Below are 43,634 nucleotides of genomic sequence, written 5' to 3' on the forward strand. Positions count from 1 at the left end.
CGTCTCAACCGTCTCTCCGGCCAGTCTCCGCCGTCGCCAGCGTCCCAACAACAACCTCAGCGCCGCCGGTGAAGGGGTATTTACGGATTAGGTCTGACACCTGCAACCCCCATTTTGAAAAAACTTCACATTTCTCGGCGAAAACTTACTAATGACAATAATAACAATAGGTTAGATACATGAACCATACCGAATTCCTGCCGATCCTGTGCTGTAGTTACGGCAAAAGCCAACCATCTGGTGGAATCGTACCCAATGCTTGGTATGCGCCCGAGAGTCGGACCAACAAAAAACGCCGCCCGAGTCTCCTCGGGCGGCGATATTCCTGCAATCAAAGCGGGATTACTTCAGATCGAAGCGGTCCGCATTCATCACCTTGTTCCAGGCCGAGACAAAGTCACATACGAATTTACCCTCGGCACCGGCCTGACCGTAGACCTCGGCCAGCGCTCGCAATTGCGAGTTCGAGCCAAAAACCAGATCGACGCGGGTACCGGTCCACTTGACCTCGCCACTTGTGCGGTCGCGGCCTTCATATACGCCTTTGCCAGACGGCTTCCATTCTGTGCTCATGTCCAGAATGTTGGTGAAGAAATCCGTGCTGAGCGTTCCGACGCGATCTGTGAACACGCCATGTTTGCTGTCACCAAAGTTGGCGCCAAGAACACGCAGACCGCCCACAAGCACGGTCATTTCGGGTGCTGACAGGGTCAGCAGCTGTGCACGGTCTACCAGCAGTTCTTCAGGTGAAACGGTATAGTCAGCCTTCTGATAGTTCCGGAATCCGTCAGCGGCGGGCTCCATCACTGCGAAACTGTCCACATCCGTCTGCTCTTGCGTCGCATCAGTGCGGCCCGGCGTGAACGGAACCTCGACATCCTGACCACCCGCTTTCGCTGCCTGTTCGACACCTACAGCACCGGCCAGAACGATCACATCGGCCAGCGACACTTTCTTGCCCCCGGACTGCGCATCGTTGAACGCAGCCTGAACACCTTCCAACGCGCCCAGCGCCTTGGACAGCTTCATCGGCTCGTTCACATCCCAGTCTTTCTGCGGCGCAAGACGGATGCGGGCTCCATTAGCCCCCCCACGCTTGTCCGACCCACGGAAGGTCGATGCCGAAGCCCAGGCGGTCGAGACCATCTCGGAAACCGACAAGCCGGTTGCGGCGATCTTGGCTTTGAGATCAGCCACATCCGCATCATCGACCAGATCGTGATCCACGGCTGGAACATTGTCCTGCCAAAGCAGCTCCTCGGTCGGGGCCTCCGGACCGATATAGGCCGCGCGTGGGCCCATGTCGCGGTGGGTCAGCTTGAACCATGCGCGTGCGAAGGCATCGGCAAACTCGTCCGGGTTCTCATGGAAGCGTTTCGAGATCGGGCCATAGATCGGATCCATGCGCATCGCCATGTCGGCGGTGGTCATCATGGTTTTGACCTTTTTCGACGGATCATGCGCCGCTGGGGCCATGTCTTCTTCTTTGACGCCGACCGGCTCCCATATATATGCGCCCGAGGGGCTTTTGGTCAGGTTCCAGTCATATCCGAACAGCAGATCGAAAAAGCCGTTATCCCATTTGATCGGGTTGGCGGTCCATGCACCTTCGATACCGCTGGTGGTGGTGTCGTCGCCCTTGCCGGACCCGAACTTGTTGATCCAGCCAAAGCCCATGTCCTCAATCGGGGCGGATTCAGGATCCGGACCAACCAGGTCGGGGTCACCTGCGCCATGCGCTTTACCAAAGGTGTGGCCACCTGCGACCAGAGCGACGGTTTCCTCGTCATTCATCGCCATCCGTCCAAAGGTGTCACGGATATCGCGACCCGAGGCCAGAATGTTCGGTTCACCATCCGGACCTTCGGGGTTCACATAGATCAGACCCATCTGCACCGCGGCCAGTGGGTTTTCCAAATCCCGCTCACCTGAATAACGACTATTGGGATTGTCGGTCGGCGCAAGCCACTCGGTCTCGGACCCCCAATAGATGTCTTCCTCGGGCGCCCAGATATCCACGCGACCACCGGCAAAGCCAAAGGTCTTGCCGCCCATCGACTCGATGGCGCAGTTACCAGCCAGGATCATCAAGTCAGCCCAGGAAATCTGGTTACCGTATTTCTGCTTTATCGGCCACAGCAGGCGGCGCGCCTTGTCCAGGTTGCCATTGTCCGGCCAACTGTTGATCGGCGCAAACCGCTGGTTGCCGGTCGAAGCCCCGCCGCGGCCATCCGCCGTCCGATAGGTTCCCGCGCTATGCCAGGCCATCCGGATGAAGAAACCACCATAGTGCCCGTAATCTGCGGGCCACCAGTCCTGTGAATCCGTCATTAGCGCATAAAGGTCGTCTTTCAGCGCCTTCATATCCAGTTTCTGGAATTCTTCGGCATAGTCGAAGTCAGCATCCATCGGGTTCGAAGCTGGCGAATGCTGATGCAAGATCGACAGGTTCAGCTGATTGGGCCACCAGTCACGATTTGATCGTGTCCCGGCACCATGCATCACAGGGCATCCGCCCGTTTTGGGGTTATCACTTCCATCCATATCGATCTCCAATGCTGGCTAAGGACTTGCGGCTTTGCGCAGTAAAACTTGCAATCAACAAGATCACAGAAAGATGTCACCGATATCGTTTTCAAGCCTAAGCCCAGAACGCTGGTGCGGTTTCTTCGCCGATCTCTTGCGTCGCGCCTCGTATATCAAAGCAAAACCATGAGAATAAGTTTTCTTTTTAGATTGTTTTGATAGTTTTTTGTTATTGATCATAGGGTGATTCCGGCCACCCTGACGATACCGACACAATGACCCTGAGTCCTGACTGAAATTGGCGATTGTATTTTCACATCCCGCTCGGGCACAGTCGGCGCTATTACCACGCGCCGTTCCCCTGACCCCTACATCACGCGGCGCCCCCAAAATGTTAAAGGCACTTGTATGGAATTTGACTATGTCATTGTCGGTGGCGGATCGGCGGGATCTGTCCTTGCCAACCGCCTGAGCGAAGATCCGCAAAAAACGGTTTGCTTGCTCGAAGCCGGGGGGCCGGGCGATCACCTCATCATAAGAATGCCCGCCGCCATCGTCGCCGCGTTACCGGGGCGCCCAAAGATCAGCAACTGGGCGTTCGAGACAGTTCCTCAACCCGGTTTGAACGGGCGCAAAGGCTATCAGCCGCGTGGCAAAGCACTAGGCGGATCAAGCGCCATCAACGCGATGCTCTATGTACGTGGGCAGCGACAGGACTATGATGGCTGGGCCGATCAAGGGTGCATCGGTTGGGATTGGGACAGCGTCTTGCCCTATTTCACGAAATCCGAAAACAACGAACAGGGCGGCGATGATTTGCATGGCGACAAAGGCCCCCTGCAGGTGTCACATCAAAAAGAACCGCGCCCAGTGACCCATGCCTTTGTAGAGGCGGCAGAACAACTGCAACATAGACGCACCGAAGATTTCAATCGCGGCAATAATGAGGGCGTGGGCCTGTATCAAGTCACCCAGTTTCATGATCCGGACAGAAATGGCGAACGCTGTTCGACCGCAGCCGCCTATGTCCACCCGGTGATGGATCGCCCCAATCTGACGGTTATCACCTATGCTCATGCAAAGGAACTGACCATTGAAGGCAAACGCGCCACCGGAGTGGTCTACAAACGAAAGGCAAAAGGCCCCGACCTCAGTGTATCTGCCAGACTAGAAGTGCTGATCTGCGCCGGGGCGCTTCAATCGCCGCAACTGCTGCAGCTGTCTGGGATCGGCGCAGCGGATGAGTTGCAGCGGCACGGAATACCCGTCCGGCACGCGTTGCCCGGTGTAGGCAAGAACCTGCAGGACCATCTGGATTTCATTCTGGCTTACAAAAGCAAGGACACGGATAATTTCGGCCTAGGTCTCATCGGTGCGGCGCGCCTGTTGGGCCACCTCTGGCGTTGGCGCAAAACCGGCACGTCGATGGCGGCAACACCCTTTGCCGAAGGGGGCGCATTTCTAAAGACCTCTCCGGGACTCGACCGCCCCGATATCCAGCTGCATTTCGCCATCGCGCTGGTCGATGATCACGCCAGAAAACTGCACTATGGCTACGGCTACAGCTGCCATGTCTGCAAGCTGCGCCCGCACAGCCGTGGCTCGGTGGGGCTGCACAGCGCCGACCCGTTTGCCGCCCCCGCCATTGATCCCGGATTCCTGTCCGATGACCGCGATCTTGAGACCATGATCAAAGGCGCCCGCATGATGCGCGAGATCATGCAAGCCCCCGCTTTGGCCCCGTTCCGGCAATCCGAAATGTTCGGAACCGACACCGCAACCACGGATGCGGATTGGGAACAGCATATTCGCGCCCGCGCCGATACGATCTATCACCCCGTCGGGACGTGCAAAATGGGCCAGGATGATATGGCCGTGGTCGACCCCGAACTCAAAGTACGCGGGATCGACGGGCTAAGGGTTGTCGATGCCTCGATCATGCCGACACTGGTATCAGGCAACACCAACGCACCGACCATCATGATTGCCGAAAAAGCGGCAGACATGATCAAGGCGGCAGCGCGATGAACCGGGCTATTGCCCTTTCAGCAACGCCTCAAGGCCAACACGATAGTTGGGGTACAGCAACTGTACCCCAAGCTCATCCTTGATCCGATCATTCCGAACGCGTTTGTTCTCATCGTAAAAACTGCGTGCCATGGGGGTCAGATCAGCTTCGTCATAGGGCACGGCTGGCGGTAGGGGCAGTCTCTGTAGCTCGGCTGCATAGCCGATCACATCCTGCGGCGGCACCGGTTCGTCATCGCACACATTGTATACTGCCCCCGGATTGGGCGCCATCATAGAGGCCGCCAGAACCTGCGCGATATCGTCGACATGGATGCGTGAAAACACCTGCCCCGGCTTGATGATCCGCCGCAACCCACCGCGTTTGAGCTTGGAAAACGGCCCCCGCCCCGGCCCATAGATTCCCGCCAGACGGAAGATATGGACAGGCAGCCCTGGAATGGCAGCCCATTGCTCCTCGGCAATCAAGCGCCAGCGTCCCCGCTTCGCCGTTGGCGCAGGCGGGGTCGCCTCATCCACCCAATCGCCTTGATGATCGCCATAGATCGCCGTGGTCGACAAATACCCCACCCAAGTGAACTGAGCAGCCCGCGCTGCGATCTCATCCCTCAGCGCGGCCAGAACAGGATCACCCTCTTCGGTCGGCGCAGTGGAAATCAAAACATGTGTTACACCGTTCAGATCCGGTATCTCACCAGGCCAGACCAAGGGCACGGCACCAGACGCTCGGATCGCAGCCATGCCATCGGCGCTGCGGGTGGTTCCGATGATGTGCCACCCATCCGGAGCCAACCGGCGTGACAAAGCCTGCGCCGAATAGCCATGGCCAAAAGAGAAAAGCGTTCGTGTCATCCCCCCTAGATGATCTGGACGGAACCGGGATGCAAGCACCTCATGGACGACTTGATTCGAATCCCCTCCTGCGCCTTTCATAAAAGCATGGCCCAGAAAACACCCGACCTGCACGCCGCCTATGCGCTGACCTCGCCCGAGGATAACAAACGTCTCTATGCCGAATGGGCAGGCGACTATGATGACGGTTTTGCCGCGCGCGAGGATTATCAGCTGCATATCCACACCGCGCGCGCCTTTGTAAGCGCCTTTGGGCAGGGCCCAGTATTGGACGTGGGCGCAGGCACCGGCCTTTGCGGAGCAGTTCTGACCCGCTTAGGCGTAGGCCCGATAGACGCCACCGATATAAGCGCGGAAATGCTGGGACAGGCCATGCGCAAGGATATCTACCGTGATGCGATCGAAGCCGACCTCAACACCGGTATCCCTGTGCCGCGCCACAGCTATTCCGGCATCGTATCCTCAGGCACTTTCACCCACGGGCACCTCGGTCCCGAGGTACTGCCCAGCTTGCTGCGCGTCGCACGTCCCGGCGCTCAATTCGCGCTGTCGATCAACACGAAGCATTTCGAAAAACTGGGCTTTGCCGATGCGTTCCGCCAGTTGGAACAGGGTCGGATTCGAAACCTCTCCCTGCCCAAAGTCAAAATCTACGGCGATCTCGCCGCCGGCCCCAACAAAGACGACACTGCATTGATCGCACTGTTCGAGCGCAGCTGATCCGAACTTCATCTGGCCAAAAACACCTTGGGGGAGGTGCGGCTTGCCGCGCCGGAGGCGGAGCCCCCTACCGCCCTTTCCAAACAGGATCGCGCTTTTCAGCAAAGGCGCGCGCGCCCTCCAGATTGTCCTCGGACCCATAGAGAACATCCACGCTGGGCAGCTGTCGCTTCGTGATCCGATTCATTGCATCCTGAAACTTCGCATCCTCGGCATCGCGCACGATCTCCTTGATCGCGGCATAGACCAGAGGTGGGCCGCTGGCCAACAACCGCGCAAGTTCCCAGGTGCGATCCATCAGTTGATCGCCGGGCACGATTTCGTTGACCAGCCCCCAACGATGCGCCTCATCCGCGTCGAACCAGCGTCCGGTCAGCAACAGCTCCATCGCAATGTGATACGGGATGCGTTTGGGCAACTTGACGCTGGCCGCGTCTGCAACCGTCCCTGACCGTATCTCGGGCAGGGCAAAACTGGCGTGATCTGCTGCGATGATCATGTCAGCGCTCAGCGCCAGTTCCAGCCCGCCACCGCAGGCGATACCATTCACTGCCGCGATCACAGGCTTGTTCAGGCCGCGCAGCTCCTGCAACCCTCCAAACCCACCGACGCCATAGTCACCGTCCACCGCATCCCCATCAGCGGCTGCTTTCAAATCCCAGCCGGGGCAAAAGAACTTCTCTCCTCCACCCGTCAGAATCGCCACGCGCAGCTCGGGATCGTCCCGAAATTCCTGAAACGCTTCGCCCATGATCCGGCTCGTGGCCAGATCAATCGCATTGGCTTTGGGACGGTCCAAAGTAACTTCGAGGATGGCGCCATCACGGCGGGTTTTGATCGGACTCATTGGCGTGCCTTTCGGATTAGCGCATCCACTGCAACCGCGCCATCGGCGGTGCAGATCAGCGGGTTAATCTCAACTTCTTCGACTGTTGCCGCATTGGCAATGACATAGTTCTGAACAGCCTCGACTGCTTCCAGAATCGCGGCCATATCGGCGGCAGCTTTGCCACGATACCCCGTCAAGAGGGGTGCACAGGCCAGCTTGTCCAGCGCCGCCCGAACTACGGCCCGAGAGGACGGGATCAGTACCGAAACCGTGTCATGCAGGATTTCCGTCAGCACCCCTCCGGCCCCGAGGGTCAGAACATAGCCATGCGCCGGATCGCGGGTCACACCGATCAACAACTCGGCGACTGATCCGGTTGCCATTTCTTCGATCAACACCGTATCGGTGCCAATCGATCTGGCGGTTTCGACCAGATCAGATCGCATAACACCCAGCCGAACCGCGCCATGATCGGTCTTATGCGCCAGTCCGACGCCTTTCACGGCAAACGGCTCTTGCAGGTCGTCTGGAATCTGCGTTGCGCCTTGCGCTGCAATCTCACAACTGCGCGGGATGCGTAGACCAAACCCCGCGAGGGCCGATTTCGCCTCTGCCTCGCTCAGAACCTGATCTGCAGGTGTATCCGAGGGCAGCAACACCGGATCAGAGGCGGGCGGCAAAGGTCGCGCCGCGGCCTCAACGGCAGACAATGCCTCATGCAGCCCGGCAAAGGGCACGACCCGACCATCTGATAACTGCTGCGCTACGTGTTCAGGCATCAGCTCCGGCAAGGTTGCTGTCACCGCGAATGGTCGACCTGTTTGTACAACGCAGTTCAACGCGGCCTGCGTGGCACACACCCAATCTGTCGCGTCCGTATGTGGGTAATCAACGATGGCCATGGTCATGGCTTTGTCCGGCCCAGTCATCCCCGACCAGGCGCGGGTCATCGCCTCGGTATCCCGCCAAATATAGGTGTGATAATCCAGCGGATTTGCCAACGCCACCATCGGACCCAGAGCGGCGCGTAGGTCCGTTCGTTGTTGAGCTGTCAGGGGTGGAAAATGCAGGTCTCGCCCTTCGGCCATGTCAGCGGCCAAGCTGGCCTCGCCCCCCGAACAGCTGATCATGCCCAAACCGTTTCCGTCCAACCGTCCCGCAACATGCAACAGCTTGAGGCATTCCAGAAAACTGGGGATATCATCCAGCCGCGCAATGCCCAGACGATCCAGAAACGCCTGCGCCCCAGCATCGCCGCCCGCCAAAGAGGCCGTGTGCGAGATCGTCGCCGCCTGCGCGTGCTGCGACCGGCCCATCTTCAACGCAATGATGGGCACGCCCCGTTCTTGCGCTATTGCGGCCAAAGCCTCCCATTTCCGCAGATCACCGAACCCTTCGATATGGACACCAATCGCGGTGATCCGGTCATCATCCAAAAGGGCCGAGGCGATATCGGCTTGATGTGTCTGCGCTTGGTTCCCGCAGGTCAGCATGAAGGCCAGCGGCAGCGCGCGTTGCTGCATCGTCATGTTGATGGCGATGTTCGAGCTTTGCGTCAGGATCGCCACACCCCGATCAACCGGGCGCATTCCGTGTTGATCCGGCCAGATTGCGGCACGTTCCAACCCGTTGACGAAGCCATAGCAGTTCGGCCCAAGGATCGGCATGTCCGCTGCCGCAGCAACCAAATGGGCCTGAAGATCAGCACCCTGATCATCTTCGGCCTTGGCTTCGGTAAACCCGGAGGCAAAGCAAACCGCACCGCCCGCACCCGCAGCCGAAAGTTCTGAAACCACAGGGATCGTGGCATGGCGATTGATGCCAATAAAGGCCACATCTGGCGGGCGCGGCAAATCCGCAATCGAGGGCACTGCGCACTCACCCGAGACCTGATCCGCCTTGGGATGAACAGGCCAGATGTCGCCGGTGAACCCGAACTTCCGGGCCTGAGTGATGACGTCTGCACACCAGGCGCCGCCTCCGATCACGGCCATCGATGACGGGTTCAAAACACGCCCCAGGGGCCTCATGCGCCCAACGCCCTCAGCAAGTCCCGGCTGATGATATGGCGCTGAATTTCGCTGGTGCCGTCCCAGATACGCTCAACCCGTGCATCCCGCCAGAACCGTTCCAGCGGATAGTCATCCATCAATCCCATCCCACCATGCACCTGGATCGCCACATCCGTCACCCGTGCCAGCATTTCAGAGGCGTAGAGCTTGGCCGAGGCAATCTCGCGGTTCGCGGGCAGGCCTTTGTCCAACCGATCCGCCGCCGCCAGGGTCAACAAGTCCGCCGCGTCGATTTCGGTGATCATGTCGGCAATCTGGAAGGATACGCCCTGAAACTTGCCGATCTTCTGACCGAACTGCTCGCGCGTGGCGGCATAATCCAGAGCATAGTCAAAGGCTCGGCGCGCGCGCCCGACCGACATGGCGGCCACGGTGATCCGGGTGGCGTAAAGCCAGGTGTTCATCACCTCGAACCCACCATCGACCTCGCCCAGAACCTGGCTGTCCGGCAAGCGGCAATCGTCAAAATCCAGAACCATGTTCTTGTATCCACGATGGCTGACCGACTTATACCCGTCCCGGATCGTGAAACCGGGCGTGCCACGATCCACCAGAAAGGCGGTGATCCGCTTCTTAGGTCCCTTGGGTGTCTGATCCTCACCCGTGGCGATGAAGACGATAATGAAATCCGCATGCTCAGCGCCCGAGATGAAATGCTTGGTCCCGTTGACCACCCAATCGCCGCCATCGCGCACGGCAGCGCATTTCATGCCGCGCACGTCCGAACCTGCGCCGGGTTCCGTCATGGCCAGCGCATCCATCCGCTCACCCCGCACGGCAGGCATCAGGTAACGCTCGACCTGTTCGCCTTCACAAGCCATCAGGATGTTCTGCGGACGTCCGAAAAAATGATTCAGCGCCATCGACCCACGGCCCAATTCCCGCTCGACCAAAGCGAATTCAAGATGGTTAAGACCCGCACAGCCGACGCTTTCGGGAAAGTTACAGGCATAAAAGCCCAGTTCGATCGTCTTGCGCTTGATGTCATCCGCGATCTCTTGGGGGACTTCGCCGGTGCGTTCGACCAGCTCTTCATGCGGGTAAATCTCGTTCTCGACAAAGCTGCGCACGGTCGAGGCGATCATCTCCTGTTCGTCGGACAGACCATATTGCATCTGAATTCTCCACATCTGGACCTACGCGCATCGTGACCGGGGTTGAGAATTTAATCATGCAGAGATAGCCATTTATCATGCGATTCTGGACTAAATCCTTCGCTGCACCGCAGCAAATCGGTGTACTTCTGTTCGAAGGATTTTCGAACCACTGCCTGGCCAATACGGTAGAGCCGCTGCGGGCCGCAAATATGCTGTCAGGGCGAGACCTGTATCACTGGACGTTCCTGTCTTTGACGGATGGTCCCGTGACATCGTCATCGGGCCTGCAGGTCGCACCACATGAACGGCTGCAAAACGCAAGCGGTGACATGTTGATGGTGATGCCATCCTACGGGTTTCAGGCCCATAGCGGCTGGCAAACCCTTTCGGGTCTCAGATCGGCCGCATCTCGCTATGAAACTCTGGCCGGTTTGGATACAGGCAGCTGGTTGCTGGCTTTGGCAGGCCTTCTGGATGGGCATCGCGCCACCATTCACTGGGAAGAACTGACAGGATTTACTGAGCGTTTCCCGGATGTTGATGTGGTGCGCGAAAGATTCGTGATTGATCGGAACCGCATCACCTGTTCTGGTGCGATGGCAGCGTTCGATCTGATTTTGCATCTGATTGGCCGGGATCAGGGGCAGGCGTTGGCGCTGGAAGTGGCCCAGCTGTTCATGACCCGCGATTCCGCCCGATCCCATACAGGCGGCGCGGGTGCGACCAGTGGATACGTGAACAAAGCGCTGGCGCTGATGCAGGAACATCTTGAAACACCCCTTCCGATATCCGAGATCGCCCGGCGCGTTGGTCGGTCTCAAAAGGCGCTTTCCCAGCGGATGCAATCCGAGTTAGGTGCAGGGCCTGCACAGGTTTATCGACGGTTGCGGTTAAATCTGGCCCGCAAATTGGTATCCGAGACCGACCTGACCATTGCCGAAATCGCGTTGCGCGCCGGGTACGAAGACCCCAGCGCACTGACCCGCGCGTTCAAGAGTGAATTCGGAATGGCCCCACGCACCTTGCGAGCGGGTTAGGTATACATCTGTTTTTTGTAAGCCCGCGTGCGGGTTGTCGCCTCAGCCGACCCGTCGTGATAGGTACCAAACCACTTGTCGAAGGGGATCTCCGAGGTACCATAATTGCACTCGAAATACCGGTGATGCAGCTGGTGAAAGAAATCCCCGGCCCGCGCGGCGTCGGTGTCACCGGCCTTAAGCTTTTCGAACCCGGAATGCGACAGGACCGGGCTGATCTGCTGGAAATACGTGTGGAACAGCAGATGCAACGGGTGTGACGGGATGATCAGGTGGATGAAATAGGTGGTGAAATAGAGGATATTTTCATACCAATGGTTCGAAATCCCGGACCACGGCCCGATATTCACATTGCGATGATGCACCGCGTGGACGTGTTTATACAGCTTCGGGTGATGTTCCAGCCGATGCACCCAATAGAAATGCAGGCCCGACCACATCGGAATGAACAACATCCATAAAACGAACCAAATCGGCGCGGTGGCCCAGGTCACAGTCGGGACATAGCCGTTGGCCATCGCCCAATAGATCACCCATTGATAGACGGTCGCCACAGTCATCGCGCTGCCCAACGTCCACCAGATATTGTCCAGAACCTGATTGCGGAAGGTGAAATTACCGTTGTCGCGGGTCAGATCACGGCGGTCGAATTTTTTGTACATGCCCTGCCCTTTGCGCATGTACAGCCACCAGTGTAAGCCGCCCGCGACCAGGATTTGAGGCACCATGTTCAGCAGCCAGATGCGGAACATCCAACCGGCCGAAAAGGTCGTCATCGTTTCTAAACCAGGGAAAAACAGCGCATAGGCTGCAATGGCCAAGCCCATGCAAAGGGTCAGCGCCGTGATCTGCAACCACGCACTGCTATACCACTTCAGCACAGCAACCGGTTGCGGCGGCCAGCTAAACAGCGGGTTCAATCCCACCGGGCCTTCGGGGTGGTAATTCCAGCGGGCGGCTTCGGCGTCCTGAGCGATGTCGGTCATGGCAGTCACTCCGAGTATGAGATCAAGTTGCGTAATCCGAGCCTTCGGTATCCAACATCGCTTTGATTTCTCGCAGATGCGCCTCGGCCTGATCGGGGTAGTCATCCAGCTCCTGAGCGGTCTTTTCGGCGATCTCGTCCGGGAGCACGCGCAAAGGCTGTCCGGTTTGTAGCGCGCGGATGTAGGTTTCGGCAGCGCGTTCGAAATAATAGAGCCTATTAAAGGCATCTGCCGGGTCACTGCCGATGATCAGAACGCCATGGTTGCCCATGATCATGACCTTTTTCTTCGGGTCCGACAGCATCGAAGCGCAGCGCTCTCCTTCGCTTTCAAACGCGAGCCCTCCGAATTCCTCGTCAATGACATAGCGGTTATAGAACGTGGCCGTATTCTGATCGATGGGCGGTAGATTGCTGTCTGCCAATGAAGCCAGCACAGTCGCAAAGATCGAATGCACATGCATCACGCAACGTGCGTGGGGACAGTGACGGTGGATCGAGCCGTGAAGCCCCCAAGCCGTTGGATCCGGCGCGCCGGGTTGTGTCATCACGTCGGGATCATTCGCATCTAACAGCAAAAGGTCCGAGGCCCGAATGCGCCCGAAATAGATCTGATTGGGGTTCATCAGGAACTGCGTGCCATCTTCGTTCACCGCCAGACTGAAATGATTGGCCACGCCTTCATGCATGTTCAGACGTTCAGTCCAGCGAAACGTCGCGGCCATATCCACACGCTGAGGCCAATGGTCGATGTTGGGGCGAAGATTGGCAACACTCATGGCATGGCTCCGTGGCAGCTGAACTATTTAAAGCCTGCCTTGCGCCGGGAAATTTGACCAACAAAAAAATCGCGTCTATCCCATTAGTAAAACTTATGCTGAGGTTATGCCATGCAGAACACTCTTCCACCTCTGGGCTGGCTGCGCACTTTCGAAGCAGCGGCGCGCAATCTCTCGTTCACCGGAGCAGCGCGTGATCTGAATATGACCCAAAGCGCTGTCAGCCAGCAGATCAAATCGCTGGAGGGGCATCTGGGTCAGCCTTTGTTCCTGCGTCGCCCCAAGGCGCTTGAATTGACCGAGGCCGGAATCACCTATCTGCCCGTTGTGCGCGAGGCGTTTCGAACGCTGGTGCGTGGTACACAGGCTGTGACGGGGGCGCAGCAGAATGCTGTACAGGTTCAGTGCAACATCAGCTTCGCCGTGAACTGGCTGGCCCCTCGCCTACCAGCGTTTCAAGCCGAACATCCGGACGTACATCTGAACATCTTCACCGAATTGTGGGAGCCCCGAGAAATGGCTGAAGGCGCAGCGGTTGAAATCCGATTCTCACTGCGTCCTGCCGATACCGTTCGAACCGAGTTGTTGCGGCAAGAATACTACTACCCAGTTTGCGCACCGGGTTTTTCGGTCACCCTGGACAGCCTTCAAGAACAGCCGCTGTTTGATTGTTCGAACCTGCTGTCAAACTGGGCAAGCTGGGCTGAAGAACAGGGTCTAAATTGGGAGAAACCCGCAATTACCTATGCGACGACGTATCTGGTCTGCTTGTCGGCGGCGATGGCGGGGGGTGGGCTTTGTCTGGCCCATGACGCCATTGCGGGGCATCTGATCGAACAAGGGCAGCTAGTCGCCCCGTTCGACCATCGCGCACCAATGCCCGAGGCCTATTATTTGCTGCTTTCCCCTCAGGCTGAGGATACCCCGGGCGCGGTTGCTTTTGCCAATTGGATCAGGCGCGAGATCGGGTAGCTCCCGCCCATCGTCGCTGCCCCTTGCGGGACATCTCCTCTGGTTGGGCCGGGCAGCGCTGGCGCGCTGCGGGCGGGTTTTATGATGATTTGATGACCCAAAATTACCGGGGTTGCACCCGACCGCGACTTCATGAAAGTTGAGCCATGGAATACACACCCTTCCCAAGCTGGCCCGATGTCGCCCCTCGTTTGATTGCCGTTGCTGCCGGACGCGATGCCGCCGATATGGTTATTCGCGGCGGAGTATGGGTCAATGTACATAGCCGCGAACTGTTGCCTGGCCACTCGGTTGCCATTGCAGACGGGCGGATTGCCTTTGTTGGGCCGGATGCTTCGCATTGCATCGGTCCTGAGACCCAGATCATCGAAGCTGAAGGGCGCTATATCCTGCCCGGCTTGTGCGACGGCCACATGCATATCGAATCCGGCATGCTGACACCCGCCGAATTTGCGCGGGCCGTCATCCCGCATGGCACCACTTCAATGTTCACCGATCCGCATGAGATAGCGAATGTGTTGGGCCTGAATGGCGTGCGCATGATGCATGACGAAGCGATGATGCAGCCGGTGAATATCTTCACCCAGATGCCCTCCTGCGCGCCCTCAGCCCCAGGGCTAGAAACAACAGGTTACGAGATCTCGCCCGAGGATGTCCGAGAAGCGATGAACTGGCCGGGAATCATTGGCCTGGGTGAAATGATGAACTTCCCCGGTGTTATTCATGGCGATCCCAAGATGCTGGCCGAGATCGCCGCCACCCAACGCGCCGGGAAAACGGTAGGCGGACATTATGCTTCGCCTGATTTAGGGCCTGATTTCGCAGCCTATGTCGCGGGCGGGCCCGCAGATGACCACGAAGGTACGTGTGAGGCCGATGCCATTGCCCGCGTGCGGCAGGGGATGCGGTCGATGATGCGGCTGGGCTCGGCCTGGTATGACGTGGAAAGTCAGATCACAGCCATCACCGAACAGGGCCTGGACCCGCGCAACTTTATCCTGTGCACCGATGATTGCCACTCGGGCACTTTGGTGAACGAAGGGCATATGAACCGGGTTGTGCGTCACGCGATTGCCTGCGGCTGCGATCCGCTGATTGCGTTGCAGATGGCTACGATCAACACCGCCACCCATTTCGGGTTAGAGCGTGAGATCGGTTCAGTCACTCCGGGGCGCCGGGCGGATATCATTCTCAGTTCCGACCTATCCAAGTTGCCGATTGAGACTGTAATTGCGCGCGGGCAGATGGTCGCGGAGAATGGTAGAATTACAGTTGACTGCCCACATCTGAACTGGCCCGACAACGCCCGCAATACAGTGCATCTGGGCCACGTGCTCAGCGCGGGCGATTTTGAGATTAAACCCCCAGCGGGGGCCAACCGGGTGCAGGCCAACGTCATCGGAGTTGTCGAAAACCAGGCCCCGACCAAAGCACTCAAGGCCGAGTTGCCGATCATTGGCGGGCTGGTCGAGGGCGAAGATGATGTCTGCCAAATCGCGTTGGTGGAACGTCACCAGGCGACAGGCGGGGTGACGAATGCCTTTGTTTCGGGCTTTGGCTATCAGGGCAAGATGGCCATGGCCTCAACCGTAGCGCATGACAGTCACCACATGATCGTGGTCGGCACCGACCGGGAACAGATGGCCCTGGCGGCCAACCGGCTGGCCAACGTGGGCGGCGGGATCACCCTGTTCCGCGATGGGCAAGAGCTTGCGATGGTCGAACTGCCCATCGCCGGTTTGATGTCCGACAGTCCGGCCGCCGAGGTTGCAGCCAAGGCCGATAACATGGTTGAGGCTATGCAAGCCTGCGGCTGTACACTGAACAACGCCTATATGCAGCACTCTCTTCTGGCGCTGGTTGTGATCCCGGAACTGCGGATCTCGGACCTTGGGCTTGTAGATGTGCGCACATTTGAAAAGATTGAACTTCTGGAACCACTGGCATGACAAAAATAAAAACACCTGATGCAATCGCACCGGAACAATTCACAGACCCCAAAGCAGCCGTAGCCCGGCTGGAACTGCTGTACAAACAAGCCACCGAGTTTCTGTGCGACAACTTCGCCTCGGCCCTGCAAGACGGCGCGCCAGAGGAACGGATCAGAGCCTACTATCCGGAAATTCGCATTAAAACAACGTCTTACGCGCAGGTCGACAGCCGGTTGAGCTTTGGCCACGTGTCCGAACCCGGCATTCATGCAACCACCGTCACCCGGCCCGACCTGTTCCGATCCTATCTGGTGCAACAGATCGCCCTGCTGATCAAAAACCATGGTCAACCCGTGACCATCAGCGCATCTGATACGCCGATCCCTGTCCACTTCGCAGTTGCCAACAATCCGGATCTGATGGTGCCGCAACAGGGCGCCGCCGGTTTCACCCTGCGCGATGTCTTCGATGTGCCCGATCTGAACACAACCAATGATGACATCGTCAACGGTGTGCTCGATCATGATACGGTCGGCCCGCTGGCCTTGTTCACCGCGCAGCGCGTGGATTATTCGCTGGCGCGACTGGCGCATTATACGGCAACAGATGCCGGGCATTTTCAGAACCACGTATTGTTCACCAACTACCAGTTCTATGTCTCGGAGTTCGAGAAATACGCGCGTGAACAACTGGCCAACCCCGAAAGCGGCTACACCAGTTTTGTTTCGACCGGAAATGTTGAGATCACGACCGCCGATGCAGATCTGGAACAGCCCCTGAAACTACCGCAGATGCCGACCTACCATTTGAAACGTGCGGATGGGTCAGGGATCACTCTGGTCAATATCGGGGTCGGTCCATCGAACGCCAAAACCGCAACCGACCATATCGCCGTCTTGCGACCGCATGCCTGGCTGATGGTCGGACACTGCGCCGGGCTGCGCAACACGCAGGCGCTGGGGGATTTCGTTCTGGCCCATGCCTATCTGCGCGAAGACAAGGTGCTGGACGACGATCTGCCCGTCTGGGTGCCGATCCCTCCACTGGCTGAGGTTCAGGTTGCGCTGGAACATGCGGTTGCCGAGGTGACCGAGCTGCAAGGCTACGAACTCAAGCGCATCATGCGCACAGGCACCGTGGCATCGGTCGACAACCGGAACTGGGAGCTGCGCGATCAGTCTGGTCCGGTGCAGCGGCTCAGCCAATCCCGCGCGATTGCGCTGGATATGGAAAGCGCCACGATTGCTGCAAACGGGTATCGTTTCCGGGTGCCATACGGCACATTGCTTTGCGTGTCAGACAAACCGCTGCACGGCGAATTAAAGCTTCCCGGTATGGCATCATCGTTTTATACCACCCAGGTCAGCCGCCATCTGGCGATCGGAATACGGGCGATGGAACACCTGCGGGGCATGCCGTTGGAGCGTCTGCACAGTCGGAAATTGCGCTCTTTCGACGAAACAGCCTTTCTGTGACGTAAAAAAGCAACGAAACCCCCATATTTTTGGGGGTTTTGGCGCTACTATTCGTTGTGTTCACCCACAATATCCCGTTACAGTTACGCGGTGAGGCCCAATTTATCGGGCACGTTAAGGAGACCAAGAAATGGCAAAGCCTATGACAAAGACTCAGCTGGTTGCTGCTCTCGCTGAGGAAATGGGGACTGACAAGAAATCTGCGAACACCGCACTGGAGGCCATCACCGGCCTGATCACCCGCGAAGTTTCGGCGGGCGGTGCAGTGACCCTGCCCGGCGTCGGCAAAATCTACTGCCGCGAGCGCCCCGAGCGCATGGTGCGCAACCCCGCCACTGGCGAGCAGTTCAAGAAAGAGGCCGACAAGGTGGTCAAAATGACCATTGCGAAGGCTCTGAAGGACAGCGTGAACGGCTGATCTTAGCCTTCATAGCGAACAGATTGAGGGCCGCCGTTTTGGGGGCCCTTTTTCTTTTGGGGACGTGAAGAGGTTGCATCTGGATGAATGCATCAGTTTTCTTTTCGGTGTCTGCTGGAAGCTCAGACCACCGATGCTGCGCAAAGCACGAAGGGCAGTTGAATTCAGTTTCGACCTTTCGATTTTTCCGCGACTTCAGTAGTCAGTTAAGGACTAGTTTAATCGAGGGTGGTGTGAAGACATGCGACGGATCTGCAAGATTGCATTGAGCGTGCTGTTCCTCGTTCTGGCAGGATTGTTCGGCTACGGCGCTCTTGGATACTGGGATGCTGTTCGTCAGGCAGATGCGCACGCAGCACGTGCCGATGCTTTGATCGCTGACGGTCGGGGGCCGGATGATCTGGGCATCGAACAGCTCAAGCAACTTATCTTGGTGCAAGATCCTGGTTTCCTTGCCCATGCTGGCGTTGATCTCTCCACGGCGGGAGCTGGTCTAACTACAATCCCTCAATCCTTGGCCAAGAGGCTAGGTTTCGACGAGTTTCGCCCGGGAATTGGCAAGATACGCCAGACAGGCTTTGCGATGGGTCTCGAACGCCAACTCACAAAAGACCAGATACTCGCACTCTGGCTTGATACCGTTGAGATGGGACGCGGTCCTGACGGGTGGATGACAGGTTTCTTCGAGGCAAGCGAAAGTATCTACGGCCGAGCCCCCTTTGAGCTCACCAACCAAGAGTATTATCGTCTATTGGCCGTGCTCATCGCTCCAGGCCAGTTCCATCTTCTTGAAGATGACGTAGAACTGGACGAGCGCGCTGCTCGGATTACTAGACTCGCCTCTGGCGATTGCAGACCGGAAACTCAAAGTGATGTTTGGCTAGAAGGCTGTGCCTAGGCTTTGGCTCGCTCGACAGACGCTTCCAACACAGAAGGCATTTGCAATTAAGCGACGAAAGTCTGCTCTCCAGCCCGCTTAGCGGGCATCTGTAGAACGAAAGGTGATCGAATTGCAATGATTATTCAAGCTTGCTTAAATGGTGCACGCCCCGAACATTACCATCCGGCCTTACCTCTGACGAAAGAAGCGATAGTGACCGCCGCTGCGGAGAGTATTTCTGCTGGGGCAGGAGAGTTACACATCCACCCCCGCGACGCAGACGGAAAAGAAAGCCTCTCGCACGTTGACGAGCTTGTTCGCGACATCCGAAGCGCTTGCCCTGGTACTTTGGTTGGAGTGTCAACGGGGGCTTGGATCGAAAAAGACGTCGCTTTGACCAGAGAGCGCATCAACGACTGGTCCATTATCCCGGACTATGCTTCAGTGAATCTATCGGAAGCAGACGCGCCGGCGATCTTTTCGCTCCTCGAAACAAAGGGAGTTGGAATCGAAGCCGGGATAGCGACTGTTCAAGATGCCGAGCGTTTTATTACCCTGCCCCAACGAAACAGGGTCTTTCGCGTGTTGTTCGAAATCGAGGAACAGGACCTCAGCAAGGCACAAATCACGCTGGAAGGTATTCAAGCGATTCTGGAGGCGGAAGGCGTTCGACGTCCAGTTCTACTGCACGGCTTTGATGCAACCGTCTGGCATTTTGTGCGAGAAGCACGCGCAAGGCGATGGTCTACCCGCGTTGGCCTTGAGGACGGATGCTTGCTTGAAGATCAGTCCACTGCGGCATCAAACACGGCTCTCGTTGCTGACGCAGTTGCCATCTTTCGACGGTAAAAAGCACCGTAGCCGACATTCGCGCAACCGCAGCGAATTCACACTTCGTCCCGCAAAGCTGACAACAAGGTCACCAACTCTCAGAACGCCACATTCATCTTATCGAAGCACGCTAACCGATCCAAAAAACCGACAGCTTGCTTACCTGCTAAAATTCAGAAACAGTCCCGGCAGATTAACAAGGGATCACCATGGACATTCGCGCCATTGCCATGGGGCTGGCATTTGCCTTTATCTGGTCATCGGCCTTCACCTCGGCACGGATCATTGTGGCCGATGCGTCACCTCTGTTCTCCCTTGCCCTGCGGTTTCTGATTTCTGGTCTGATCGGCGTCGCCATCGCACGCGCCATGGGGCAAAGCTGGGCGCTGACGCGGGCGCAGTGGCGGGCGACTATTCTGTTCGGTATATGCCAGAATGCCCTGTATTTGGGTCTGAACTTCTATGCCATGCAAACGATCGAAGCTTCTGTTGCGGCCATCATCGCTTCGACCATGCCCCTGCTGGTAGCACTGGCCGCTTGGTTGTTCCTTGAGGATAAACTCCGGCCTCTGGGGGTACTCGGCCTTCTGGCCGGATTCGCCGGGGTCGCCCTGATCATGAGCAGCCGCATCACCGCCGGGATTGATTTATTCGGCGTGATGCTGTGCGGCATTGGTGCCCTGGCACTGACCTTTGCCACGCTTGCGGTGCGGGGTGCGACCTCGGGTGGGAACTTCATGATGGTTGTTGGTCTTCAAATGCTGGTGGGGTCGGCGGTTCTGTTCGTTGCCGCCCCTGTGTTCGAGAGCATCTACATCAACCCAACCGTCCCTCTGGCGCTGGCGTTCATCTACACGACCCTGTTCCCCGGCCTTCTGGCGACGTTGATCTGGTTCCTTCTGCTCGACCGGATCGGCGCCACCCGTGCGGCCACATTCCACTTTCTGAACCCGGTCTTTGGCGTGGCCGTCGCAGCGATCATACTCGGAGAGAAACTTGGACCATTGGACCTGTTGGGCGTTGCCGTCACAACCCTTGGCATCTTGGCCGTGCAGATGTCCCGGCAACCCGCTCAGCGCAGCAGCGCTTCGACCTGAGACAGAAGTTTGCGCGAATTGGGCCTGACATTCGATCCGAAGGTCGCCGCAACCTCACCCATGGAGTCGATCAGGATCTTGTTAAAATTCCAGTTGGGCACAAAGCCTGTCTGGCTGGCGACTGCCTGATAGAACGGGTGCGCGTTTTGGCCTGTGACCGGTGTGATAGCCGTCATAGGAAGGGTCAAACCATAATTCATTTCGCAGAATTGTTTGACCTCTTCCGCTGAGTCCAGTTCCTGATTGAAGGAATCCGACGGAACAGCGAGAACCACAAGGCCTCGGTCCGCGTAGGTTTCATACACATCTTGTAGCGCCGCGTATTGCCCTGTGAACCCGCATTGCGACGCCGTGTTTACAACGAGAACAGGTTGCCCGCGCCAGTCTTCGATCGACAGCGTGCCGCCATCTATCGACTCAAACTCACCCACCAGCGGGGCCGCCTGAACAACGCGTCCCACCAATATCAAAGCCGTCAAAAGCAGTAGTCTCAACATTGACCATCCTCCTTTTAAGACTTCTACGTCCGAAACGGGCCCACAGATCACTTGCACGAAGGCGAGAGGCCTCTGAAATATGACTTTGCTTTCCCGCGCTCAGACCCCAAATATTGGGCAAACGCCGAGAAAAGGAGACGCCATGACCCGCTATACCAAAGACCCCGAGGCCATCGCCGCTCTTTCCCCTGAAGAGTTCCATGTAACTCAGCGCAATGGCACCGAACGCCCTGGAACCGGAAAACATCTGGGCAACAAGGAACCCGGCATTTACGTTGATGTCGTCTCGGGCGAACCTCTGTTTGCTTCGACCCACAAATATGAATCCGGCTGTGGTTGGCCCAGTTTTACCAAACCCATCATCCACGAACATGTGGAAGAGTTTCGCGACACCTCCCATGGCATGATCCGAACCGAGGTCCGCTCGAAACACGGTGACAGCCATCTGGGGCACGTGTTCACTGATGGCCCGCGTGATCAGGGTGGGCTGCGCTATTGCATCAACTCAGCCGCCCTGCGGTTCATCCATCGCGACGAGATGGAGGCCGAGGGCTACGGCGATTACCTGAATCATGTGGAGGAAATCTGATGACCATTGAACGCGCTGTTCTGGCCGGGGGCTGCTTTTGGGGTATGCAGGACCTGATCCGCAAACTGCCCGGTGTATCGCGCACCCGCGTCGGATATACTGGCGGCGATGTCCCCAACGCCACCTATCGCAACCACGGCACCCATGCCGAAGGGATCGAAATCTGGTTTGACCCGGCAGGCATCACCTATCGGGAACTACTGGAGTTCTTCTTCCAGATCCACGACCCGACCACCCTGAACCGTCAGGGCAATGACCGCGGGATGAGCTATCGCTCGGCCATTTACTACGTCGACGAAGCACAGAAACAGGTGGCGCTGGACACAATTGCCGATGTGGATGCCAGCGGCCTGTGGCCCGGCAAAGTCGTGACCGAACTTGAACCCGTGGGTGATTTTTGGGACGCAGAGCCCGAGCATCAAGACTATCTGGAGCGCATTCCCAACGGTTACACCTGCCACTTCCCGCGCCCCGATTGGGTCTTGCCCAAACGCGACGCGGCAGAGTAAGTATAGACCCCTCTCAGAAGCGTGAGGGGGGCTATCCCGTCGCCACGCGTGGCCGCCCGCTGACCTCAACAGTCAGCATCGCCTCGACAAACACATCCCGTTCTTCGATACGGGCCGTTCGGATGTCGCGGTCGACGACCACCCGAATGTCATCGGCCCCGGCTTCCCGCACCGCACCTTCGGCTTCGGCGCGCAAGACCTGTTCCAACAGCGCCAGCGCCTCATCTGATGCACCAAAATCCTGCGGCCCATCTTCCAAATGAACGCGGTATCGTCCTTCGGAGGGCGATGTGACGGTGCCCGACCGCCGCAAGGTCAACCGCCCGACCACCGCGCCGATGGCATTGGCAACGCCTGCGTGTTCCGGCAGCACCATCCGACAGTGCAATCGCTCTCCTACGGCAGGATAGTAGCTGGGGGCAGACGCACCCAGCCCGACCACATCCACATTCAACGCTGCATCCAAAGCCAGTAAACCCCGGTGTTGTGCCAGGCCCCGCTGGGTTAGAACATGGCGGGCAAGGTCTTTGGCGGGCAGGCCGAAATCATCAGCTTCTTCGGCAAAAGCAGTCTCTAACAAGGTTAAATTGGTTTGTTCGGTCAACTGATCGATAATCATCTGCGCCAGTTGCTCAGGCGATTTGGCCAGCATATCACCCGACCCAACCCGCTTGCGCGCCACCAGTTCCAATGCTTTGCGCGCTGCATCTGCATCCCAGGCGTCAACCCGCCCCAGCACATGGCTGGCATCCGATGGTGTAATGCCTGAGACCTGCACGATCCCGCGATCCACCAAACGGGTGAGCGCCCCGTTCTCCATCCGCGTCCGCAACAAATCGCTAAGCGGCAGAACCTGATCGCCGAGCCGATCCAACAAAACCTCTTCCCGCGCGCCAACGCCATCCGCGTGAATCCCAGGTACACGACGGGCGAACCGGGTATCATGCTCTCCGATCGTTGTTGCGCGCAGTTGCTCATCCAGCACCGCATGAACCACCCCGGGTGCTTCTGATGCGATCAGCGAGACGGGCAAAACCCGGCGCGGCCCCAGAAAGACGCCGCCACCCAGCCCTTCGGTCACCACATGAACCTGGCTGTCGCCCCCCAGACCGTGGGTCCGCATGGCCACGGCTTCAACCATAGTGCGAAACCCGCCAACCTGCGCCCCCGCCGGATCAATCGCGGGTTTCCCATCGCGGATCAACGCAACATCGGTCGTCGTCCCGCCAATATCGGAGACCAAAGCATTCTCGACCCCCGTCAACCAGCGCGCCCCGACAATCGACGCAGCAGGACCGCTGAGGATCGTCTCGATTGGCCTCTCACGTGCCTGTTCAGCGCTCATCAACGCGCCGTCACCGCGCACCACCATCATCGGGGCGGTAATGCCCAACGCCAGCAACTGATCCTGTGCCCGCCCGATCAACCGGTCGATCATCCCGATCAGACGCGCGTTCAACACCGCCGTCACAGCGCGTTTGGGCCCGTTTAGCTTGGCCGACAGATGATGGGAACACGTGACCGGCGCACCGGTCCTTTCTGCAATGATCCGCGCTGCTTCCAATTCATGCGCCGGATTGCGTGTCGCAAACTGAGCGGCAACCGCAAAGCCCGAAACGCCTTTGTGAGAGTCTAAAAAACCCTCCAAAGCCTCGATATCCAACGGCTGAACCTCGCCACCTGCATGACTATGTCCACCGGCCACAACCAGCGCTGGGTCGTCTTTCAACGCGTCCCTTAACCCATGCTTCTCAAGATCACTTTCCTTGAATCCGATATAGATCAGAGCGACACGGCCACCTTGTCCCTCGACCAGCGCATTCGTCGCCAAGGTCGTCGAAAGAGACGCCATGGAGACCTGATCGGGGGTGACTCGCGCCTGATCCAACACAGCCGAAATCGCCTGACCCACACCAATCGCCAGATCAGCCCGCGTGGTCAGCGATTTGGCCGAGGCGATCACTTCGACCTCATCTCGGATCAACACCGCATCAGTATAGGTTCCGCCTGTATCCACCCCCAAAGCCAGCGCCATCGGGTCCTCCATTCGTTCGCTTTGGATGGGTGTAGCGGTTTGGACCGACACGTCCAGCCTGTTTGCGGCATTCAGGCCAATCGTTGCACCGCCCAGCGCGCCGCATCAGCCACCGTTGGATCGGGATCCTCGGTCAACGCTTCAGCAACCGGGCGCAAAGCCTGCTTCCCGGAGTTTCCAATAGCGTACAGCACATTGCGCACAAACCGATCCCGCCCGATCCGCTTGATCGGAGAGCCAGAGAACTTCGCCCGGAAGGCAGCATCATCCAGACCCGCCAATTCCGCCAGCGCAGGCGCCTTCAGATCATCGCGGGCTGCATATCGGATGTCACTGGCGGCAACTGCAAACTTGTTCCACGGGCAAGCCGCCAGACAATCATCACAGCCGTAAATCCGATTGCCCAGCTTTCCACGCAATTCCTCGTCGACGGGACCTTTATGCTCGATGGTCAGGTAGGAAATGCAACGCCGCGCATCCAATTTGTACGGGGCCGGGAACGCATCTGTCGGACAGCTGTCCAAACATGCACGACATGATCCACAGTGATCGACTTCTGCCGCATCCGACGGCAGCTCCAACGTGGTAAAAACAGACCCTATAAAGGCCCAATTACCCCAATCCCGACTGACCAGATTGGTGTGTTTGCCTTGCCAACCCAACCCCGCCGCATACCCCAAGGCTTTCTCGGGCACCGGAGCCGTATCGACGAACACCTTCACTTCGCCGCCGGATTCGGCAATCAACCACCGCGCCAATCGCTTCAGGCGCTTTTTGACCAGGTCATGATAGTCCTTGTTCTGCGCATAAACGGAAATCGCCCCGTGCTCGGGATGCGCCAAGACCTCGGTTGGGTCATGTTCAGGCGTGTAACTCTCGGCCAACATGATCACCGAACGCGCCTCGGGCCACAAAGCCGCCGGATCACCCCGCCAATGGGTCCGTTCCGCCATCCAACCCATCTGCCCGTGATAGCCTGCCTCAAGAAACGCCTCTAACCGCTCAGGCACATGGGGCACATCCCACGGCCGACACACCCGACAGGATACGAACCCCTCGGCCAACGCCTGCGCGACCAGCTTGCTTTTTAGAACCGATTCATTCTTCATCTGGCCAAAAAACACCTTCGGGGGGTATCGCACCCCAGGCGCGGTGGAGGCAGACAGCCACCCTATCAGAAATCCAGATCGGCGTAATGGGGCGGAGGCCGAAACCCCGGCACCTGATCCGCCAGAATCGACCGGAACGCAGGGCGCGACTTGATCTTGGCATACCAGTCCTTCACCGCCGCACTGCGATTCCAATCCACGTCCGAAATATAATCCAGCGCCGATAAATGCGCCGCCGCCGCGAAATCGGCCAGCGTCATCTGATCCCCGGCCAACCAGCGGCGATGATCCAGCAACCATGCCATATAGTCCAGATGATACTTGATTGCCCGCGCGCCTTCTTTGACGTTTTTGCTGTCCGGATAGCCCTGTCCGGTCATCTTCTTGTTGACCCTCTCATACAGAAGTTTCGAGGTCACCTCATGGTGAAACTTGTCATCAAACCACGCCACCAAACGGCGCACTTCAAACCGTGCCTCAGGCGTTTTTGGCATCAGCGATGGTTCGGGTCGTGTTTCTTCGATATATTCACAGATCGCCGCGCTTTCTGACATGATCTGTCCGTCCAGCCGTAACACGGGCACTTTGCCCGCCGGGTTGCGGCGCAGGAAATCCGGGTCCTGCTCCCAGTATTTCTCTTCAACCAGTTCGACCTCGATTTTCTTTTCTGCCAGCGACAGCCGCACCTTGCGACAGTAGGGGGACAGGGGAACGTGAAACAGACGCGCCATGGACTTCCAATCGAACCAGTGAGTACATCTCAGCTTTAGCCCCGAGAGGCGATAAGTTTCAATCCTCGAAACAATCCGCGCGACCATCTGCGCGGATGGTGGCCGCCCCTTCAAGGATCGCCGCCGCGCGTCTGCGGGTGAAAACTGACGGATCCGTGACCGAGCGTTTGCGCGGTGACGGCAGGATCGCCGCGATCCGCGCTGCCTGTGTCGACGTCATGTTCGCCGCGCTGACACCGAAATTGCGCTGCGCCGCAGCCTCAACCCCAAACACACCTGTGCCGGTTTCGGCGACGTTCAGATAGACTTCGAGTATGCGCTGTTTGCTCCAGAAAATCTCGACCACCGGCGTAAGCGAGGTTTCCATCGCCTTGCGCACCCAGCTGCGGCCCTGCCACAGGAACACATTCTTTACCACCTGCTGCGTAATGGTCGAGGCACCACGGTTGCCGCCACCCTCCAACGCATCACGGATCGCCGCGACATCAAACCCCCAATGCAGGCAGAAATTCGCATCCTCTGCCGCAACGACCGAACGCGCCATGATTGGATTGATCTCCTCGATGGGTACCCAATCCCGTTCGACCTTGCCCAACCGCCGCCATTCGGACCAGATCGTATGAGTGATTGGTGGGTTCACCACGGAATAGAGCAGCACAATCGCCAAAAAGAAACACACAACACCCAGAACCGCGCGCGTTACCCAGCGGCGCAGTCTCTCACCCAATGGCGTTGTCTTTTTGCGTGCCTTGCTTTTCTTGCCGCTTGATTTGCGGACTGCTTTCTTTGCCATACCACAGCTATACGACGCGCGCCGCCGCTTTGGAACGGCCTATATCACGATTGCGCGCGCCTCGCGGGGTGGAACCACAGGCCGGGCCGTATCAGGCAATTTTGCATCCCGCGCATTCAATTCGGGGAACAGCCGCAGGATTTCGGCCTGGGTGTCACGCTCCGACGCCGTCAGCGCATGGCCGGGGTAATAGCTTTCGCTTTTGGCCCCATTGGCAATGACAATTTCATGCTGCTTGAACAGCAGATGGAAATAGACAACTTCGCCACCTTCGACACGTGTCACCGTATCGCCATTGACCAAAGTATGCGCGGCAACAAGCGCCTCGCTATAGCCAAACATGTAGTCCGCCCGCCAATCATCAATCAGCATCCGGTGCTGAGGAGAAACCAGCAAAGGGCGTTCCAAACCCAACACACCGGCCTCAAACCGGATCGGCGCAAGCTTTCCCTGCGCATCGACCTTTGTTTCACCAACCCAGATCAAAGGCTGCGGGCCATGATCCACGGTCATCACAAGATCACCGACCTTCAGGCTTTCCACCGGGCATTCGCCTTCCGGCGTTGCGATCATGGTTCCGGGCGTGAAACAGGGCGGGCCCAAGGTACCGACATTCAATGGCCCTTGCGTGTTTACAAATGTCGACGAGACAAACGTACCAGGTTGCAGCACCTGACCATCGGTCGGCGTAAAGACCCGGGATCCATCAGACAGATAAAAGGTCGTACCGGTATAGGTGACGTTGCCAACACCCGTCACATTGATCGTTACGGTATCACCCGGCCACGAATCTGTGACGTCCAGACCATTGACGGTATCCCCGCTAGGCGCGTCGATTTCGCCGTCGTCATCCACATCGATCAGATTGAACTTGTCCACAACAACCGCCGTACCGCCCGGAGGCGGATTCGCAGGGTCGAATGAATAAAACTGATCAAGATAGGTCGTTGGCATTCGATGCCTCCGGAGTGCTCAGGTGTATAATGCGCAGTATGCCAGAAATTCCGGATCAAACTATGGCAAAATTTATATTTGGTTTATGCAAATGTGGCAAAATTGTGGCAAAAGGCGCTGATTGACAAGGTCCCCACATGGGCAACGCACATGCGGGGACCTTACCCGTCATAGATCAAAAAACTATTCGGCCGGAACTGCGGTCGCTTCGATACTCAGCGGATGACTAAGCTTGTTCAACATCTCTTTGGGGCAGACCTGAAGAAAATGAGCCTTTTCCACATCCCAATGTTGCAGGATATCCGCAGCCTTGCGGCTTGAGGTTTCCCTGGCGTGACGTTCGATCAGCGATTTCAGCTGATCTTCCCAGTGGTCAACCGTCACCGGGCAGCTCACCAGCGTTTCCATGTTCATAAGCAGTTCGGCTTTGCCGTCGGGATCATACAGATAGGCCATGCCTCCGGTCATGCCTGCGCCAAAGTTGGCGCCGATATCACCCAGAATGACGGCGACACCGCCCGTCATGTATTCGCACCCGTTCGAGCCGCAGCCCTCAATCACCACTTTGGCACCCGAGTTTCGTACGGCAAACCGCTCACCCGCGCGGCCAGCCGCGAACAGATGGCCATCGGTGGCGCCGTATAGAACGGTGTTGCCAATGATTGTGTTGTCATCTGCCTTCAACGGGCTGACCTGTGGCGGACGCACGACGATCATACCGCCCGACAGACCTTTGCCAACATAGTCGTTGGCATCCCCAGATACCTCCAGTTTCAGACCCGGCGCCGCAAAGGCCCCCAGCGACTGACCGGCAGAGCCTTGAAGTTTCACATGCAGGTGGTCGTCCTGGAACGTGTTCCGCATACCGAAATTCTGAACGATATGGCTGGACACCCGCGTTCCCACGGTTCGGTGCGTGTTCTGCACCGCATAGGATAGCTGCATCTTCTCACCGTCTTTCAGGAACCGTGCAGCATCACGGACAATTTCAGCATCCAGCGTATCCGAGACCGCGTTGCGATCCCGATCGCGGTTGTAGACGATATCATGCGCGCCATCGACAGTGATCAGCAGCGGATTCAGATCCAGATCATCCAGATGGGCCGAACCCCGGCTGACCTGCGCTAGCAAATCAGCCCGGCCGATGATCTCATCAATCGAACGCGCGCCGAGGCTTGCCAACAACTCGCGTACTTCCTGTGCGTAGAAGGTAATCAGGTTGACGACTTTGTCCGCGTTGCCGGTGAACTTGGCGCGCAAGGATTCGTCCTGTGTACACACACCAACTGGGCAGGTATTCGACTGGCATTGACGCACCATGATACAGCCCATCGCAATAAGCGCTGCGGTGCCGATGCCATATTCCTCGGCCCCCATCATCGCAGCCATGACGATGTCACGACCGGTCCGCAGGCCGCCATCGGTGCGCAGAGTCACCCGGTCACGCAGGTTGTTCATCGCAAGAACCTGATGCGCCTCGGTCAGGCCCATCTCCCACGGAAGACCGGCATATTTGATCGACGTTGCGGGCGAGGCGCCGGTGCCACCATTGTGGCCCGAAATCAGGATGATATCCGCTTTCGCCTTGGCCACACCGGCAGCAATCGTGCCAACACCCGAGGACGCCACTAGTTTCACCGTCACCTTACAGCGCGGATTGATCTGTTTCAGATCATAGATTAGCTGCGCCAGGTCCTCGATCGAGTAGATGTCGTGGTGCGGCGGCGGTGAAATGAGCGTCACGCCTTTGGTCGAGTGCCGCAAACGCGCGATCAGGTCGGTGACCTTCATGCCCGGCAGCTGACCACCCTCACCGGGTTTCGCACCCTGAGCGACCTTGATTTCAAGCTCTTCACACTGGTTCAGGTACTCGGCGGTGACACCAAATCGGCCCGAGGCCACCTGTTTGATCTTGGCAGACGGGTTGTCGCCATTCGGCTCGGGCACGAAATGTGCCGGGTCCTCTCCACCCTCGCCACTGTCGGATTTCGCCCCGATCCGGTTCATCGCCACGTTCAACGTCTTATGCGCCTCGGGCGACAGCGCGCCCAGCGACATGCCCGGCGTGACGAACCGCTTGCGGATTGAGGTGATCGACTCGACCTCTTCAATCGGCACCGGCTTGCCTAGTGGTTTGAAATCCATCAGATCGCGCAGATGGATCGGCGGGTTCGATTGCATCTTGGCCGAATACTGCTTCCACAGCTCGTAGGATGCGCGATTACAGGCCATCTGCATCATATGCATCGAGGTTGCTTCCCACGCATGGGTCTCACCCGATTTCCGCGCTTTGTAGAACCCACCAATGGGCAGTACATCCAGACCGCGGGCCCAGCCCTTGGCGTGGATTTCCTCGGCCTTGGCCTGAATACCGGTCACACCGATGCCAGAGATGCGGCTTGTCATGCCTGGGAAATACTCGGCCACCATAGCGCGGCTGAGACCCACGGCTTCAAAGTTCAGACCGCCGCGATACGAGGAAATCACCGAAATGCCCATCTTGGCCATGATCTTGAGCAGACCTTGGTCAATGGCTTCGCGGTAACGAGCCACGTTCTCGGTCAGAGAGCCGTCCAGCAGCCCGCGATCAATGCGGTCGGCCAGCGAATCTTCGGCCAGATAGGCGTTCACGACGGTTGCACCGCAACCGATCAGAACTGCGAAATAATGCGGATCGACGCATTCCGCCGAGCGTACATTCAGGGAACAGAAAGTGCGCAACCCCTGGCGAGTCAGATGCGAATGCACCGCGCTTGTGGCCAGGATCATCGGCATCGCCACACGACCATGATCCGAGTTCAGATCAGTCAAGACCAGATGCCCCGCGCCCGAACGCACTGCCTCTTCCGCTTCGGCTCTAACACGGGCCAATGCGGCATTCAAAGCACCACGCCCCGGTTCAAAGCTACAGTCGATTTCGGCGAGCGGAGAGTTGAAGTTTTCAACCAGATTGTCCCACTGCGCGTTACCGACAAAGGGGCTTTCAAGCACGATGATCTCAGTCTGGCTGCTGTCTTCGTCCAACACGTTCTTCAGGTTCCCGAACCGTGTTTTTAGCGACATCACGCGGTATTCGCGCAAACTGTCGATGGGCGGGTTCGTCACCTGGCTGAAGTTCTGGCGGAAGAAATGACTCAGCGGGCGGTATTGCTTGGACAAAACCGCTGATGGCGTGTCATCCCCCATTGAGGCCAAAGATTCTTTGCCATCCTCGGCCATCGGGGCCAGGATTTGCTCCAACTCTTCGACAGAATAGCCCGCTGCGATCTGGCGCTTGCGCAGTTCTTCGCCCGAAAAGATCGGCGTCTCGGTCGCTCCGGCAAGCGATTCATCAACATCATTGATCTTGCCGACCCATTCACCAAAGGGCAACGCACGCGCCAGTTTGTCTTTGATCTGCTTGTCGCGGAACAGCTTGCCTTTCTTCATGTCGACAGCCAGCATTTGACCCGGTCCCAGCGCGCCTTTTTCCGTCACGCTGGCCTCATCAATCGGCACCATCCCGGCCTCGGACCCCGCGATGACCAAGCCATCACCGGTAACCACATAGCGCATCGGGCGCAGGCCGTTCCGGTCCAGACCGGCACAAACCCAGCGACCATCCGTCATGGCCAGAGCGGCAGGTCCGTCCCATGGCTCCATCACCGAATTGCAGTAGGAATACATGTCGCGCCACGCCTGTGGCAGCTCAACCGCCTGCTTGGACCAACTTTCTGGCACCAGCATGGTTTTCGCCATGGGGGCAGAGCGGCCGGCGCGCACCAGAACCTCAAATACCGAGTCTAATGCGGCCGAATCTGACGATCCGCCTGCGATGATCGGTTTAATATCCTCGGCATAGTCACCAAAGGTTCCGCTGGCCATGCGGATTTCATGGCTTTTCATCCAGTTGACGTTGCCCTTCAGCGTGTTGATCTCACCATTATGAGCCAGCATGCGGAATGGCTGCGCCAGCCACCATTGTGGGAAAGTGTTGGTCGAATAGCGCTGGTGATAGATCGCAAACGCGGATTCAAAGCGTTCGTCCATCAGATCGGGGTAGAACACCGCTACCTGTTCAGCCAGCATCATACCCTTGTAGATAATCGACCTGCAGGACAGCGACGCCAGATACAGGCCAGAGATACCTGCCGCAGCAGCAGCCTTTTCGATGCGGCGACGGATAACATAGAGCTCGCGCTCGAACGTCTCTTCATCAACGCCCTTGGAGTTCGAAATCAGGATCTGTTCGATCTCGGGCCGGGTCGCGTTGGCCTTTTCACCCAGGCAGGTCACATCGACCGGCACATGGCGCCAGCCATAAATGTAATAGCCCATCCGCAGAACTTCGGTTTCCACGATTGTCCGGCATTGTTCCTGCGCACCAAAGTCGGTGCGCGGCAGAAAGACCTGTCCAACGGCAATCAACTCATCCAGATTGGGTTCGTGCCCTGTGCGACGGATCTGGTCATAGAAGAAAGGCACCGGGATTTGCACATGGATGCCTGCCCCATCGCCGGTCTTGCCATCCGCATCGACAGCGCCGCGGTGCCAGATCGCCTTGAGCGCATTGATCCCGGCATCCACCACCTTGCGTGATGGCTTACCGTCGACGGACACAACTAGACCCACACCGCAGGACGAATGTTCCTCGGCTTCGGAATAAAGACCGTTTTCCGCCATCCACTGACGTTTGGCTTCTTCGGCTTGGACCCAATCGGCATCATATTTGGTCACTGGCTGTCTCCTTCTTCCGGCAAGGCATACATGGCTTCGACCTCTGCTTTGGTCATCTGCCGGCGTTCACCTGCGAACGCATACCCGTCGGGCTTTTTGTCGATATAAAGCTCCAGTTGCAGCGCATTACCTGTGTCTGGGAACAGGCCCGCCGCCATCTGAGTGTGTCCGTGCATCTCGCCCGGCAGAGTGATCCGGTACCAGAGCGCCGAGCCGCACTCGGCACAAAACGCCCGTTCGGCCCAATCGGACGATGTGAATGTCTTGACCGGTCCCAAAGCGGCATATCCGGGTTCAGCCGGAAATGTCACCAGCATCGAACTGGTCCAGCGGCGACATTGGTCGCAATGGCACGCGCCAAGCGAATCCTTTGCCGGGGTGGCGCTGACCGTGACCGCACCGCACATACATTGGCCTTGCAATTCAGACATCAAACCCTCCTGTCGCTGGGTGTTGGTTACTCGGCTGCAATCGCGGCCTCGGCATTGAAACGCTCGATAATCGCATCTGCACAGTCGCGCCCATCGCGGATGGCCCAAACGACCAAAGAGGCACCCCGCACAATGTCTCCGATCGCATAGACGCCGTCCATTTCGGTCTCACCAGTCTGGAACGCCGCCTTGACGGTCCCCCAGCGGGTCACGGGCAGGTCGGGCTGGCCAAACAGGGTGGGCAGGTCTTCAGGCTCAAAACCCAGCGCCTTGATCACCAGGTCGGCGTCCTCGACATAATCTGCGCCTTCGATAATCTCAGGTGCTTGACGACCAGACGCATCGGGTTGGCCCAGGCGCATTTTCTGCACCATCACTCCGGTGACCTTGTCATCGCCGGTAAAGCCCTTTGGCGCGCTAAGCCATTCGAAAACAACGCCTTCTTCCTCGGCATTCTGCGTCTCGCGCTGCGAACCGGGCATGTTTGCACGGTCGCGGCGATAGAGACACTTAACCGAGGTTGCGCCCTGTCGGATCGAGGTGCGTACGCAATCCATCGCGGTGTCTCCACCACCGATCACAACAACCTTCTTGCCTGCGGCATTCAAGCGGCCATTGTCAAACTCTTCGACCGCGTCACCATAGCTTTTGCGGTTCGAGGCAGTCAGGAAGTCGATGGCCTTTTCGATCCCGCCCAGACCGCTGCCGGGCATAGACAGATCACGCGATTTGTAGACGCCGGTTGCGATGATGACCGCGTCATGTTTGGCACGTATTTCATCAAACCTGGCCGCATCAACGTCACAGTTCAGAACAAACTCGACTCCGCCATCGGCCAACAGCTCATTGCGGCGCTGCACAACATCTTTTTCCAACTTAAAGCCCGGAATTCCGTACATCATCAACCCGCCCGCGCGGTCATAACGGTCATAGACCGTCACCTGAACACCCGCGCGACGCAGCATATCGGCAGCGGCCAAACCACCGGGGCCACCCCCTATGATACCGACGCTTTCACTGCGTTCGGTCCCTGGCACAACGGGCTGAACCCAACCTTTGTCCCAAGCTGTGTCGGTGATGTATTTTTCAATGGCACCGATTGTCACGGTTCCATGGCCTGACTGTTCGATCACGCAATTGCCTTCGCAAAGACGATCTTGCGGACAGATACGGCCGCAGATCTCGGGGAAGGTGTTGGTGGCCTGACTGGTGTGATAGGCCTCTTCCAGACGACCGGTTGCCGTCAAGTTTAGCCAATCCGGAATGTTGTTATGCAACGGACAATGGGATTGGCAATAGGGCACGCCACACTGGCTGCACCGGCTGGCTTGCTCTGCCGCTTTTTCCGCCGCGTATTCCGCGTAGATTTCGGAAAAGTCTTCTTTGCGGTCATCGGCGGCACGCTTTTCGGGCATGGCACGGTCGATCTGCACAAATTTCAGCATCGGTTGCTTGGCCACGGGTCAGACTCCATGAATTGGCTTGGTGGGCATTCTTTACGAGATGTGATTTCAGATGAAAAGTCAAATATACTGACCTAATTTACAAAAAATGCTCACACGAAGATGTTTTGGCGACATTTCGCGTCAATTTTAGTTCCGGTTCGGACCTATCAACCTGCTTTCCTTTTTCCGGACGCCGGAATACCCATGAATCGCGAACACAAAACGGTAGCGGTGCGGCAGGTTAAATGAGTCTCTTTCACTTGATTCTGGTGGCGGTCATTCAGGGACTTACAGAGTTTCTGCCAATATCTTCATCCGGTCACCTGATCCTGCTTCCAAACCTGACAGGGATGCAGGATCAGGGCCAAACTATCGATGTCGCTGTTCATGTCGGCACGCTGGGCGCGGTCGTTTTGTATTTCTGGAGCGATGTGAAAGACGCCATCTTCGGCTTACCACGTGCCCTGTTGGGTCGTACGGATACTCCGCAATCGCGGCTGGCACTTGGGCTTATCATCGCAACGATCCCAACTGTGATTGCTGGGCTGATCCTCTATCTAACGGGACTGACCGAGGCATTGCGTTCTATCGCAGTCATAGGCTGGACCATGCTTTTATTTGGTCTGCTACTTTACTGGATGGATCAGAAGGGAACGCAAACCAAAACAGCAAAGGATTGGGGCCTGCGGGATGCAATAGTCATGGGCCTGTGGCAGGCCGTCGCCCTGATCCCCGGCACTTCGCGTTCGGGTATCACAATCACCGGCGCACGTCAGCTTGGGTATACTCGCGAGGACGGTGCTCGGATCGCTATGCTGATGTCGATCCCGACCATCATCGCCTCGGGGGTTTTGCTGTCGGTAGATGTTGTCCAGCAGGCGGATGCACAGCTTGCAAAAGACGGAGCAATCGCTGCGGCCTTCGCCTTTGTCTCGGCGCTGCTGGCCTTAAGCCTGATGATGCGCCTGTTGCGCAGTGTCAGTTTCACGCCTTACGTAATCTACCGCGTTGTTCTGGGCATCATCCTCCTGGCCATCGCCTACAGCTGATCAGGTCCGCAAATTGTTGGCTGAATTCTGAATGTCGTCATACTGACCCGAGGGACGGAATTTCCAAAGGTACTCAGGCAATACTGACGCGAGCGTTGTTGGCTCGATGCCTAACTCCTTGAAGGACATAGCCCTATCCGAGACTACATTGTCGTGACGCAAGCTCTTGAGCTGGTCGCGGGTCAGGATATTGTTGGGGAATAGCTGAAAGCTGACAAATTTCACAATGTCCAGTACGCCGGCCATGATCTTCGCCACAAAGAAGGGCACACCCAGAATGATCCGATGACGGTGGATCACCCCAAGCATCTGCTGCATCAAAGCGCGGAAGGTTTTCACCTCGGGCCCGCCAAGCTCATAGACACCAGCCGTTGCCTGCCCCAAAACGCCCTTAACCGCAGCCTGAGCCACATCATCCACGTAGACCGGTTGGAACCGCGTCTCTGCGCCGACCAGCGGTAGGAACGGACCCATACGCGCCATGCTGGCAAAGCGGTTAAAGAACTGATCTTCGGTACCAAAGATGATCGATGGCCGCAGAATCACGGCACCGGGCATATGCTGAAGCACACCAGCTTCGCCCTGCGCTTTGGTGCGGGAGTATTCGCTTTGGGCATCCGCATCTGCCCCAATCGAGGAAAGATGCACCATCCGGGAAATACCCTGCGCGGCAGCCAAGCGTGCGATCCGTTCTGCGCCTTCGGCCTGAACCGCAGGGAATTCGTTCTTGCCCAATTCGTTCAGAACGCCCACGCAGTTCACAACCGCATCCGCACCCTGCATCGCCTGCGCCACTGACGCGTCATCGCGAATGTTGCACAAGACCGGCTCGACCTGACCAACGACACCATAGGGTTTGACGAACATCGCTTCGTTCGGGCGCCGTACTGCAACCCGGACGCGCCACCCCTCACCCGCCATGCGCCGCGCGATGTAGCGACCGACAAAACCTGACCCGCCATAGATCGTGACCAGTTTGGACATGAGAGGCCTCCTGTTGGAAGTGTACGCCATAGACCTAACGCCCACACAGCCTCGGAACAAGGCGCTAAATCGCCACGCAACACCATTGCCTTTTGCCGGACCCAAGGCCCGGATCAGCGGGTTCAAAAAACTTTCAAGAATCTTCCCGAATCCGGTTGACGCCCCCCGTCGCTGGGCTTAAACGCCCCTTCACGACACCTGCCCAGGTGGCGGAATTGGTAGACGCGCTAGCTTCAGGTGCTAGTGTCCGTATGGACGTGGAGGTTCGAGTCCTCTCCTGGGCACCAAATTTCTCATTAAAATTTGTTATTATCTATCAGATAACCGTTATCGCTTGATTGTTATCCACCCTGGAAACCACCTTACCCCCACTGAGTGCTGCGCAGTTCAGGTGCTAGGCTTGGGTCTTCGTAAATCCAACGGCTTTGTGGTTTTCGATGATCTTGAAAGCTGCAGTATTGGCAAGAGCGTGCATGTAACAATGATGTACCGATAGCAGAAGGTCTTGAAAGACCTCGTCTGCTTCTACTTCCGAGACAACAATCCCCAATGACTTGCACTCTTCGATGTGAATAGGGGCTCTGAATTGCCCAATCGGTCGTTCTCCGGCGCGACTTCGAACAGCTGGCGCATCGCCTCTTGGGTGGTCGTATTTGAGTAGAGATTGCACATAGCAAGTCAGGCTAAGCGGCAAAATCCGTTTGGACAAGCCACAAATGTTCTTTAAATGTTCTCACCATGCCTACCTCGATTCCACCCGTCAGACCACATCCGGCCAAGCCAGTTCGCAAGATGGAGGACGCGGCACGGGACAATCAGGTGGTCACGCTGCGCTGTAATGTCTGCCATCGGAGAATGAACTATCTCGCCTCCGACCTAGTGGAAATCGTTGGTCCAGATTGGCCGGTCCGCAATGCGCCGTTTCCGTGCAGCAAGCACGGGCGTGACTATGTCGATGTGAGGGTTTGGTCGCCCAAGCCAGAGGATATCGGGAAACTGCCGATCCGACGGCCTGCGCGGGTTATTCAGACTTGGAAGACTGTGATGTTGGGAGAGTCGAGTTGACACATGTCGACGATAACTGGTCCGACTTCCGTTCTGACCATGGTTGCGGACTTTTGAGAAACTGGCTTACGTATCAAGAATGCCAATTCGGATCGCTACTCATTCGGACACCCCAGCTTGGGTCGAACTCCGTGCCCAGCTCTGGAAAGAAACCTCGTTAGATCAGCATAGGAACGAGGCTGAAGCGATGCTTGCCAAATCCCCTAGCGAATGCGTTGTATTCTTGGACGTCGTCGAAGGCTTTGGTGTTCGTGCATTCGCAGAGGCATCGTTGCGACATGATTATGTGAATGGGTGCAATACCACGCCTGTTGCTTTCCTTGAGGGTATATTTGTGTGTCCCGAAGACCAAGGGTCCGGCATTGGCAGGCAGTTGCTAAGGGCCGTACAATCGTGGGCCGTCGAACGAGGGGTCTCGGAATTAGCGTCTGACGCGGACCTCGAGAATGTGGCAAGTCATGCGTTTCACCGTGCGTTGGGCTTCGAAGAAACGGACCGAGTGGTCTACTTTCGAAAACCGTTGTAGATTTGGTTTAATAGCAGGGCATCCTCAGCGATGTGGAATACCCAAATTACCAATCGCCAACGCTTCGCTGAGGTTAGCAAGGAATACACCTACTTCTCGTGTTGAGGTGAGGTGGTAAGTGGCCTTATCAGATGGTGAATCTTCATATAGCGCCTGCATTTTCTGGCGTGCTGAGTGGCGGGTTCGCCAGATATAGGACCAGAACTCCAAGCTGAGTTTTTCTGGGCATCCATCGGGAAGATCCGGACGGGTTCGACCATAATAGAGTAAGGTGCGCCGCAAAACGCGCCACGCCCGCAAGCGCAAGGGAATATCAAGCCAGACTAGGGTGTCTGCTCGGTCTAAGCGCTCGGGCCATGTAGCACTATGACCCCCTTCAAATATCCACTGAGGGTCTCTTATGACTTCCAGCGTCATCTTCGACTTTTCCGCCCGGTCTCTCTCATTCCAGCCAGATTTCCAGTGGATGTGGTCCATGTGGACAACTGGCAAAAAGGTCAAAGCCCCTAAACGCCTTGCGAGGGTCGACTTCCCAGCCCCAGGTTGTCCAATAATCATTACGCGCTGCATAACAGCATGGTGATGAATGATCGTCGCGGGCGCAACAGGTGCTTCTATCCGTTTGGAGCCGCGCTTAGTCGGGATTGGAACACCATTCACAATCCAGTTCTCAAGGGCATACAGCTCTGCCCACCAGGCCTAAATCAAAACCTTCAACGAAGCCGAGAGCGACGCGATCCAAACGTTCGGTATCGACCTATTCATGTGGTGTGCCGACCGGCTGAGTCCGGGTTCCAGTCTTAGGATTCAATTTAGTGGCTCCTGTGAACCATTCATTAACCAAGATGGTGGCAATAAGTGCCCATGCTACAAGTTTGGAAAATAGAAGTGCAGCCAATACCAGATGCCAGAGAGGCAGCCAATGGCTGGGCGCTCGCTCATACGGCAAATGAGGCGTTAGCAATTGCCGGTATTCAAGACGCCAAAGTTATTCGAAAGCCGGATCATCTTTGGATCTCTAAGGAGAGGCTGATCTGGGAAAGGTCGACTTAGCTACGTTTTTGAGAGCCGACCACTTTCATAGCTCAAGGTATATAACCGCCGCTCTATGCTCCAGTGACATTTGTTGAGGAGCTGTACAATGACCAAAGCAAAACACGCGCCGTCTTTGTCGTGCTTGGAGAACGTCAAGAGCTTACCAGTTCGTGCCAGCCCATATTGGAATATCTTGGAGTACTGCCGTCACATCGGTTTGGCGAAATTGCCGTCAGGAAGTTGCAATTGGTTGGCACGAATTCGCCGTAAAGACGGAAGGTACAGCCAAATAAAAATCGGCAAAGTTTCTTCATTCCACGAAGACGGCATAGACTATGCACAGGCATTGGTTTTTGCAAACGAATGGTTCAATCAAGCTGACATACGCAACATTGCTTCGAACCCATACCCAATTGGAGTGAACACGGAGCTTATCTATAAGAAATCAAACAACAAATTCACAGTGGGTGATGCAATGCGAGGATTTGTTGAATGGAAACGTATCGCTGCCGCAAAAACCTATTTTGAAACAACTCTCTCCATAATCAACCATCACATTATCCCGAGGTTAGGTGATTTGCCTGTAGAGGAGCTTAGCCAACCCGCTTTCACTCAATTCTGTCTCGATATCCTTGAGACAACGCCTAAAAGGGGAAAAGGTGCCAAAGTCAGAAAAACTAGCATTGAGTCTTTGGATCACGAGCAGCTCAGAAAACGAAAGAAGACGCTCAACACGGTAATCGGGCTGCTGCGAGCAGGAATTGAGATGGCTTGGGAGAACGGCGATATTGAGAACGAGCGTGCTTGGCGAAAGCTGCGACGCGTGCCTCATGCAGACACGCCGCGACAGTTGTTTTTGACGAGGGCGCAAGCCAAGCGTTTGATTGCGTCCTGCCGTCCTGACCTTGCACTATTAGTGCAAGCGGCATTGTACACTGGTTGTCGGGTATCGGAACTTGCAATCCTGAAGGCTCGGGACGTTGGCGGTCATGTTTTTGGTATATACGTTGCGCCTTTGAAGAGTTATCGCGGACGCTATGTGATCCTGCCAGATGAGGGTATGTCATTTTTTTTGGACCAGGTTGACGGCTTGGACGATGAGGATCTGGTATTTCGAATGGAGTCTGGCAAACCCTGGACTGGATGTCACAAGTACTTGTTCAAGGTTGCGGTACGTCGCGCGAGACTGCCAGAACAGTTTGTGTTTCATGGCCTCAGGCACACCTATGCAAGTCAGTTGGTACAAGCAGGTACTCCCCTCACGGTAGTCGCCAAACAGCTGGGTCACAGCAATACTGACACCGTCAGCAGAACCTACGGTCATCTGTGCAGTGATTCAATTGAGACCGAAGTAGGTCGGAGGTTCGCGCCACTGCAAACCCCGCGCGACGACGCGCGTCTCCAGTTACTGCGAGGATCACTTCAAAACAAAGGAGAACCATCTTGGTCCTGGCCCACTAAGAACCGAAGTAAGGCTGCAGGAGAGTTGGTTGAATTGCTCAAAGCAAAGCACGACGAGTCGCAGAAGCGATAATCCACAGTCTTTACGCCTCGGAAGTGCTCGATGAAACCACAGAAGACGCATCATCGCTGCTCATCTCATTGCGTGCGAATTGGAAACAAAGCTCTGTACTAGTCTTAAGGGTTTAAAAGTATTGGCACATTTTGTGCCTCGAAGCTCGTTTTCGCATACAGCAGTGCTAGGAATTGGAACAATTTACCATTCCTTAAGAGAATCGTTTCAATTTGGGCGAAACTATGTGGATGGGAGCAATCGAATGGACAGAGAGTTCTTGGAACGCGCTGCTGAAATTGAGCTAAGGCTTGAAGCCGAACACATGTTTCTGACTGCCGAGGCCATACGACAGGTCATCAACGCGTATGTTGCGGATCACACACACCTAAAAATGAATACGATTGGCCCGAAAACTGCAGAAACCAAAACAGGTTTAACTATGCGTTAACTAGTCTCGCTCGATTGTGTTCTAAACAATAAATGAGAGGCATGATGAGCAATAATCACTGGTTCGTAGACGCAATCTTCGAATTGAAGAAATGCGCGGAAGAGGAAGGTTCAAAAAACACACTATGCGGCTTGAGAACTGCTTTTGAGATATTTTTGGAAGAAGCCTCACTAACGGATGACGACAGGGCTTTCGTTCAGCGATTGATAGATGAAAACACAGAACTCACCCGTGAGGTGAGTTTCTCGAACTAGATTTGAGCTCCGTTTGAGCCGTGTCTTTTTGTGCAATGGCACAATTTGAGTTTAAGGACGTGCTGCTTGAGTAGCCGTCCCCTAATCTATGCTACTTCGCCCAGAAAGTGAGGCGGGTTCTGGCAGCAAATCTGCATGCGACAATGACTTTGAGCAAAGAAATCGTGAAGCCTCTCCAATATTTTGGTGACGACCGCAAGGACACCAGACCATCTCTGCGAAAGAAGTTGGAAGTGGTCAGTCGGCGGTGTGGAAGAAAACTCTTCAATCAACTGCCCGATGATACTAAGTCTTTGCTCTTCTCCTAGAAATTGTAGAGATTCGTCTGAGTCCAGAGAAATCGCAATTTCTTCTGCAACCCATACCGAACTCGCGATCAACTGCCTTAAGTCATACGGCGTGGCGACCAGCTCAATTAGAACACCCATTGCAACAACATCGAATAAGTTGGGTGCTGGAGTAACTCTGCCAAACGCAAAAGTTAATCGCGTTCCAAAAAACGGGCGAAGGACAAGCCAGGAATTTTGGACCTGATCAAGGGGTTTTCCAAGCACCAAAGCTACATCCTGAAATGCAAAAGGGGTCGTCGTCGTGCAAAACAATTCTCAATCCTAATTCTTCCCACAACCCCAGATTGAACGATAGAATCATAACAGTGGCTTAACATACCGAACTTTCTGGAAGCGACGTAATTAGACGGCACCGCTCGGAAAGTCATGAATGTTAGGTCCACGTTAATTCCTCCTGGCTAGAGATTCGGAAGACTTTCCGATTTTCAACAGTTCTGGAGTGTTTTTAATGAAAGCTGTATCTTTTGCATTCGTTGCAATTTTGCTCTTTACCAGCGCTTCAGCAGATCCAGTAAAGTCCAGTTTCTTTACAAACGATTTCATTGGAGATGGTCACGACCGATGGAGGTCCGCTAGTTACACACTTTTCCAAGGTTTCGAAGGTGAAAAGACAAACGGAATCCCACACGACATTCGGGCGAGAGCAGAGATCATTTCCCCCTGGGGCGCGAGAGACCAGCCAAATAATAGCGACCGACCCTACGTGGGATTGTTGGGGTTTGGGATATTCGCCAATGATAGTTATGGCGCACTGCAATACAACGCGGGCCTCGAAGTGCTCCTTACTGGAGATCAAACGAACATCGCCGATTTTCAGCAGGGCTTTCATGAACTAACAGGGATTGCCGGTTACCTACCTGAAGATATGCCCCATGAACATGTGGGCGATAGCGTCACAGGTATGATCGCAGCCGAACTCGCAAGACCTTACAAAATATCTGACAGCTTTTCTGTTAGGCCGTTTGTAGGAGTTCAGGCCGGATACGAAACCTTCGGGCGAATTGGTGTCGACCTTCTTGTTGACGGTTATGCTAACGCCCAACGCTACGTTCGTGACCCAGTTTCCGGTTTCTTGCAGCCATCTTCTCCTGAGCGGGCGTCGAGGATGGACGACATGTCGTTTCTTTTGGGGATCGACTACACGTACATCACACACAGCGATTTCTTCCCGGATTGGTCAGATGTCGAAATGACCAACTCGCGCATTCGGGCGCGGGCAGGAGTTCAAGTGGCGATAGGCAAGGTCTCAACATTTGTCGGGCTTACCTATCTTAGCAAAGAATTCGCTTCACAGGTCGAAAGTCAAACAATAGGAGTTCTATCTCTCGAATTTCCTTTCTGAATTTCCACCTTAGGATTTTGTTAAGCGCCGTTTCTTATTCTCCTGAAAACATCGCGCCTTATGTGCGCCAACCTCTTCAAAAAAGGGACGAGAGCGATGGTCAAGCTTATGATGAACGGTGAGCAGATTGGTTTTTTGAGCAAACAATGGATGAAGTCAAAGTTGTATGTTGGCTCTATGGTGTTGGTTCTCTGTGCCAGTGGTCCGGCATCAGCGAGTGATAGGTTCGATGGATTTTTTTCGAATTGGTTCTCGCCTGAATCTTGTATTGGTAAGATAGATTGGTTCGAGGTCGGGATGTCCGACGGAAAAATAGGAATAGAGCCGAGCTATTTCCGCGTCTACGAACAGCTTTGTGCACGCCGATCAAAAACGCCTGATAGGGAAGCGTATTTCGCTGCTTACCGTCAGGGTGTACGGTCCTATTGTAAGCCCGAGAATATCTATCAGCTCGCTCGTAGCGGTGCTGTTGCTACCGGCGCGTGCGAGGACACGGCCGCTATTCGCAGGGCCGTTCAAGATGGGTTTGCAAACCTTCTTGAGCAGTGATGGAATAAAGCGCTAGGAAGTACTATTCTTTTGACGTGAGGCACTAAATAAATCTTTACCAGTTTGCGGAATACTCGAACCAAACCAAGACTTCCCCCGGACTAGGCTCCAGACTCATTAAATTACAGCCAGAACAGGACGGTAGCTGCGAGTGCGATTGCGGATAGGAAGACCTTCG

General features: G+C 56.4%; 37 protein-coding genes and 1 tRNA gene. 19 read left to right on the forward strand and 19 right to left on the reverse strand.

Annotation, left to right across the window (positions count from 1 at the left end):
* Nucleotides 1-342: 342 nt before the first annotated feature.
* Nucleotides 343-2,544, reverse strand: coding sequence for a catalase/peroxidase HPI (gene katG / locus AC2FFE_RS19355; RefSeq protein WP_496847449.1), 2,202 nt, complete (start codon nt 2,542-2,544; stop codon nt 343-345).
* Between the two features lie 390 nt (nt 2,545-2,934).
* Between katG and AC2FFE_RS19360 the strand changes: the two genes are divergently transcribed.
* Entirely contained in the window at nt 2,935-4,554 is a 1,620-nt protein-coding gene (locus AC2FFE_RS19360; protein ID WP_496847450.1) for a GMC family oxidoreductase, read from the forward strand.
* A gap of 6 nt (nt 4,555-4,560) precedes the next feature.
* Here AC2FFE_RS19360 and AC2FFE_RS19365 read toward each other — a convergent pair whose 3' ends face one another.
* Complete coding sequence (locus AC2FFE_RS19365) at nt 4,561-5,406, reverse strand: SDR family oxidoreductase (protein ID WP_496847451.1); 846 nt, start codon at nt 5,404-5,406, stop codon at nt 4,561-4,563.
* 87 nt (nt 5,407-5,493) lie between these two features.
* On the opposite strand from AC2FFE_RS19365, the gene AC2FFE_RS19370 reads away from it, so the two are divergent.
* Nucleotides 5,494-6,126, forward strand: a complete 633-nt coding sequence (locus AC2FFE_RS19370) for a class I SAM-dependent DNA methyltransferase (RefSeq protein ID WP_496820838.1) — start codon at nt 5,494-5,496, stop codon at nt 6,124-6,126.
* 67 nt (nt 6,127-6,193) lie between these two features.
* Here AC2FFE_RS19370 and AC2FFE_RS19375 read toward each other — a convergent pair whose 3' ends face one another.
* From AC2FFE_RS19375 to AC2FFE_RS19385, 3 genes are read right to left on the reverse strand one after another with little or no spacing between them, the layout of a single operon-like run.
* Nucleotides 6,194-6,973: a carnitinyl-CoA dehydratase gene (locus AC2FFE_RS19375; RefSeq protein ID WP_496820839.1), complete on the reverse strand. Its 780-nt coding sequence runs from the start codon at nt 6,971-6,973 to the stop codon at nt 6,194-6,196.
* Nucleotides 6,970-8,985 carry an acetate--CoA ligase family protein gene (locus tag AC2FFE_RS19380; protein ID WP_496820840.1) on the reverse strand — a complete coding sequence of 672 codons (2,016 nt, stop codon included), beginning with the start codon at nt 8,983-8,985 and terminating at the stop codon, nt 6,970-6,972. The genes AC2FFE_RS19375 and AC2FFE_RS19380 overlap by 4 nt, the downstream gene beginning before the upstream one ends.
* Complete coding sequence (locus tag AC2FFE_RS19385; RefSeq protein WP_496847452.1) at nt 8,982-10,142, reverse strand: acyl-CoA dehydrogenase family protein; 1,161 nt, start codon at nt 10,140-10,142, stop codon at nt 8,982-8,984. The genes AC2FFE_RS19380 and AC2FFE_RS19385 overlap by 4 nt, the downstream gene beginning before the upstream one ends.
* Before the next feature lie 77 nt (nt 10,143-10,219).
* On the opposite strand from AC2FFE_RS19385, the gene AC2FFE_RS19390 reads away from it, so the two are divergent.
* Entirely contained in the window at nt 10,220-11,161 is a 942-nt protein-coding gene (locus AC2FFE_RS19390; RefSeq protein ID WP_496820843.1) for a GlxA family transcriptional regulator, read from the forward strand.
* On the opposite strand, the gene AC2FFE_RS19395 is transcribed toward AC2FFE_RS19390, so the two are convergent.
* Together AC2FFE_RS19395 and AC2FFE_RS19400 are read right to left on the reverse strand one after the other, a co-directional pair.
* Nucleotides 11,158-12,147 carry a sterol desaturase family protein gene (locus tag AC2FFE_RS19395; RefSeq protein WP_496847453.1) on the reverse strand — a complete coding sequence of 330 codons (990 nt, stop codon included), beginning with the start codon at nt 12,145-12,147 and terminating at the stop codon, nt 11,158-11,160. The genes AC2FFE_RS19390 and AC2FFE_RS19395 overlap by 4 nt on opposite strands.
* A gap of 22 nt (nt 12,148-12,169) precedes the next feature.
* Nucleotides 12,170-12,925 (reverse strand): class II aldolase and adducin N-terminal domain-containing protein, encoded by a 756-nt coding sequence (locus AC2FFE_RS19400; RefSeq protein ID WP_496847454.1) that lies wholly within the window; start codon nt 12,923-12,925, stop codon nt 12,170-12,172.
* A gap of 111 nt (nt 12,926-13,036) precedes the next feature.
* Here AC2FFE_RS19400 and AC2FFE_RS19405 point away from each other — a divergent pair, with 111 nt between their 5' ends.
* The 7 genes from AC2FFE_RS19405 (at nt 13,037) to AC2FFE_RS19435 (ending at nt 20,529) form a co-directional block, all read left to right on the forward strand.
* Nucleotides 13,037-13,897, forward strand: a complete 861-nt coding sequence (locus tag AC2FFE_RS19405; protein ID WP_496847455.1) for a LysR family transcriptional regulator — start codon at nt 13,037-13,039, stop codon at nt 13,895-13,897.
* A 146-nt stretch (nt 13,898-14,043) separates the two neighbouring features.
* Complete coding sequence (ade, locus tag AC2FFE_RS19410; protein ID WP_496847456.1) at nt 14,044-15,846, forward strand: adenine deaminase; 1,803 nt, start codon at nt 14,044-14,046, stop codon at nt 15,844-15,846.
* On the forward strand, nt 15,843-17,303 hold the full coding sequence (locus AC2FFE_RS19415) for an AMP nucleosidase (protein ID WP_496820849.1): 1,461 nt from the start codon (nt 15,843-15,845) through the stop codon (nt 17,301-17,303). The genes ade and AC2FFE_RS19415 overlap by 4 nt, the downstream gene beginning before the upstream one ends.
* A 130-nt stretch (nt 17,304-17,433) precedes the next feature.
* Complete coding sequence (locus AC2FFE_RS19420) at nt 17,434-17,721, forward strand: HU family DNA-binding protein (protein ID WP_496820850.1); 288 nt, start codon at nt 17,434-17,436, stop codon at nt 17,719-17,721.
* Nucleotides 17,722-17,962: 241 nt separating this feature from the next.
* A complete protein-coding gene (locus AC2FFE_RS19425) occupies nt 17,963-18,619 on the forward strand; it encodes a transglycosylase domain-containing protein (RefSeq protein ID WP_496820851.1) in 657 nt (218 codons plus the stop codon).
* A 117-nt stretch (nt 18,620-18,736) separates the two neighbouring features.
* A complete protein-coding gene (locus AC2FFE_RS19430) occupies nt 18,737-19,450 on the forward strand; it encodes a 3-keto-5-aminohexanoate cleavage protein (protein ID WP_496820852.1) in 714 nt (237 codons plus the stop codon).
* Nucleotides 19,451-19,641: 191 nt separating this feature from the next.
* A complete protein-coding gene (locus AC2FFE_RS19435) occupies nt 19,642-20,529 on the forward strand; it encodes a DMT family transporter (RefSeq protein ID WP_496820853.1) in 888 nt (295 codons plus the stop codon).
* Here AC2FFE_RS19435 and AC2FFE_RS19440 read toward each other — a convergent pair.
* On the reverse strand, nt 20,505-21,026 hold the full coding sequence (locus AC2FFE_RS19440) for a glutathione peroxidase (RefSeq protein WP_496820854.1): 522 nt from the start codon (nt 21,024-21,026) through the stop codon (nt 20,505-20,507). The two genes, AC2FFE_RS19435 and AC2FFE_RS19440, sit on opposite strands and share 25 nt — an antisense overlap.
* Before the next feature lie 142 nt (nt 21,027-21,168).
* On the opposite strand from AC2FFE_RS19440, the gene msrB reads away from it, so the two are divergent.
* Nucleotides 21,169-21,615 carry a peptide-methionine (R)-S-oxide reductase MsrB gene (msrB, locus tag AC2FFE_RS19445; protein ID WP_496847457.1) on the forward strand — a complete coding sequence of 149 codons (447 nt, stop codon included), beginning with the start codon at nt 21,169-21,171 and terminating at the stop codon, nt 21,613-21,615.
* On the forward strand, nt 21,615-22,124 hold the full coding sequence (msrA, locus tag AC2FFE_RS19450) for a peptide-methionine (S)-S-oxide reductase MsrA (protein ID WP_496820856.1): 510 nt from the start codon (nt 21,615-21,617) through the stop codon (nt 22,122-22,124). The genes msrB and msrA overlap by 1 nt, the downstream gene beginning before the upstream one ends.
* A 31-nt stretch (nt 22,125-22,155) precedes the next feature.
* On the opposite strand, the gene AC2FFE_RS19455 is transcribed toward msrA, so the two are convergent.
* The 8 genes from AC2FFE_RS19455 to AC2FFE_RS19490 form a co-directional block, all read right to left on the reverse strand.
* Nucleotides 22,156-24,159, reverse strand: coding sequence for a hydantoinase/oxoprolinase family protein (locus AC2FFE_RS19455; protein ID WP_496847458.1), 2,004 nt, complete (start codon nt 24,157-24,159; stop codon nt 22,156-22,158).
* Nucleotides 24,160-24,230: 71 nt separating this feature from the next.
* Nucleotides 24,231-25,268, reverse strand: a complete 1,038-nt coding sequence (gene queG, locus AC2FFE_RS19460) for a tRNA epoxyqueuosine(34) reductase QueG (protein WP_496820857.1) — start codon at nt 25,266-25,268, stop codon at nt 24,231-24,233.
* A 65-nt stretch (nt 25,269-25,333) separates the two neighbouring features.
* Entirely contained in the window at nt 25,334-25,999 is a 666-nt protein-coding gene (fzlA, locus tag AC2FFE_RS19465; RefSeq protein WP_480826121.1) for an FtsZ-binding protein FzlA, read from the reverse strand.
* A gap of 58 nt (nt 26,000-26,057) precedes the next feature.
* A complete protein-coding gene (gene mtgA / locus AC2FFE_RS19470) occupies nt 26,058-26,792 on the reverse strand; it encodes a monofunctional biosynthetic peptidoglycan transglycosylase (RefSeq protein WP_496820858.1) in 735 nt (244 codons plus the stop codon).
* Nucleotides 26,793-26,831: 39 nt separating this feature from the next.
* A complete protein-coding gene (locus AC2FFE_RS19475) occupies nt 26,832-27,746 on the reverse strand; it encodes a Hint domain-containing protein (protein ID WP_496820859.1) in 915 nt (304 codons plus the stop codon).
* A 183-nt stretch (nt 27,747-27,929) separates the two neighbouring features.
* Nucleotides 27,930-32,462 carry a glutamate synthase large subunit gene (gene gltB, locus AC2FFE_RS19480; RefSeq protein ID WP_496847459.1) on the reverse strand — a complete coding sequence of 1,511 codons (4,533 nt, stop codon included), beginning with the start codon at nt 32,460-32,462 and terminating at the stop codon, nt 27,930-27,932.
* Nucleotides 32,459-32,893 (reverse strand): GFA family protein, encoded by a 435-nt coding sequence (locus AC2FFE_RS19485; protein ID WP_496847460.1) that lies wholly within the window; start codon nt 32,891-32,893, stop codon nt 32,459-32,461. Before AC2FFE_RS19485 ends, gltB begins: the two co-directional genes overlap by 4 nt.
* Nucleotides 32,894-32,919: 26 nt before the next feature.
* The gene (locus AC2FFE_RS19490) at nt 32,920-34,353 is read right to left on the reverse strand and encodes an NAD(P)-dependent oxidoreductase (RefSeq protein ID WP_496847461.1); all 1,434 of its coding nucleotides are present in this window, start codon (nt 34,351-34,353) and stop codon (nt 32,920-32,922) included.
* A 230-nt stretch (nt 34,354-34,583) separates the two neighbouring features.
* On the opposite strand from AC2FFE_RS19490, the gene AC2FFE_RS19495 reads away from it, so the two are divergent.
* Nucleotides 34,584-35,387 carry an undecaprenyl-diphosphate phosphatase gene (locus AC2FFE_RS19495; RefSeq protein WP_496820863.1) on the forward strand — a complete coding sequence of 268 codons (804 nt, stop codon included), beginning with the start codon at nt 34,584-34,586 and terminating at the stop codon, nt 35,385-35,387.
* Here AC2FFE_RS19495 and AC2FFE_RS19500 read toward each other — a convergent pair whose 3' ends face one another.
* Nucleotides 35,388-36,371 (reverse strand): complex I NDUFA9 subunit family protein, encoded by a 984-nt coding sequence (locus tag AC2FFE_RS19500; protein WP_496847462.1) that lies wholly within the window; start codon nt 36,369-36,371, stop codon nt 35,388-35,390.
* 200 nt (nt 36,372-36,571) lie between these two features.
* Between AC2FFE_RS19500 and AC2FFE_RS19505 the strand changes: the two genes are divergently transcribed.
* Nucleotides 36,572-36,658: transfer RNA gene (locus AC2FFE_RS19505), tRNA-Leu, on the forward strand.
* Between the two features lie 857 nt (nt 36,659-37,515).
* Nucleotides 37,516-37,962, forward strand: a complete 447-nt coding sequence (gene aac(6'), locus AC2FFE_RS19510) for an aminoglycoside 6'-N-acetyltransferase (protein ID WP_496820868.1) — start codon at nt 37,516-37,518, stop codon at nt 37,960-37,962.
* A gap of 24 nt (nt 37,963-37,986) precedes the next feature.
* Here the strand turns inward: aac(6') and AC2FFE_RS19515 are convergent, their stop codons facing one another.
* Nucleotides 37,987-38,379 (reverse strand): P-loop NTPase family protein, encoded by a 393-nt coding sequence (locus tag AC2FFE_RS19515; RefSeq protein WP_496820869.1) that lies wholly within the window; start codon nt 38,377-38,379, stop codon nt 37,987-37,989.
* A 724-nt stretch (nt 38,380-39,103) separates the two neighbouring features.
* On the opposite strand from AC2FFE_RS19515, the gene AC2FFE_RS19520 reads away from it, so the two are divergent.
* Nucleotides 39,104-40,531: a tyrosine-type recombinase/integrase gene (locus AC2FFE_RS19520; protein ID WP_496847463.1), complete on the forward strand. Its 1,428-nt coding sequence runs from the start codon at nt 39,104-39,106 to the stop codon at nt 40,529-40,531.
* A 244-nt stretch (nt 40,532-40,775) separates the two neighbouring features.
* Nucleotides 40,776-40,961, forward strand: coding sequence for a hypothetical protein (locus AC2FFE_RS19525; protein ID WP_496847464.1), 186 nt, complete (start codon nt 40,776-40,778; stop codon nt 40,959-40,961).
* A 340-nt stretch (nt 40,962-41,301) separates the two neighbouring features.
* On the opposite strand, the gene AC2FFE_RS19530 is transcribed toward AC2FFE_RS19525, so the two are convergent.
* Nucleotides 41,302-41,817, reverse strand: coding sequence for a hypothetical protein (locus AC2FFE_RS19530; protein WP_496834457.1), 516 nt, complete (start codon nt 41,815-41,817; stop codon nt 41,302-41,304).
* Nucleotides 41,818-42,013: 196 nt separating this feature from the next.
* On the opposite strand from AC2FFE_RS19530, the gene AC2FFE_RS19535 reads away from it, so the two are divergent.
* Both AC2FFE_RS19535 and AC2FFE_RS19540 read left to right on the forward strand, forming a co-directional pair.
* Nucleotides 42,014-42,907, forward strand: a complete 894-nt coding sequence (locus AC2FFE_RS19535; RefSeq protein WP_496820873.1) for a hypothetical protein — start codon at nt 42,014-42,016, stop codon at nt 42,905-42,907.
* Nucleotides 42,908-43,003: 96 nt separating this feature from the next.
* Nucleotides 43,004-43,456 (forward strand): DUF2799 domain-containing protein, encoded by a 453-nt coding sequence (locus tag AC2FFE_RS19540; RefSeq protein ID WP_496820875.1) that lies wholly within the window; start codon nt 43,004-43,006, stop codon nt 43,454-43,456.
* Nucleotides 43,457-43,634: the final 178 nt, after the last annotated feature.

The organism is Ruegeria sp. YTSA168, from assembly GCF_059610045.1.

Bases quoted from the DNA above. Each gene is read 5' to 3' on its own strand.
- katG (WP_496847449.1), bottom strand. From the start codon at position 2,544: ATGGATGGAAGTGATAACCCCAAAACGGGCGGATGCCCTGTGATGCAT.
- AC2FFE_RS19360 (WP_496847450.1), top strand. From the start codon at position 2,935: ATGGAATTTGACTATGTCATTGTCGGTGGCGGATCGGCGGGATCTGTC.
- AC2FFE_RS19365 (WP_496847451.1), bottom strand. From the start codon at position 5,406: ATGACACGAACGCTTTTCTCTTTTGGCCATGGCTATTCGGCGCAGGCT.
- AC2FFE_RS19370 (WP_496820838.1), top strand. From the start codon at position 5,494: ATGGCCCAGAAAACACCCGACCTGCACGCCGCCTATGCGCTGACCTCG.
- AC2FFE_RS19375 (WP_496820839.1), bottom strand. From the start codon at position 6,973: ATGAGTCCGATCAAAACCCGCCGTGATGGCGCCATCCTCGAAGTTACT.
- AC2FFE_RS19380 (WP_496820840.1), bottom strand. From the start codon at position 8,985: ATGAGGCCCCTGGGGCGTGTTTTGAACCCGTCATCGATGGCCGTGATC.
- AC2FFE_RS19385 (WP_496847452.1), bottom strand. From the start codon at position 10,142: ATGCAATATGGTCTGTCCGACGAACAGGAGATGATCGCCTCGACCGTG.
- AC2FFE_RS19390 (WP_496820843.1), top strand. From the start codon at position 10,220: ATGCGATTCTGGACTAAATCCTTCGCTGCACCGCAGCAAATCGGTGTA.
- AC2FFE_RS19395 (WP_496847453.1), bottom strand. From the start codon at position 12,147: ATGACCGACATCGCTCAGGACGCCGAAGCCGCCCGCTGGAATTACCAC.
- AC2FFE_RS19400 (WP_496847454.1), bottom strand. From the start codon at position 12,925: ATGAGTGTTGCCAATCTTCGCCCCAACATCGACCATTGGCCTCAGCGT.
- AC2FFE_RS19405 (WP_496847455.1), top strand. From the start codon at position 13,037: ATGCAGAACACTCTTCCACCTCTGGGCTGGCTGCGCACTTTCGAAGCA.
- ade (WP_496847456.1), top strand. From the start codon at position 14,044: ATGGAATACACACCCTTCCCAAGCTGGCCCGATGTCGCCCCTCGTTTG.
- AC2FFE_RS19415 (WP_496820849.1), top strand. From the start codon at position 15,843: ATGACAAAAATAAAAACACCTGATGCAATCGCACCGGAACAATTCACA.
- AC2FFE_RS19420 (WP_496820850.1), top strand. From the start codon at position 17,434: ATGGCAAAGCCTATGACAAAGACTCAGCTGGTTGCTGCTCTCGCTGAG.
- AC2FFE_RS19425 (WP_496820851.1), top strand. From the start codon at position 17,963: ATGCGACGGATCTGCAAGATTGCATTGAGCGTGCTGTTCCTCGTTCTG.
- AC2FFE_RS19430 (WP_496820852.1), top strand. From the start codon at position 18,737: ATGATTATTCAAGCTTGCTTAAATGGTGCACGCCCCGAACATTACCAT.
- AC2FFE_RS19435 (WP_496820853.1), top strand. From the start codon at position 19,642: ATGGACATTCGCGCCATTGCCATGGGGCTGGCATTTGCCTTTATCTGG.
- AC2FFE_RS19440 (WP_496820854.1), bottom strand. From the start codon at position 21,026: ATGTTGAGACTACTGCTTTTGACGGCTTTGATATTGGTGGGACGCGTT.
- msrB (WP_496847457.1), top strand. From the start codon at position 21,169: ATGACCCGCTATACCAAAGACCCCGAGGCCATCGCCGCTCTTTCCCCT.
- msrA (WP_496820856.1), top strand. From the start codon at position 21,615: ATGACCATTGAACGCGCTGTTCTGGCCGGGGGCTGCTTTTGGGGTATG.
- AC2FFE_RS19455 (WP_496847458.1), bottom strand. From the start codon at position 24,159: ATGGCGCTGGCTTTGGGGGTGGATACAGGCGGAACCTATACTGATGCG.
- queG (WP_496820857.1), bottom strand. From the start codon at position 25,268: ATGAAGAATGAATCGGTTCTAAAAAGCAAGCTGGTCGCGCAGGCGTTG.
- fzlA (WP_480826121.1), bottom strand. From the start codon at position 25,999: ATGGCGCGTCTGTTTCACGTTCCCCTGTCCCCCTACTGTCGCAAGGTG.
- mtgA (WP_496820858.1), bottom strand. From the start codon at position 26,792: ATGGCAAAGAAAGCAGTCCGCAAATCAAGCGGCAAGAAAAGCAAGGCA.
- AC2FFE_RS19475 (WP_496820859.1), bottom strand. From the start codon at position 27,746: ATGCCAACGACCTATCTTGATCAGTTTTATTCATTCGACCCTGCGAAT.
- AC2FFE_RS19485 (WP_496847460.1), bottom strand. From the start codon at position 32,893: ATGTCTGAATTGCAAGGCCAATGTATGTGCGGTGCGGTCACGGTCAGC.
- AC2FFE_RS19495 (WP_496820863.1), top strand. From the start codon at position 34,584: ATGAGTCTCTTTCACTTGATTCTGGTGGCGGTCATTCAGGGACTTACA.
- AC2FFE_RS19500 (WP_496847462.1), bottom strand. From the start codon at position 36,371: ATGTCCAAACTGGTCACGATCTATGGCGGGTCAGGTTTTGTCGGTCGC.
- AC2FFE_RS19515 (WP_496820869.1), bottom strand. From the start codon at position 38,379: ATGACGCTGGAAGTCATAAGAGACCCTCAGTGGATATTTGAAGGGGGT.
- AC2FFE_RS19520 (WP_496847463.1), top strand. From the start codon at position 39,104: ATGACCAAAGCAAAACACGCGCCGTCTTTGTCGTGCTTGGAGAACGTC.
- AC2FFE_RS19525 (WP_496847464.1), top strand. From the start codon at position 40,776: ATGGACAGAGAGTTCTTGGAACGCGCTGCTGAAATTGAGCTAAGGCTT.
- AC2FFE_RS19535 (WP_496820873.1), top strand. From the start codon at position 42,014: ATGAAAGCTGTATCTTTTGCATTCGTTGCAATTTTGCTCTTTACCAGC.
- AC2FFE_RS19540 (WP_496820875.1), top strand. From the start codon at position 43,004: ATGGTCAAGCTTATGATGAACGGTGAGCAGATTGGTTTTTTGAGCAAA.